This window comes from Actinoplanes couchii (genome assembly GCF_016862075.1).
In the GTDB taxonomy this organism is placed as follows: Bacteria; Actinomycetota; Actinomycetes; order Mycobacteriales; family Micromonosporaceae; genus Actinoplanes; species Actinoplanes couchii.
In genome coordinates, this window is record NZ_BOMG01000006.1 from 1 (window position 1) to 57,671 (window position 57,671).

The 57,671-nt window shown below is 70.9% G+C and carries 41 protein-coding genes (1 of these 41 running past the window's edge); 22 read left to right on the plus strand and 19 right to left on the minus strand.

Annotated features, from left to right (window positions below; genetic code table 11):
• Window positions 1–365: 365 nt before the first annotated feature.
• The 4 genes from Aco03nite_RS01140 (at window position 366) to Aco03nite_RS01155 (ending at window position 5,312) form a co-directional block, all read left to right on the plus strand.
• Window positions 366–1,988 (plus strand): N-6 DNA methylase, encoded by a 1,623-nt coding sequence (locus Aco03nite_RS01140; RefSeq protein WP_239144827.1) that lies wholly within the window; start codon window positions 366–368, stop codon window positions 1,986–1,988.
• A gap of 2 nt (window positions 1,989–1,990) precedes the next feature.
• A complete protein-coding gene (locus Aco03nite_RS01145) occupies window positions 1,991–3,598 on the plus strand; it encodes a TM0106 family RecB-like putative nuclease (RefSeq protein ID WP_203792660.1) in 1,608 nt (535 codons plus the stop codon).
• 81 nt (window positions 3,599–3,679) lie between these two features.
• On the plus strand, window positions 3,680–4,252 hold the full coding sequence (locus Aco03nite_RS01150) for a DedA family protein (RefSeq protein WP_203792661.1): 573 nt from the start codon (window positions 3,680–3,682) through the stop codon (window positions 4,250–4,252).
• A gap of 34 nt (window positions 4,253–4,286) precedes the next feature.
• On the plus strand, window positions 4,287–5,312 hold the full coding sequence (locus Aco03nite_RS01155) for an aldo/keto reductase (RefSeq protein WP_239144828.1): 1,026 nt from the start codon (window positions 4,287–4,289) through the stop codon (window positions 5,310–5,312).
• Here the strand turns inward: Aco03nite_RS01155 and Aco03nite_RS01160 are convergent.
• From Aco03nite_RS01160 to Aco03nite_RS01185, 6 genes are all read right to left on the minus strand, one after another.
• On the minus strand, window positions 5,263–7,500 hold the full coding sequence (locus tag Aco03nite_RS01160) for a putative bifunctional diguanylate cyclase/phosphodiesterase (RefSeq protein WP_203792662.1): 2,238 nt from the start codon (window positions 7,498–7,500) through the stop codon (window positions 5,263–5,265). The two genes, Aco03nite_RS01155 and Aco03nite_RS01160, sit on opposite strands and share 50 nt — an antisense overlap.
• 65 nt (window positions 7,501–7,565) lie before the next feature.
• On the minus strand, window positions 7,566–7,814 hold the full coding sequence (locus Aco03nite_RS01165) for a hypothetical protein (RefSeq protein WP_203792663.1): 249 nt from the start codon (window positions 7,812–7,814) through the stop codon (window positions 7,566–7,568).
• A complete protein-coding gene (locus Aco03nite_RS01170; protein WP_203792664.1) occupies window positions 7,811–9,001 on the minus strand; it encodes a hypothetical protein in 1,191 nt (396 codons plus the stop codon). Before Aco03nite_RS01170 ends, Aco03nite_RS01165 begins: the two co-directional genes overlap by 4 nt.
• Window positions 8,998–9,324: a type VII secretion target gene (locus Aco03nite_RS01175; protein ID WP_203792665.1), complete on the minus strand. Its 327-nt coding sequence runs from the start codon at window positions 9,322–9,324 to the stop codon at window positions 8,998–9,000. Before Aco03nite_RS01175 ends, Aco03nite_RS01170 begins: the two co-directional genes overlap by 4 nt.
• Window positions 9,321–9,704 carry a YbaB/EbfC family nucleoid-associated protein gene (locus Aco03nite_RS01180; RefSeq protein WP_203792666.1) on the minus strand — a complete coding sequence of 128 codons (384 nt, stop codon included), beginning with the start codon at window positions 9,702–9,704 and terminating at the stop codon, window positions 9,321–9,323. Before Aco03nite_RS01180 ends, Aco03nite_RS01175 begins: the two co-directional genes overlap by 4 nt.
• A gap of 78 nt (window positions 9,705–9,782) precedes the next feature.
• Complete coding sequence (locus Aco03nite_RS01185) at window positions 9,783–10,544, minus strand: SIR2 family NAD-dependent protein deacylase (RefSeq protein WP_203792667.1); 762 nt, start codon at window positions 10,542–10,544, stop codon at window positions 9,783–9,785.
• 112 nt (window positions 10,545–10,656) lie between these two features.
• On the opposite strand from Aco03nite_RS01185, the gene Aco03nite_RS01190 reads away from it, so the two are divergent.
• From Aco03nite_RS01190 to Aco03nite_RS01205, 4 genes are all read left to right on the plus strand, one after another.
• Window positions 10,657–10,857, plus strand: a complete 201-nt coding sequence (locus tag Aco03nite_RS01190; protein WP_203792668.1) for a hypothetical protein — start codon at window positions 10,657–10,659, stop codon at window positions 10,855–10,857.
• Between the two features lie 524 nt (window positions 10,858–11,381).
• Complete coding sequence (locus tag Aco03nite_RS01195) at window positions 11,382–11,849, plus strand: hypothetical protein (protein WP_203792669.1); 468 nt, start codon at window positions 11,382–11,384, stop codon at window positions 11,847–11,849.
• On the plus strand, window positions 11,846–12,763 hold the full coding sequence (locus Aco03nite_RS01200; protein WP_203792670.1) for a hypothetical protein: 918 nt from the start codon (window positions 11,846–11,848) through the stop codon (window positions 12,761–12,763). The genes Aco03nite_RS01195 and Aco03nite_RS01200 overlap by 4 nt, the downstream gene beginning before the upstream one ends.
• A gap of 86 nt (window positions 12,764–12,849) precedes the next feature.
• Window positions 12,850–15,024 (plus strand): ATP-binding protein, encoded by a 2,175-nt coding sequence (locus tag Aco03nite_RS01205; RefSeq protein ID WP_203792671.1) that lies wholly within the window; start codon window positions 12,850–12,852, stop codon window positions 15,022–15,024.
• On the opposite strand, the gene Aco03nite_RS01210 is transcribed toward Aco03nite_RS01205, so the two are convergent.
• From Aco03nite_RS01210 to Aco03nite_RS01225, 4 genes are all read right to left on the minus strand, one after another.
• Window positions 14,955–16,157 carry a cation:proton antiporter gene (locus Aco03nite_RS01210; RefSeq protein ID WP_203792672.1) on the minus strand — a complete coding sequence of 401 codons (1,203 nt, stop codon included), beginning with the start codon at window positions 16,155–16,157 and terminating at the stop codon, window positions 14,955–14,957. The genes Aco03nite_RS01205 and Aco03nite_RS01210 overlap by 70 nt on opposite strands.
• On the minus strand, window positions 16,145–17,191 hold the full coding sequence (locus tag Aco03nite_RS01215) for a hypothetical protein (protein ID WP_203792673.1): 1,047 nt from the start codon (window positions 17,189–17,191) through the stop codon (window positions 16,145–16,147). Before Aco03nite_RS01215 ends, Aco03nite_RS01210 begins: the two co-directional genes overlap by 13 nt.
• A 68-nt stretch (window positions 17,192–17,259) precedes the next feature.
• On the minus strand, window positions 17,260–20,970 hold the full coding sequence (gene fxsT / locus Aco03nite_RS01220) for an FxSxx-COOH system tetratricopeptide repeat protein (protein WP_203792674.1): 3,711 nt from the start codon (window positions 20,968–20,970) through the stop codon (window positions 17,260–17,262).
• 14 nt (window positions 20,971–20,984) lie between these two features.
• Window positions 20,985–21,185 carry a hypothetical protein gene (locus Aco03nite_RS01225; protein ID WP_203792675.1) on the minus strand — a complete coding sequence of 67 codons (201 nt, stop codon included), beginning with the start codon at window positions 21,183–21,185 and terminating at the stop codon, window positions 20,985–20,987.
• Between the two features lie 162 nt (window positions 21,186–21,347).
• Here Aco03nite_RS01225 and Aco03nite_RS01230 point away from each other — a divergent pair, with 162 nt between their 5' ends.
• Window positions 21,348–22,616: an HEXXH motif domain-containing protein gene (locus Aco03nite_RS01230; RefSeq protein WP_203792676.1), complete on the plus strand. Its 1,269-nt coding sequence runs from the start codon at window positions 21,348–21,350 to the stop codon at window positions 22,614–22,616.
• Here the strand turns inward: Aco03nite_RS01230 and Aco03nite_RS01235 are convergent.
• Window positions 22,579–23,367, minus strand: coding sequence for an alpha/beta fold hydrolase (locus tag Aco03nite_RS01235; protein ID WP_203792677.1), 789 nt, complete (start codon window positions 23,365–23,367; stop codon window positions 22,579–22,581). The genes Aco03nite_RS01230 and Aco03nite_RS01235 overlap by 38 nt on opposite strands.
• Window positions 23,368–23,455: 88 nt before the next feature.
• On the opposite strand from Aco03nite_RS01235, the gene Aco03nite_RS01240 reads away from it, so the two are divergent.
• Window positions 23,456–25,108, plus strand: a complete 1,653-nt coding sequence (locus Aco03nite_RS01240; protein WP_203792678.1) for an FAD-dependent oxidoreductase — start codon at window positions 23,456–23,458, stop codon at window positions 25,106–25,108.
• 8 nt (window positions 25,109–25,116) lie between these two features.
• Window positions 25,117–26,544 carry a flavin-containing monooxygenase gene (locus Aco03nite_RS01245; protein WP_239144839.1) on the plus strand — a complete coding sequence of 476 codons (1,428 nt, stop codon included), beginning with the start codon at window positions 25,117–25,119 and terminating at the stop codon, window positions 26,542–26,544.
• A 25-nt stretch (window positions 26,545–26,569) separates the two neighbouring features.
• Here the strand turns inward: Aco03nite_RS01245 and Aco03nite_RS01250 are convergent, their stop codons facing one another.
• Window positions 26,570–28,942 carry a ricin-type beta-trefoil lectin domain protein gene (locus Aco03nite_RS01250; protein WP_203792680.1) on the minus strand — a complete coding sequence of 791 codons (2,373 nt, stop codon included), beginning with the start codon at window positions 28,940–28,942 and terminating at the stop codon, window positions 26,570–26,572.
• Window positions 28,943–29,347: 405 nt separating this feature from the next.
• On the opposite strand from Aco03nite_RS01250, the gene Aco03nite_RS01255 reads away from it, so the two are divergent.
• From Aco03nite_RS01255 to Aco03nite_RS01275, 5 genes are read left to right on the plus strand one after another with little or no spacing between them, the layout of a single operon-like run.
• Window positions 29,348–30,490 carry a hypothetical protein gene (locus Aco03nite_RS01255; RefSeq protein ID WP_203792681.1) on the plus strand — a complete coding sequence of 381 codons (1,143 nt, stop codon included), beginning with the start codon at window positions 29,348–29,350 and terminating at the stop codon, window positions 30,488–30,490.
• Window positions 30,491–30,504: 14 nt separating this feature from the next.
• Window positions 30,505–34,725: a polymorphic toxin-type HINT domain-containing protein gene (locus Aco03nite_RS52525; RefSeq protein ID WP_239144829.1), complete on the plus strand. Its 4,221-nt coding sequence runs from the start codon at window positions 30,505–30,507 to the stop codon at window positions 34,723–34,725.
• A gap of 33 nt (window positions 34,726–34,758) precedes the next feature.
• On the plus strand, window positions 34,759–36,285 hold the full coding sequence (locus Aco03nite_RS01265; RefSeq protein WP_239144830.1) for a hypothetical protein: 1,527 nt from the start codon (window positions 34,759–34,761) through the stop codon (window positions 36,283–36,285).
• Window positions 36,275–36,775: an SUKH-4 family immunity protein gene (locus Aco03nite_RS01270; protein ID WP_203792682.1), complete on the plus strand. Its 501-nt coding sequence runs from the start codon at window positions 36,275–36,277 to the stop codon at window positions 36,773–36,775. The genes Aco03nite_RS01265 and Aco03nite_RS01270 overlap by 11 nt, the downstream gene beginning before the upstream one ends.
• Window positions 36,776–36,789: 14 nt before the next feature.
• Window positions 36,790–37,602: a hypothetical protein gene (locus Aco03nite_RS01275; protein ID WP_203792683.1), complete on the plus strand. Its 813-nt coding sequence runs from the start codon at window positions 36,790–36,792 to the stop codon at window positions 37,600–37,602.
• Here Aco03nite_RS01275 and Aco03nite_RS01280 read toward each other — a convergent pair.
• From Aco03nite_RS01280 to Aco03nite_RS01305, 6 genes are all read right to left on the minus strand, one after another.
• Complete coding sequence (locus tag Aco03nite_RS01280) at window positions 37,589–39,283, minus strand: putative bifunctional diguanylate cyclase/phosphodiesterase (protein WP_203792684.1); 1,695 nt, start codon at window positions 39,281–39,283, stop codon at window positions 37,589–37,591. The two genes, Aco03nite_RS01275 and Aco03nite_RS01280, sit on opposite strands and share 14 nt — an antisense overlap.
• Window positions 39,280–40,722, minus strand: coding sequence for a PAS domain-containing protein (locus Aco03nite_RS01285; RefSeq protein ID WP_203792685.1), 1,443 nt, complete (start codon window positions 40,720–40,722; stop codon window positions 39,280–39,282). Before Aco03nite_RS01285 ends, Aco03nite_RS01280 begins: the two co-directional genes overlap by 4 nt.
• A gap of 63 nt (window positions 40,723–40,785) precedes the next feature.
• Window positions 40,786–42,003 (minus strand): globin domain-containing protein, encoded by a 1,218-nt coding sequence (locus tag Aco03nite_RS01290; RefSeq protein WP_203792686.1) that lies wholly within the window; start codon window positions 42,001–42,003, stop codon window positions 40,786–40,788.
• 14 nt (window positions 42,004–42,017) lie between these two features.
• Window positions 42,018–42,452 (minus strand): RrF2 family transcriptional regulator, encoded by a 435-nt coding sequence (locus Aco03nite_RS01295; RefSeq protein WP_203792687.1) that lies wholly within the window; start codon window positions 42,450–42,452, stop codon window positions 42,018–42,020.
• Window positions 42,453–42,542: 90 nt separating this feature from the next.
• Window positions 42,543–43,937, minus strand: coding sequence for a family 43 glycosylhydrolase (locus Aco03nite_RS01300; RefSeq protein ID WP_203792688.1), 1,395 nt, complete (start codon window positions 43,935–43,937; stop codon window positions 42,543–42,545).
• Window positions 43,938–43,948: 11 nt separating this feature from the next.
• A complete protein-coding gene (locus Aco03nite_RS01305; protein ID WP_203792689.1) occupies window positions 43,949–46,429 on the minus strand; it encodes an alpha-L-arabinofuranosidase family protein in 2,481 nt (826 codons plus the stop codon).
• Window positions 46,430–46,691: 262 nt separating this feature from the next.
• Between Aco03nite_RS01305 and Aco03nite_RS01310 the strand changes: the two genes are divergently transcribed.
• From Aco03nite_RS01310 to Aco03nite_RS01325, 4 genes are all read left to right on the plus strand, one after another.
• Entirely contained in the window at window positions 46,692–48,788 is a 2,097-nt protein-coding gene (locus Aco03nite_RS01310) for a PhoX family protein (RefSeq protein WP_203792690.1), read from the plus strand.
• A 74-nt stretch (window positions 48,789–48,862) separates the two neighbouring features.
• A complete protein-coding gene (locus Aco03nite_RS01315; RefSeq protein ID WP_203792691.1) occupies window positions 48,863–49,600 on the plus strand; it encodes a hypothetical protein in 738 nt (245 codons plus the stop codon).
• Between the two features lie 172 nt (window positions 49,601–49,772).
• Window positions 49,773–51,281, plus strand: coding sequence for a glycosyltransferase family 39 protein (locus Aco03nite_RS01320; protein WP_203792692.1), 1,509 nt, complete (start codon window positions 49,773–49,775; stop codon window positions 51,279–51,281).
• 836 nt (window positions 51,282–52,117) lie between these two features.
• Window positions 52,118–53,059 (plus strand): phosphoglycerate dehydrogenase, encoded by a 942-nt coding sequence (locus Aco03nite_RS01325; RefSeq protein ID WP_203792693.1) that lies wholly within the window; start codon window positions 52,118–52,120, stop codon window positions 53,057–53,059.
• A gap of 139 nt (window positions 53,060–53,198) precedes the next feature.
• On the opposite strand, the gene Aco03nite_RS01330 is transcribed toward Aco03nite_RS01325, so the two are convergent.
• Entirely contained in the window at window positions 53,199–53,777 is a 579-nt protein-coding gene (locus tag Aco03nite_RS01330; protein WP_203792694.1) for a helix-turn-helix domain-containing protein, read from the minus strand.
• Window positions 53,778–53,952: 175 nt separating this feature from the next.
• Here Aco03nite_RS01330 and Aco03nite_RS01335 point away from each other — a divergent pair, with 175 nt between their 5' ends.
• Entirely contained in the window at window positions 53,953–55,554 is a 1,602-nt protein-coding gene (locus Aco03nite_RS01335; protein WP_203792695.1) for a bifunctional NAD(P)/FAD-dependent oxidoreductase/class I SAM-dependent methyltransferase, read from the plus strand.
• A 39-nt stretch (window positions 55,555–55,593) separates the two neighbouring features.
• Window positions 55,594–57,671 carry the beginning of a DUF3320 domain-containing protein gene (locus tag Aco03nite_RS01340; protein WP_203792696.1) on the plus strand. The gene runs 3,187 nt beyond the window's last position, so the window shows 2,078 of its 5,265 coding nt (coding positions 1–2,078); it begins with the start codon at window positions 55,594–55,596; the stop codon falls past the right edge of the window.

Sequence of the window (57,671 nt, forward strand, 5' to 3'; positions counted from 1 at the left end):
GCGGGGTGGTGAATAAGCGTGCGGTCACAGAGGGGCATGACGGTCAAGGCAGACCGTGGTCGCGGAGCGGCGTGACGGTCAAGGAGGACCGCGGGTGCGGAGGGCGTGGTGGCCAGGAAACAGCGGAAGTGTGGGTGGTGAAGGGAAGGCGCGGCCACGGAGCGGCGTGGCGGCGGTGGAAGGGTGCGGTGAGCGTCAGTGACTGGTCACGGTTTGTCCCCCGGCGGTCGATGTGACGATCTGCATCGATCCTCTAACAGCGAGTTGGCACTGTCAACGAAAATATTGCGTGGTGCGTGTTAATCCGCTGGTCAAACGTGTATGGTCGGGCCGTGACCGCCCCATCGTCAGCTAACGACGGCCGATTGATCTCTGCCGCGGAGGTGGCGCGCCTGGCCGGCGTGACCCGTGCCGCGGTCTCCAACTGGCGCCGTCGGCACCCGGATTTCCCGGAGCCGGTCGGTGGTGGCCGCAACGCCCTCTTCGCCCTGTCCGAGATCACCGGCTGGCTGGACCGGCAGCGCAAGAACACCGAGGTCTCCGACGAGGTCCTGATCTGGCAGGAGCTGCGGGCCCGCTGGGGTGACGACATGACCGGCGCGGTCGCCGAGGTCGCGGCCGCGGTGGCCGGCGGCGGCGATGGGCTGGACGAGGGCATCCGGGCCCGGCTCCGGGCCATGGTCGACGCGACGTCGCCGGCGGCCGTGGTCACCGCGTTCACCGACCGGCTGATCGCCTCCGGCACCGCGATGACCACCACCCATCTGGCCCGCGCGGTCGCCCATTTCGCCGGGCGGATCACCGGCACCGTCTTCGACCCGGCCTCCGGCGCCGGCACCCTGCTGCTGGCCTGCGCGACCCCCCGAAAAGCCGAGCGCAAGACGGAAACCAAAGCCGAGCGCAAAGCCGAGGGCCGGGTCGTCCTGGCCGGCCAGGACGGCAATCCGGCCGCCGCCGCGCTGGCCCAGGCGCGGGCGACATTGGCGGGCGTCACTCTGGAGATGCGGATCGGCGATTCGTTCCAGGAGGATGCCTGGCCGTCGCTGCGGGCCGATCTGGTGGTCTGTGATCCGCCGGTGGGCCTGACCGACTGGGGTCGCGACACCCTGTTGCTGGATCGCCGTTGGGAGTTCGGCATCCCGACGAAGGCCGAGAGCGAGCTGGCCTGGCTGCAGCATTGTTACGCGCACACCGCACCGGGCGGCAGGGTGGTCTTCGTGATGCCGCCGTCGGTCGCCTATCGCCGGGCCGGCAAACGGATCCGGGCCGAGTTGCTGCGTGCCGGAATCGTCGAGCAGATCGTCGCCCTGCCGCCGGGAATGGTGGCCTCGCACGCGCAGCCGGTTCATCTCTGGGTGCTGCGCCGTCTTCCCGAGGGCGAAAGGCCGCCTTCTTCGGTACGCATGACCGACCTCACCGTGGCCGACCCGGACGGCCCGTTCGTGCCCGATCCGGCCCAGGTCGCCGAGGTGCCGGTGATCGACCTGCTGGACGAGACGGTCGACCTGACCCCGGCCGCGCACACGCAGGGCGGCCGGGTCGACCTGGCCGGTGAGTACGCCGAGGCCCGCCGCCGCATCCAGGAGCTGACCGCCCGGATCGCCGAGTTGTTGCCGGAGCTGCCGGCCGGTTCGGGCGCGTTCGAGGGCCCGCCGGTGCGGATGGCGGATCTGGCGAAGGCGGGCCTGGTCGACATCGGCGAACGCACGGCGACGTCCGCGAGTGATCAGCTGGACACCGATTATCTGCGTGGTTTCCTGCGCAGTTCGGCGAATACGTCGAGGAACACCAGCAGCAGCGGAACCCATCGGGTCGACGTCCGTGGTTCCCGGATTCCGCAGATGGACATCGAGGAACAGCGGCGGTACGGGGCGGCGTTCCGCGCTCTCGACGAGGCCGAGTCGATGCTGCTGGAGTTGGCGGCCGACGGGGTGAAGGCGATCTGCCGGGCCCGGGACGGGCTCACTTCCGGAACGCTCCGGCCCTGACGGTGCGCCCGGTTCTGCTGAGTGGTTACGCGGCCAAGTCGTGCCCGCGTGCCGTGCACAACGAGTACGACGAGTCCATCGCGCGCCCCGATCAGCCGGTGCCGCCGGAATTGCGGGCGCTGTTCGATTCCGGGATCCGTTTCGAGGCGGAGGTGTTCGACCAGTGGGCGGCGCTGGAACTGCCCGGATATGTCGACCTGCGTGATCTGGACGGCGACAAGCGGACCCATATCGGGGCGACGATCGGCGCGATGCGGGCGGGCGCGGCGGTGATCGTGGGTGGCCGCCTACCCGATGATCACGAGGGCGGAAGAACCGGAAAACCGGACATATTGCTCCGAGGAAACAAGAACCGCTACTACCCGGCCGACATCAAAGCCCACCACGTCCTGGACAAACGCTACGACGACGCCCCCGCCAGCAGCCTCAAGACGCCCGGGTTCGAGCACGTCACCCCACTGCCCGACGGCGGCGCACGACACCGCGAGGAGGACCTGCTCCAGCTCGCCCACTACTGGCGGATGCTGGAGGCGTGCGGCCACCAGGCGGCCCACCCACGCGGCGCGATCATCGGCGACGACCGCCCCGGCGACCCCCGGCTGATCTGGTACGACCTGACCAGCCCCGCCTTCCGCACCTTCTCCCGTACCAGCGGCGTGGCCACCCGCAGCGCCCTGGAACGCTACGACCACGAGCACGGCTTCCGCCGCCGGGTCGCCGACACCGCCCGCCGGGGCGACCCGCCGCTGGTCCAGCCGATCGGCCAGGAGGAGTGCGCCACCTGCCGCTGGTCCTCGGCGTGTGTGACGACACTGCCGGGCGACGATCTCAGCGCGGCACTGCGGGGCACCCTGGGCGTACGCGAGTATCTGGCTCTGCGCGCGACTGGTATCCGTACCACAGCCGATCTGGCCGGCAGTGACCCGGCGACCCTCCTGGCCGGGCCCTACGGCGGTGAGGTGACGCATCTCCGCAATCGGGCCTTCCGCCTGCGCAAGGCGGTGATCGCCGCGGAGCTGGCCCGGGACGGGGTGACGGTGCGCCGCCGTGGCCCGGCCGACGTGCCGCGCGCCGACGTCGAGATCGACATCGACGTGGAGTGGGGCGCCGACGACCTGGTCTACCTGTGGGGTGTCCTGGTCACCGAGGGCCGGAACCGCACGTACACCCCGTTCTTCGACCCGGCGGTCGACGACCCGGCCGGCGAGGCGGATCTGGCCCGCCGCTGCCTGGACCATCTGGACACACTGGCCCGCGACGCCGAAGCCCGGGGTCGCAGCCTGCTGGTCTTCCACTACGCGCCGCCGGAGCCGCGCCGGGCCGCCCGGTTCGCCCCGCTGCCGTCCGGCGCCGCCCACCCGGACCGCTGGGTGGATCTGCTGCCGCTGGTGCGTGCCGCCGTCGACTCCCGGGCCGGTCACGGCCTGAAGGCGGTCGCCACCCACGGCGCCGGGCACACCTGGCGCGATGCGGACCCGGGCGGGCTGCAGTCCCAGCAGTGGCACACCGCGGCCCGCCTCGGCGACCGTGCCGCCGCGACCCGCCTGCTCACCTACAACGAGGACGACGTTCTGGCCACCGCCGCGATCCGGGACTGGCTGCGCACGTAGAAGTCCCGAGAAGCACGCCCGGCGTTCATTCCGGCGGTGCCCGCGACTGCGAATCTCAGCGTCGGCGGGGGAGGTGCCGCGATGCCGAACGTCGATCTTCCGACGGCGACCGGTTGGGTCCTGGTGCTGGTGTTCGTGATGGTCGTGCTGGACGCGCTGCTGCCGTTCATGCCCGGGGAGACGGTGCTGCTCGCGGCCGGGGTGGCGGTGGCCCACCACGGTTCGCCGGGGCTGGCGTTGCTGCTGGTGACGGTGGCCGCGACGGCGGTGCTCGGTGGCGATCTGGTGGCGTACCGAATCGGGGGTCTGGCTCTGACCCGCCGCCTGCGGCGCGGACGGCGAGGGGCCGCCTGGCTCGCGCGGCTCACGGTGGTGATGGGCACGCACGGTCCGTTGCTGCTGATGTTCGGGCGTCATCTGCCGGGCGTACGGTCGGCGACGGCGTACCTGGCCGGGACGCTGGGTTTCCCGATCCGCCGGTTCGTGACGTTCACGCTGGCCGGGGCGATCCTGTGGGCGGCGCAGGCGGTGCTGATCGGCTACCTGGGCGGGGTGGTGTTCCCCGGTGACCCGCTCGCCGCCCTGGTGTCGGCGTGGCTGGTCGCGCTGCTGGCCGGAGCACTCTTCCTGTCTCTCCGGCGGATCAGGGTTTGACCTGGAGCGCGCTCCAGGTCATAGCGTCAGGTCCATGAGTGAGACGCGTATCGGAACGATCGAACTGGGCCGGACCGGCGAACAGGTGAGCAGTCTCGCGCTGGGCGCCATGCAGATGGGTGGCGCCACCCCGGAGCCGGAGGCGATCCGGATCCTGGACCGTTACCGCGAACTCGGCGGGTCGTTCCTGGACACCGCGGACTGCTACGAGTGGTGGTCGCATCCGGGCAGCCGCGGTGGGGAGAGTGAGGAGCTGCTCGGCCGCTGGATGCGGGACCGCGGCAACCGGGACGAGATCTTCCTGGCCACCAAGGGCACCGCGGTCCCGGCGTACGACCCGGAGCTGTGGGCGGCCGACGGCACCCCGAACTGGGAGCTGGCCCGGCGCACGTTCGCCGGTGCGGGCGCGGACACGCTGCGGCACGCGCTGGACGGCAGCCTGCGACGGCTCGGCACCGACCACGTCGACCTGTACTACGTGCACGTCGACGACCGGTCCACCCCGCTGGAGGAGACCCTGGAGGCGCTGGCCGGGCTGGTCACCGCCGGTAAGGTCCGCTACCTGGGCTGGTCGAACGTGCGGACCTGGCGTCTGGAGCGGATCCGGCAGCTCTGCGACCGCTACGGCTGGCCGGCGCCGGTGGCGCTCCAGCAGCAGCACTCCTACCTGCGCCGCCGGGCCGGGTCGACGAACCTGTCGATCGTCGACGACGAGCAGATGGACTACCTGACCGAGCACCGGGACCTGGGCCTGGTGGCGTACTCGCCGATCGTGAAAGGCATCTACGACGACCCGGCGCGACGTGCCGAACACTGGATGATGGAGTCCTATGCCGGACCGGACAGCGACGCCCGCATCGACACGGTCGGCCGTCTGGCCGCCGGCCTGGGCGTGACCCCGAACCAGCTGGTCCTGGCCTGGCTGCTGCACCAGAGCGAGCCGCCGGTGCTGCCGCTGATCGGGCCGCGTACCCCGGAGCAGTTCGAGAACCTGGTTCCCGCCCTCGACGTCAAGCTGACCGCCGAGCACCTGGCAGAGCTCGATCGGGCCGGGGCGTGAGCATGTCGTCGATGCCGGTGGCGTCGACCGGGTGGGCCAGCAGGTAACCCTGGGCGTACTCGCAGCCCAGCTCGGCCAGCACCGCCAGGTCGGCGTCGTCGTCGACCCCTTCGGCCAGGGTCGCCATGCCCAGCGCCCGGGCCATCCCGATCATCGCGTCGGCCAGGGCGCGGCGGGCCGGGTCGCGGGCGATCCCGTTCACCACCGTGTGGTCGATCTTGACGACGTCCCAGCCGTGGTCGGCGACCCGGGCCGCCGACGAGTAACCGGTCCCGAAGTCGTCGACCGCGATCTGCACCCCGGCGCGGCGCAGCGCACCCAGGGCGGCCTCCACCGTCTCCGGCATGGCCAGGCCCAGCTCGGTCAGTTCCAGGGTGAGCGCGCCCGGCGGGGTGCCGGTCCGGTCCAGCGCCGCCAGCACCATCCCGGCGGTGGTGGCGTCCAGTTGCCGCGGCGACAGGTTCACCGCGACCGGCACCCACCGGCCGGTCCGGTGGTACCAGGACCGCTGCTCCACCAGCGCCTGGTCCAGCACCAGCGCGAACAGCTGGGCGACCGTGCCGGTGGTCTCGGCGACCCCGACGAACGCGGCCGGCAGCAGGATCCCGTCCACCGGATGCTGCCAGCGGGCCAGCGCCTCCACCGAACTCAGGCTGCCGTCGTCCACCCGGAACACCGGCTGGTAGACGCAGAACAGCTCGCCCGGCCGGGTCAGGGCCCGGCGGAAGTCGGCGTCCCGGCGCAGCCGCTTGACGGCCTCGCCCCGCGCCTGCCCGTCGAACCGGACCAGCCGGCCCCGCCCGGCTGCCTTGGCCTGGTACATCGCGGTGTCCGCGTCCTGCAGCAGGGTTTCCGCGTCGGCGTCCAGTTCGCCGGTGGTGCGCAGCCCGATCGACAGCGAGGCGAAGAACTCGCTGCCGTCGGTCAGCCGCATCGGCCGGGCCAGCTCGCTCGCGACCCGGGCGGCGACCGTGCCCGCCTCCTCGTCGGTGACCGCCGGCATCAGGATCACGAACTCGTCGCCGCCCAGCCGGCACACCACGTCCCCGGCGCGGACCGCCCCGGACATCCGGCCGGCGATCGCCACCAGCAGCTGGTCACCGGCGTCGTGGCCGAGACTGTCGTTGACGTTCTTGAAATGGTCCAGGTCGCAGAAGAGCAGACCGACCCGGGTGTGCCCGTCGTCCGGCAGCGACGCCAGCGCCAGCGCCAGCCGGTCCATCAGCAGCGCCCGGTTCGCCAGCCCGGTCAGCGCGTCGTGGCCCACCCGGCGGCTCAGGTCGTGGATCGGCGTGACCAGCCGCAACGTCACCAGCAGCACCGACAGCCAGGTGCCGATCACCAGCGGGGTGTCCGACGGCAGGTCCCAGAACAGGTGCAGGGTGGGCAGCACCAGCGCCGCCCCGAACAGGGTCAGCGCCCGGGTCAGCGTCAACGTGGTCAGGGTCGACAGCCGCGGCACCGTGTGCACCATCGAGGGATGCAGTCCCGCGGTGGCGATCAGGATCGGCATCGCCATCCACCCCAGGTCGATCAACTTCCCTTCGGTGTACGTCCCGGTGAGGCTCTGATGCGTGTAGAACGCGTCCGACACGAACCATGCGATCAGTCCCGCCAGCAGCCAGCGGACCCCCGGCGCGCGTAGCTCCACCCCGAGGGCCAGCGCGAGCGCGCAGTAGACCACGACAAGCGTGCTGGCCGGCACCGTGATCGCGATGATCCGGGCGAGCAGCGTCTCGTCCCCCGCCAGGATCGGGTTGACGACAAGCAGCCAGGCGATGCTGGCGAACGGCGCGAGCAGCACCGCCGAATCCAGGAACGCGGTCCGCCCCGACCGGGCCGCCAGCATCGCCGCGCCACCGGCGATCGCCAGATGCGCCCCGAGATACAGCCCGTCCGCGACGGAGGGGAAAGGCGGCATGACCCCGCTTGCCGTGTACGCCGCGAAGATGACGTCCCCGACCCCGGACAACGCCAGCCCCGCCACGATGATCTGCCACCCACGACGGCGCTGCGGAGAGTTCCGCTGAATCCCGACCCAGGTGGCCACCGGCGCCACACAGTTCAACACCACATAGATCCACCGAGTGGCCGGGGTGAACGGCAACAACACGTAGGCAGCGGCAGCCGACGACGCGAGCACCAGGTAGATCCACCACAGGTGGCGGAGTGACCCGCTCGTTCGCATGCCCCCTCATCGGCGCCCCGGGCCCCGATCGGAGAAAACCGTACCGGCGGATCACCGTCCGGCGGTCACGGCCTGCTCAGCACGCTACCTTCCCGGACGGACTCAGCGGCGGCCCCGTCGACGGCGATGGTGGTCGTCGCCCCCGCCGAATGCAGCTCGACCGACTCCACCACCACCTGCCCGGACACCACGTCCCCCACCGACACGCTGAGTTCGTCCCCGACCCGCAGCGCCTCCCCTTCCAGCCGCCCACTGACAAACGCCCACGGACGACTCGACAGCCGGTGCACCCGCTCCACGACGAGCCTGCTCATCCGAGATTCCTCCTCCACGTCTCGACGAAGCTCTGCTCCGCCGCGTACGCCTCATCCTCCAACGAGCCGGTCATGGTGCTGACCCGGCCCTCCTCGTGCTGGCGCACGTGGACGCTCTCGTGTCCGAGTGTCCGTACCAGCGTCTCTTCGTCCTGAAAGGCCGCCGGGCCCAGCTGGACGCCCATCGGATCGGTTCTGGCGATGGCGCCCGCCCAGTCCAGGTAGGCGATGTCGCCGTCGCCCTCGACGGCTTCGACCGGCTTTCCCCGGAAGTCGACACCGGCCAGCTCGGTGTAGTGCCGGATGGTGTCCGCGTTTCGGGGCAGGCCGATGCCCTGCTCGAGGACCTCGCGATTCGACAATGCTCCGGATCGCGAGTGCAGTACGACGCCGGAACCCGTGCCGGAGCCCACCGGATCGGTTCGGCCGAGCCGGGCGAGCAGTTGCTGGAGACGGTTCAGGATGCCGCCGAGTTCGGCGAGCCTGCCGTCGAGACGGCGCAGGCTGTCGAGCAGGGCCCGGATGAAGTGCTGGATCCGGTTCACCCATCGGCTGACCAGGGTGGCGACCTGAGCGGCCACCACCGGGGTGGCGAGACCGAGGGTGACACCTTCCGCCGCCAGCCACTGCGGTAGCCGTACCGCCAGGGTGGCCACGAACTGGGCGACCAGGTCACGGACGATCTCACGCACCATCGCGACCAGGAGCCCGGCACCTTCGACCGCGTACGAGATCGCCTTCGTGACGATCGCGATTCCCTCGACGGCGGCGAGTTGTTCCCCGGCGTGCCCGCGGTAGGCGTCACCGGCCAGGCCCTGCCATCCGGCGGTCTGCGTGCGCACCGCGTCGGTGTACCGCTGACCGGCCGCAGCCGCGGCCGCGGAGACGTTCCGCCACGTCTCGGCATGTGCGGCGATCTCGTCCGGTCGGCCCGCCAGCCAATCGAGGGCGTCCCGCAGCGGTTTGACATGTTCCATCAGCCAGCCGACGCCCCAGGCGAACAGTGATCCCAGCGGATCTACCGTCACCGCCAGGGTGTCCAGAGCGCCACCGAAACCACCGAGGGTGACGTCGACCCAGCTGTTGTCCTGGATGCCGGCACTGATCAGGCGAGCATCCTCGACCAGGCCCAGACCGGTCGACCACGTGGTCGAATCGTGGGGCTGGGCTACCAGCGGGTCGGTCACAGCGGGAGTACCGGGCCGCCGCCGGCCTCAGTGACCTGCCGGGCGCTGTGCGCGTCGGTCGCTTCGACCGTATCCGCCGTGGTCCGCAGCTTGAACGCCGTCTCCGACAGCGAATCCACCGAGGCGGTCAAGGCGTCCAGTGCGCCGTTGAACAACGGCTCCAGAAGGCCGGGCAGGAACTGGCAGATCTCCCCGTAGGCATCGCGGCCCATGCTCACCTCGTGGACCGCCGACCGGGCCAGATCCAACTGGCCGGCGATCTCAGCGATCGTGCTCGCGTGATCCCGGACGGCCTCGGCCGGGAACCGCATCTCGGCGCTCATCGTTCGACCGGCGGGTCCGGCTCCGGAAAGCGTGATGCGAACGAGTGGACCACCGCCCGGCCGGCCTCGCTGTCCTCGCCGACCGTTGCGCGGACATGCTCGATCACCTTGGACGACAGGTCGACCTGAGCCCGCCGGATCACCTGGAGGATCTCCCGCGCCAGTTCTGAACCGGACATCGCACGAACCCGGTCGTCGAGATCCAGCGACTCGACCTGACCTGAGGACCCGACCGTCACCCGGATGGCTCCGCCGCGGGCCTCCGCTGAGCCGGACGCCCCGGCCACCTGCCGCGACAACTCGACGGCGCTCTGCGCCCGGGCATCCACCTGCGCCACCCAGGAGTCAAGCCATTCCTCAGCCGCGTCCACGTCGGTCATTCGGCTCCACCTCCACCGGTGTCCGGCCACGCTATCGAAATCCTGCCCGGCGGGGAAGGACACCGGGGGCCGCCGGGTTCAGGAGGACTGCGGCCACGCTGCTTCGACCAGGGCCGGGAGGATTTCGGCGGCTGGGCCGTGCAGGTTCACCGTGGCGGTGGGGTCCAGGGGGGTCGGCTGGGGGTTGATCTGGATCACGGTGGCTCCGAACATGGTTGCCACCTTGGGGATCTCGGCTGCCGGGTAGACCAGGCCGGATGTTCCGATCGTCAGCAGCAGGTCGCAGTCGGTGGCCTCCTGGACCGCGGTCTCCAGCGCCTCCTCCGGTAGCGGCTCGCCGAACCAGACCACGCCCGGGCGGATCGGGGCCGCGCACGCCCGGCAGCGGGGTGGGGGCAGGCGGCGGCCCTCGTCCGGTTCAATGGCCTCGGGGATCTCGGCGGGGCGGGCGCACGACGCGCACCGCGGGGCGAACAGGCTGCCGTGCAGGTGGATCGGGTCCGTGGAACCGGCCCGTTCGTGCAGGTCGTCGACGTTCTGGGTGATGACCGTCGTACGCGGCGCCCGGTTCTGGATCGTGGTGACCGCCGCGTGGCCGGGGTTGGGGGAGACCCGCTGGATGAGCGAACGTCTCCACTCGTACCAGCCCCAGACCAGGTCCGGATCGTCCTGGAAGGCCTGCGGCGTGGCCAGCGACTGGGCGTCGAACCGCTCCCACAGGCCGGTCAGCGCGTCCCGGAACGTCGGCACACCGGACTCCGCCGAGATGCCGGCCCCGGTGAACACCACGACCCGTCGCGCCGCTGCCAGGGCGCCCGCCGCGGTGTGCAGGTCGTCCATTCGATCCCCGTCCCCTCAGATGAACGTATGTACCAGCACGGACGAGTGTCGCAGAACCTGATTCCCAAGTGCTTCGTTGAGCGGGGGAGTTGGCGTCGCGACGGAGGTGCTGATGCCGAATCCGGAAGAGAAGAGCCGCTGGGGACAGGTGGGCAACCGGCTGCTGACCGCGGTCGGGGACTGGACCGCGCCCACACCACCGGACCGTCCGGGCTGGTCGGACGCGAACATGAACCTGCTGGTACGCATCGTCACCGCGGTCACCGCAGCGGTGTTCCTACTGGCGATGTTCGTCATCTGGCTGATGCGCTGACCCGATCGGGGATCGACGGCAGTGTCACCTTTTGAACGGACCGGCGGCGGATCGGCGACCCCACCCGATGCCTCGTGCCGATACAGTGCGTGCCTATGACGTCACTACGTCCTTCGTGGACCGCCGTCGTGGCGGTCCTCTGTGGTGTCATGGTGAACCCTCTCCTCGCCGGGTCCGTACTGGCGGCTGAGAAGGATGGTGACGTCGTCTTCTGCCTCGGTGCTGATCGGCGTGCCGGGTTGGTCGACGCCGCGGTGGCTCTCAGCCTGGCGTACCGTGGTGCGCCCTCACCAGCGCTCTCACCAGCGCCCTCGCCAGCGCTCTCACCAGCGCCCTCGCCAGCGCTCTCACCAGCGCCCGCACCGGCGGTCTCGCCGTCGCGCCCGGTCCTGACATCGGGTGACGATTCGCTGGAGCGGTGGAAGGCTGATGCCCCGGCGGCCTTCCGTCAGGCGTGTGCGGCGCTCATCGAGGCGGCGCGCGTCCCGCAGTCGGCCGCTCCCGCGTCCAGCCAGCTCCGGACCGTGCTGACCGCCCTGCTGTCGGCGGTCGTCGCCGGTGTCATCTCGTTCCGGCTGGCCACGGTGGGCGCCCGGCGGGCGCAGGCCGGGGCGTTGCGGACCGCGAAGAAGCAGTTCGACCGGGAGGCGGAGGCGCTGATCGAGGCGCGGGGCCGGCGGACCGGCAGTGAGACCGATCCGGAGCGCCGCTACCGGGACGCCCGCACCGATCTCTCCAATCAACTGGACGAGATCGTCGTGATGCACCGCTGGTGGAAGCGTCCCCGGGAGATCCGGGACTACCTGGACGGCGAAGAGCTGCGGGCGGCCATGCGGGACAGCCTGCTCGGCGCCCGTGGCCCGGAGGGCGAGAAGAACGTCCGAGAGGCCCGGGTCGCGGTACGCCGGGTCAGGCTCGGCGTCGAGTCGGTGGCGCTCGCCGCGCAACGGCCCGGAATGCCGCATCCGGGAATGTGGAGGAGGAGCCGGTGACCAATCCCTTCCGTTTCCCGGACCATTTCGGCGACTCTCTCCAGCCGCTCGATCCGCTCGAACACCCGGAGCATGCCGATCTCTACGTGGATCTCGACGGATTCGAGGCCGCATTCACCCTGTTTCAGCAACGGTTCGGCTCTCCGGAATCATTCGACCGGTCCGGCGCCATGGCGATCGCGGTGGGGGACCGTCATTTCGGGAAGACCGCACTACTGAATCGTTGTGCGTACTGGCTCCGGGAGACGTTGAATGCTCCCGGTTCGAATTCCATGGTCGCCGATGTCGTCGACTTGAAGTGGGTTCCGGTTGCCGACGGTCAGACGACGGAGGAGCGGATGAAACTGGTATGTCATCACCTGATGAAGAGACTTGACTACCTGAACTGCCTGGAGAAGCCCTGGGGTGAGGGGAAGGAGCAGCCGCCGCCTGAGGACGTTCTTCCCTACCTGGACGGCTGGCTCCGGGAAGATCGCCTGGTCATCGTGCAGTTGCCGCCGACGGCTGACGTCCAGGAGGAATTGGTCGCATATGCGAAGATGGTTCCGAGAAGAGTAATCTTGCTCGGTGAGACAGCCTATGCGCGTCAGTTCGACGACAAGGCGGCCGAATTTCGTGGTGCGCGTATCCCGCCTGTCGTCCTGCGGCTGGGAAAGCTGCGGCCGGCCGATGGCGTCACATTTTACAACAAGCGACGGGAATTGTATCCCGATGACGCCAAGATTCCTGCGCCCGCCAACAACGTGTGGCCGGAGCTACTGGGCACACGACCAATGTCGGTCGGTGAGCTCCAGCGGATACTGTATGACTTGTACGACGACGAATCCACCCACAAACCCCCGGCCAAGAGCGTCACCATGAAGGTGATGTTGAAGCATTACCTCAAGTACAGCGAGTTCGGGGGGAAGAAATGAAAGGCAGCGAACCGCCTGGTCGTTTCAGTGGGACGAATCCCTACCCGCCCACCGCGGTGGCCCGGATATCACCTCGAACAGGTGACGTGGCGACCATACCCACCCCGGCCCTCCAGCGCGCGGTCGCGGAGCTGGAGGGCTATCTCGCAGCGGACGGCGTGACCGGATCGGGTGCCGACACACCGCCCGGCAGGGTGCTGGCGGTGATCGGCGACTACGGCACCGGCAAGACCCACCTCGTCAACCACCTGATGAGCACGGCCCGCAAGCGTGGTGGCCCCGCCGTCGAACAGGTCTACCTGAACGCCCCGGCCGGCACCTTCGTCGATCTGTACCGGGCGTTCGCCTACAAACTCAACGAGCAGCGTGACCTGGTGCTGAGCCGGGTGCGCCACTTCTACGCCGAGGTGGTGGCAAACGATCTGGGCGACTCCGAGTTCTTCGCGGAGCTGGTCCGGAGACTGCGTGCCGGTGAGGCCGACCCGGTGGAAGTGGTCCGGGAACTCAACCTCGCGGAGATATCCCTGCTGGAGGAGGTGCAGCAGCGCCTCAGTCAGGTCACCGAGAACAAGGCGTTCGGATCGGCGCTGACCCTGCTGTTGCGCAACGGGTTCGAGGACGCCGTCTGGGAGTGGTTCCAGGGCAAGGTCCCGGATCGGATCCTGCAGGAGCGCGGAATCACCTTCGCCATCGTGGGTTCCGAGCAGACCGCGCTGGAGGCGATGGGTGTCTTCGCCCTGCTGATCGGCTATCGCTCCTTCCATTTCATGGTGGTGGTCGACGAACTCGACCAGTTGCTGTCGGCGGCCGGTCATCGCGAGAACGATCACAACGACGAGGCCCAGTCGGCGTTCAAGCACCTCATGCAGGTCTTCGAGTCGGCCGGCGCGTTCCTGGTCCTGGCCGGCCTGCCGGACTTCCTGCGTGAGCTACGGGACGATGTCGGCGCCCGGATCACCAGGCGGATCGGCATGCAGCCGCTGACCGCCGCGGACGCCGAGGCCTACATCCGGATGCGGCAGGGCTCGGACGATCTCTTCCCGTTCACCCCCGAGACCGTCGGGTACGTCGTCGACGTGACCGACGGATCCCCGCGCCGCATCGTGTCACTCTGCTACCACCTGTACGCGCGGGCCCGGGAACAGGACGGCCCGGTCAACGGCCCGATGATCCGTGCCGTCGCGCAGGAGGAGCTCTACGCTCCCAGCACCGAACGGATGCACACCGAGATCCAGGAGGTGCTGCTCGCCAGCGGTCTGGAGACGATCCGCAACCGGTTCCTCAACGGCACGCCTGTCGACTACTGGATCGCCATCGGCGCCGAGGGCGCCGGGATCGCGGTGCTGGCCCGGCAGGACGGCCTCGACGCCGGGCAGCGCGCGGATCTGCAGGTCCAGGTGTCCCGCCTGTTCCGGCCGGACCGGCAGGTGCTGGTGGTGTTCGGCGGCCATGTGCCGCAGAGTTTCGTCACGGAGCTGCGCCTGACCTCCGAACAGGACCCGATCGTCTACGACCGGCTGCATTTCATGGACCGTTTCGCGGCGGCGATCAAGGGCATGGAGGTCCGCCTGGAACGGTCCACCGGCGGTGATCAGGGCGGCCTGCTGCTGAGCCGGGTCACCCGGCTGATCCGGCAGCAGTCCAACGTGTTGGAGATCGTGCATCAGCTCAGCGGCAGCATGGACGCCTTCCGGGACTCCACCGGGGAGCGGCTCGACGCCATCGAACGGCGGGTCGGTGATCGACCCGGAACCGAGACGGTGGCGCTCCCGGTCGACGACCGGACCGGCCTGCCCGTGCCGGTGGCGGCACTCTTCGACGACGTGATCGGCACGGTCGGCGTGGACGGCCCGCTGGCCGGCGTGTTCCGCCGGACCTTCGACGGTGGGCCGGCCGGGATCATCGCCCGGCGCCAGGTCAACGCGATGCTGCCACGTGGCCGGGCGAGCCGGGCGACCGGGCAGTCGGTGCTGATCCGGGTGCTCACCGAGGCGTTCCGCTCCGAGGTGGTGGACTGGTACGCCGTGGTCCGCAACGATCCGGACGGTCAGCCGGCGGCCGGCTCATGGCAGCGGCTGGACGATCTGGTGGCGACGTTCGACACCCAGATCGCGCTGGTCGCGAAATCCGACATCGGCTGGCTCGTCGCCCAACTCTCCGACGCGTCGGCGGACGAGAGCATGGCCGCGATTCAGGACGCCCTGGTCTCCTTGTCGGCTCGGGTCAAAGCCGAGGTGCTGACCGGCTTCACGACAGGCTGAACAGGCGAGGACCGGCCCGGTGGCCGGGGCGGTGTCGCCGGTGCCGGCTCGGGTGGCGGGGGACCGGGCGGCGCGGCGGGCACCGGGCGATCCCGGGGCAGAGCGCCGGCCAGCGCGTGCAGCACGTTCACCGTGATGATCGCCGGCGCGACGATCGCCACCGTGCCCGGCAGGGTCTGCTCCAGCAGCAGCGCCAGCAGCACCGCCGTGATCCCGCTCTGCTGGCCCAGCGCGATGTCGTGCCGGTCGCGCCGGGGGAACCGGGCGGCCACCAGGGAACCGACGACGATCTGCGCGGTGTAGGCGGCGGTTCCCAACACGATGCCGGCACCGACGTCGATGCCCGGAACCAGCAGCAGTCCCAGGGCGAAGACCGCGAGCTGGAGGGCGGTCCGGGACATCAGGTCCAGCACACGGTCCGGCAGCGGGCGCAGGAACAGGGCCACGAGTGCCAGGCCGAGCATCAGCACCTGCCAGACGGCCAGCGCGGTCACGGTGGCCAGTAACGCGTACTCGAAAGTGGTTCGCGGTCTCCCGGCCGGAAGACGGCGGCTGAACCGCCAGAGCGCCCAGGCGACCCCGGCCAGCAGCAGGTTGACCGCCAGGTCGCCGGCGAAGCCACCGAGATGGCCGGTGGCGCCGGTCAGCCAGCCGACGGCATAGACGGTCAGCAGCACGGTCACCGGGTCGTCGAAGGCGGCCCACGCCGCCAGCACGGTCCGCGCCCGCGAGGACATGTCGCCGCGCTTGCCGATGGCGGCGAACGAGAGCGGATCGATCTGGGCGACCGCCACCCCCAGGATCAGGTACGCCGGATCCCGGTACACCGCCACCATGACGCCCCCGATGAGCGCCGCCTTGACCAGCACGCCGACGGTGACCGCGACGGCCACCGTGGACCGGTGCCGGCGGGCATCGGCCAGATCGATGCCCTGGACCGAGGCAACCAGCCCGACCGCGAGTAGTCCGGTGACCACGTGTGCGTAGACGCCACCCGACTCGGCCACCCGCAGATCGAGCCCGGCGCCGGTGGCCCAGCCGAGCGCGGCGACACCGGCGAAGGTGAGGATGCGCACCACCGGCGCGATCCGCGGCCACGACGGCCCGCGGACCACCCGGATCACGTGGTCCACTGATCCGCCAGTCGCCCGGCCAGGGCGAGCACCTCGCGCTCGGCCTCGACCACCCGGTCCTGGTCGAGGGTGACCGCCACCAGGTGGGTGCGTGGCCGTAGCCGGTGAAAGAAGACCGCGCCGCGGGCCACGTCCAGCACGAAGTAGGTGATGCGCCGGCCGGACACCCGGTACAGCATCGCGGTCAGATCCCGCGCGTATTCGCCCAGGCGCGGGCCGAGCCTGCCGTATCCGGCCCGCCGGAACTCCGGGTTGGTGCCGAAATCGAACCGGTGCAGACCCGGATGGCCCAGGATGTCGGCGGCGGCGACCTGCTCGTCCCGGTGGTACACGGCGGCGTAGTGCAGAGCGGACAGGTCGAGCGCCTCCGCGCACCGGGCCGCGACCGGGGCGAGCCGCCCGGCCACGTGCGGGTCGACCCGGCCGGTACCGGTGCCGGTGGCCGCCACCGGAGGCGGGGGATCGTCGGGCTTGGACTCGGCGGCCAGCCAGCCGCCGTAGTCGACCGGTTGCTGGCTCAGCGACCGCCGGAGCCGGTTGGCCAGCCGGGTGACCTCCTGGTCGATGGCGATCCGGTCCGCGGGCACGGTCCGGCTCGACTCGGCGGAGGGGGCGAACGAGACCGCGATCAGGTGCTGGGCGTCGGTCACCTCGTACCAGTGCACGGTCCCGAGCTCCGCGCTGAGGAAGAACCGGATCAGAGCGCCGGTACGCAGGCCGGACAGCTCGTCGTTGAACCGGAGCATGTAGTCGTAGAGGTTGCGCCCGGCCTCGTTGACGTCGTTGAGCAGCGCGTCGTCCGGCCCCTCGGCACGCTGGGCGAGCAGATCGACGGTGTAGTCCGGCGAGCCGAAGGTGTACCGGGCGATGTGCCCGAGGGCCGTCGCCTGTTCCAGTGTCCGGATGCACACCTCCACCGCGTCGGCGTTGTCATCCCGGTCGACTATCCGGGCACCGGTCGGTTCGTGCCATCGCGCGCCGACCGCGGCGCGCGCGTTGATGCGATCGAGGATCTCGCTCCATCCCGGTTCCATGACCGGTTCCTCCGCTCCCGTCACAGGGAGGCGCGGGACCTCGTCGTCCGTACGCCCGTCATCCGTTCTCATGTCGACTCGATCTCGACGTCCACGTCCACGGGGCTGCCATTCCCGCCATCGAGGACCATCGAATTATTCTGCAAGATCGCGAGATATGGGTGCCCCTCCGGCAGAAGTTCGGCCGCCTCGGCCGCCTCGCCCAGCACCGCCGCCGCCTGGTCCCGCTCCCCGCTGTCCAGAAGTGCGTTGGCCTGGTTGATCCGGGCCGCTATCAGCCATGGGTGGCCGGGCCGGAGTCGATCGGCCAGCAGCCGCACCGCCTCGCCGGCCGTCTCCAGCGCCGGCATCGTCCGCCCGGCCCGCCGGAACAGCCCGGCCGCGGTCATCTCGGCGACCGCCACGAACGGATGGTCCGGCAGCAGCAGTCCCCGGATCGCGGCCAGCGCGGTCTCCGCCGCCGCCAGTGCGGCAGGCATGTCGCCGGTGTAGGAGAGGTCGACCGCCAGGCTCAGCCGGGCCCCCTGGGTGACCAGGCTCTGCTCACCGGCCGTCCGCTGGTAGGCGGCCAGCGCCTGTCCACTCCGTAACCGGGCTTCCGGATATTTGCCGAGGCGCCGTTCGGTCACCGCGAGCGCGGCCTTCGCCCGGATCGTCAACGGGTCGCCGGCGCCGCGGAGGTTCGTCAGCCTCGTCTCCGCCTCCGCCAGCAGGCGCCGGGCGCCGGCGAAGTCCCCGGTCGCCCGCTGATAGACGGCCAGGTCGATGGCGCACCACCAGGTGAGGAAATCGTTCTCGGACAGCCCTCGGCGGATCCGGAAGGTCTCCGTCTCCAGATTGCGGGCGCCCTCCTGAAAACCGGCGAAATAGTTGGAGAGTGCGAGGTTGTGCCGGGTACGCAGGGTCTGCTCGTGCTCCTGGCCCAGCATCGCCCGCATCGCCCGGTAGGTGGCCCGATCCTCGGTGAGCGCCCGGTCGAAAGCGCCGATGCCGCGCAGGTCGCCTGCCACACCGCGCCGGTTGACCGCCGCCCGCAGTTGGAGCCGGGCCGGTTGTTCCGGTTCCTCGCCGTGTGCCGCCACGTCGACCGCGAGGGATCCGGCGTTGTCACCGAGTGAGCGGAGCAGGTCGGCGTGGTGCACCGCCAGCCGCCGGACCAGCGGATCGGTCCGGTCCGGCCAGGTCCGCTGGAGGTGCTCGGCGACCGCGAGCCCGGCCCGGAGCTGATCGGGCCGGCCGTCCTTGGCGAGCATGGCGAGGTGCAGCACCAGCAGGCGACGGACCGGGGTCGAATCCAGTTCGTCGAGGGCGCCCAGGCCGAGGACGTGCCGGCCGATCTCTCGCAGGTCCGGCTCCCGGTCACCGGCCAGGAACTCGGCGTCGTTCGGTGCCCATGCCGCCAGCGCCTGCATGGTGAGCCGGCGGGCCCGCTCCGCGCGTTCCGGCCCGGCCACGGCGAGCAGGGCCTGCTGCATGATCGGATGCATGCGCAGCCGGGGTTCGCCGACCCGGTCGATCCGGAACAGTTCGAACCGCTGGCCGGAGTGCATCACCACCTCGATTTCGGTGGCGTCCCCGGCCAGGTCGTCGGCGGACTCTCCGGCCGCGCTGATCAGCCCGGTGAGGAACGGGGTGCTGCGGAGCAGCCGCAGTGAGACGCCGTCCGGCGCGAGATGCGCGCACATCAGCGCGAACGCCGCCACCAACCGGCCGCCGGGGTAGCTGTCCAGCAGGCTGAGGAACGAGCCGGCCACGCTTCGCAACCGGTCGGTCCGCTGCTTCCCCGGCTCACGGGCGGTGAGCGCGCTGAGAAACAGCTGGGCGGCCTTCTCCGCGGCCTCGGTGCCGTGCAGCCCCCGGGCACGCAGCAGCCCGGTCGCCGCACGGATGCACCCGATGGTCAGGCGCAGGTTGAGCGGCTGGGCGCCGACCGCGTCCAATAGGGCGTCGAGCCGTCCGGCGCTGTGCTCACCGAGGTTGTCGCGGAGTAGTTCGCGGGCCTCGTCCCGGGTCAGTGGGCCGACCTCGACGCTCTCGTCCGGTGCTCCACCGGCGTCCCTGACCAGCAGGACGTGGCCCGTGCCCGGCTCCGGGAGCAACCCCTCGACCGTTGCCGGGTCGGAGACGTCGTCGTAGATCAGCAGTGACGGCTGGTATCCGGCGGCCACCTGCTGGAGCACTGCCGTGGGGCGGTCCTCGTCGTCGATGAGCACGCCGATCCGCTCGGCCAGGCGGGACAGCGAGGCTTTCGCCGATGGCCGGTCGTGCGCGGGGACGTGCCAGATCAGCGAGTACTCGTACCCGAACTCGCTGGCGTAGGCGACGGCCAGCCCGGTCCGGCCGGCCGCTGGGGGACCGGACAACCAGGCCCGGGCCGGCACCCCGGAGGGCAGCAGGTCGCGGAGCTGCTCGGTCTCTCGGACCCGGTGGACCGTGCCGGGATCCTGGGATGGCAGCCCGACGACGCCGGCCGGCCGGTCCGACGGCAGCCGTCCGGTGCCGCCCGGTGGCAGCTCGCCGGAGGTTGCCAGGGTTGCCAGCAGCCGCAGCCGGGCCTGCGCGTGTGAGCAGCCGGTCAGGTCCACGTCGGGCACGCCGGGCACCGGAACCGCTTCGTCGGTCACTCGCAGCAGGACCAGCTCGGCCATCTGGCCGGCGGTGAGCCCGGCCCCGTCCAGCGGGCGGCCCCGTCCGGCCACCACCACCGAACCGGGCGAAACCGTCCGCAGGCCGGTCTCCACGCAATGCAGCTGGGCGTTCAGGCCGGCGGCGCGCAACTGGCCGGCGGCCCAGTCGGCCCACGGGCGGTCCAGCGAGCAGTAGAGAATCTCGATCGGCTTGCTGTCGCCGGACTGCGCGCCGGTGTGCCGGCGCAGGTAGTCGCGGTACTGGTCGCGGAGTCGTTCGGAGGTGGGCGCCAGTTCGGTGACGGCGCCGTCGCTCACCGCCTCGACCAGAGCCCGGTAGGCGGCCAGCACTTCCGGCTCGTCGTCCGGCGCGTAGACGACCGGGACGAGCACCGCGTCCGGGGTGCGGAACGGCACCGGCACCACTCGGACCGTCTCGTCGCCGACCCGGACATTGCCGGCCCGCAATGCGGTCCGGATGACCGCCCCGCACTGTTCGGCCTGCTCTTCCGGGGCGAGCGGGAACTCGGTGTCCAGATACGACGGCACGGCGAGGATCCGCGCCCCGAGCGGACTGTCCCGGGCCACGGCGACCGCCAGACCGGCGGCTTCCCGGGCGGCGTTGTCCTGGGAGGCGAAGCAGAGCACCACCCGATCGGCGATCAGGGCATCTCGGACCACCGTCCCAGTCTCGCCGGGTTGCCCGTCCAGGAGCACGTAGTCGTACTCCGACGAGGTCAGATAGGCACGCAGCCGGGTGAACCGGGCCAGCTCGTCCGGGCCGCCCGGCGGACGGCCCGGTGCCGGAACCACGACGTCCAGCCGGGGCACAGCCGCCAGCCCACCGGGCAGGTAGTGCCGGAACTCCGCGGCGGCGCCGAAGGCGGTCGTGATCGCGCGCGTCAGGTCGGCGCCGAGCCGGCTGATCACCTCGTCGTCGAGGGCCTCGTCCACCAGGAACGGGCGCAGGTACTCGTGGATCCGGGTGCCACGTAGATCCCAGTCCAGGATCAGGACGCGGTTGCCGCGGGCCGCGAGCGACCAGGCGACGTTGGCGACCACGCTGGTCCGGCCGGACCGATGATCCGCCGCCACGAACGAGACGACGGCCGCCCTGCCCGGGGCGGTTCCGGTGACATCTGTATCGATCATTTGCCGATCCGCGATCATTCGTCGACGGGACGTGCCGATGTGGGCACGCCGGGAATGAAGTTCTGAAATCCGCTATATTCCGAGTTTCCACTCCGGGTTTCGGCGATAAGCCTCCGCAGGGAATCCTGTAGCGCAGTCCGGTCGACCAGATCGATCACCCCGTCGGACCCGGAGACGTCGATCAGATCCGAGATCAATTCGCCTTCGTCGCCCATTTTCCGCCCGCCAGTATGTGTGGCCAGTCCCGTGGAGCTCACTGTATCCGCCCTCATCAGCCCTATGCGTGATCCGGTCGGGAATTCGCTACCGCACTAGTATCTGTCAATGTGTGGACAACTGATGATGGATCTCGGGGCGGCTTCGGTTCACATGATCATTTGCTGATCCGGCACACGATGCCGGAGGACTTCCTGGTCAGGCTGGCCCGTGGCGACGGCGGGGCGGCGCTCACATTCTTGATCAATACCCAGCGCAGTAAGAATGCCCTTCTGATCCGCGCGCTCCGGGACACCGCGGTCCGCCTGTCGCATCCCCGCGCGGCCTCGATCGACGCGGCGTACGGCATGCTGCGCCGTTCCCCGCCCGCTGGCGCCGAGGTGCTCGCCCACCCTTCGGTGGCGCACTGGGCGATGCACACCCTGGCCCGGATGCTCCTCCCGGACGGCGGCGCCGCGAGTCCCGGCCGGCTCGGGCTGGTGGCGCTGGCCGCGGCGATCCGGGGCGGGACCGGCGCCGACCTCGTCCTGCCCGCCGGGGAACTGCATCCGCGTGGCCTGCCGTTGCCGTCGCTGGGATTCCTGCGACTGGACGCGGTAGACGGCGACCAGCGGATCCGGGTGGACGCCCCGGCCGGGGTGCTCCGGGTGAACGGTCGCGTCTACCCGCTGGCCGGTGCCGGGATCGACTCCCCGGACTGGCTGCCGGCCGACCGCCTCGAACTCGGCGCCGGCCGGTGGCGGTGGACGCTCGCCGTCGACGACCCGCACACCCTCGGCCCGGATGCCGAGCCGCTGATCGGGCCGGACCGGTTGCCCGGCTGGCACAAGCGGATCGAAGCCGGGTGGGAGCATCTGGTCCGGTACCACCCGGCCGGGGCGGTCGATGTCCGTGCCGCGATCCGGACCCTGTTCCCGTTGCCCCCGGTGGAGTCGGGGCACGTGAGCGGGACCTACCGGCATGCCTCCGGATGCCTGGCGGTCTCCCTGCCGACCGACCCGCAGACCACCGCCGCCACCCTGCTGCACGAACTCGGGCACCTCAAACTGTCCGCGGTGATGGACCTCTTCGAACTGGTCGACATGTCAGCCGATGAGGTGCGGTACGTGCCGTGGCGTGACGATCCCCGGCCGTTGTCAGGAATGCTCCAGGGCGCTTACGCCCATCTGGTGGTCGCCGGATTCTGGCGACGGGAAGGCCGGCGGCTGGGCGGCGAGGCGTTGATCGAATATGCCCGCTGGCGGATGGCCGCCGCAGAGGTCTGCGCCGACCTGCTGGAATCCGGGCGGCTCACCGCGGTGGGCCGGCGGTTCGTGACCGCGATGACCGGGCGGTTGGCCGGTTGGGCTGCGGATCGGTTACCCGGCGGGGCACTGGCCGAGGCCACCCGCCTCAACGCGGATCATCGGGCCCGGTGGGCGGGCCGGTGATCAACCGGGCGCAGGCGGCCGGGTCGTCGGCGAAGGGTAGGTGGCCGCAGCCGTGCAGGGTGACGTGGCGGGCGGTGGGCAGCAGGGCGCGCGCCCGGTGGGACTGGGCGAACGGCAGGACCATGTCCCGCGTACCCCAGGCGATGGTGATGGTGGCTTCTGACAAGAAGGGAACGGGTAGGCGCGTGAAGGCGTCGCGGGCCGCGGCGAAACCGGGGGCGGTGGCCAGTGCCCGGGCCGCCGCCACGCAGTCGGCCGGGTCCAGTCGGCGGGGGCGGGCGTAGAAGAGCGAGCAGAACGCGGCGCGGCCGGCCGGGGACGCCATGATCCGCGGCAACCGGCTGTCCAGGCGGGCCGCGGCGGCCCGGGCCGCGGTCACCACGGACTGGCACCAGCGGCGGCCGGCGGATGACCAGAAACCGATCGGCGCGAACGCGGTGACCGATTCGGCCCGGCCGCGGCGGCCCAGTTCCAGGGCGATGCCGCCGCCCATCGAGCTGCCGGCCACCGCGAACCGGCCGACGCCGAGACCGTCCAGGAACGACTCGACTCGGTCGGCGAACCAGGGGACCGAGCCGTCCCCGCCCGGCCACGGCGACTGTCCGAAGCCGGGCAGGTCGAGGGCGATCACGTCGCGGTCGCGGGCGGCGGCGTCCAGGATCGGGGCCCACACCTGGCGGCTGCTGCCCAGCCCGTGCAGCAGGACCAGGGGGGATCCGGTGCCGCGGCGATCGTACGCAAGCTCGGTCATGAATCCTTTATGGGTCTTCTTCGCTCCTGCCGCAAGACCCGGAAACGCGTTGTTGACATGTTGCCAATAACGGTGTGATGGTACGGCGATGTCGTACGACTACGACGTCCTCGTCATCGGCTCCGGGTTCGGCGGCAGCGTCACCGCGTTGCGCCTGACCGAGAAGGGCTATCGCGTCGGCGTTCTGGAAGCGGGCCGCAGATTCACCGACGAGCAGTTCGCCAAGACGTCCTGGCGACTGCGTGACTACCTCTGGGCGCCCGCGCTCGGCTGTTACGGCATCCTGCGTCTCACCCTGCTGCGCGACGTGATGATCATGTCGGGCGCCGGGGTCGGCGGGGGATCGCTCGGGTACGCGTGCACCCTCTACGAGCCGCCGGACACCTTCTTCGCCGACCCGCAGTGGGCTGGCGTCACCGACTGGAAGACCGAGCTGGCGCCCTACTACGACCAGGCGAAACGCATGCTCGGGGTGACACCGAACCCGGTGCTGACCGCCTCCGACGAGGCGCTGCGGGCGGTCGCCGACGAGATGGGCGCCGGGCACACGTTCCGGCCCACCCCGGTCGGCGTGCTGTTCGGCCCGTCGCCGGGCGCCGACGTGCCGGACCCCTTCTTCGGTGGCGCCGGGCCGGACCGGCGCACCTGCACACTGTGCGGCTCGTGCATGACCGGATGCCGCAACAACGCCAAGAACACGCTGGTCAAGAACTATCTCTACCTGGCCGAGAAGGCCGGCGCCGTGGTGCACGAGCGGACCACGGTGACCTCGGTCCGCGCCCGAGACGACGGCGGCTACCTGGTCGGGACGCGCCGGCGGACGTTCACCGCGGAGCAGGTCGTGTTCGCCGGCGGGGCCCTCGGCACCCAGCGGCTGCTGCACCGGATGCGCGACCGCGGACTGCTGCCGCACGTGTCGCCACGGCTCGGGGAGTTGAGCCGTACCAACTCGGAATCCATCCTCGGCGCCCGCACCCGCCGCACCGACCGCGACTTCACGCACGGCGTCGCGATCACCTCGTCGATCCACCCCGACCCGGTCACCCACGTCGAACCGGTCCGGTACGGCCCCGGCAGCAACCTGCTCGCCCTGCTCGCCACGGTCCTGGTCGACGAGGGCCGCCCGCGCTGGCTGACCGCACTGAAAACCCTGGTCAAGGCCGGAAAAGATCTGCGGCTGTACGTCTGGCCGCGCCACTGGTCCCGGGAGACCGTCGTCCTGCTCGCCATGCAGCCGCTCGACAACTCGATCACCGTGCACACCCGGCGCGGACTGTTCGGGCGGCGGCTGAGCAGCCGTCCCGGCATCGGCGAACCCAACCCGGTGTGGGTGCCGGCCGCCCACGACGTGGCCCGCCGGGTCGCCGAGCGGATCGACGGGGTGCCCACCGGCGCGTTCACCGAACTGATCGGACGGCCGGTCACCGGGCACTTCATCGGCGGCTGCGCGATCGGGGCCACCCCGGAGCAGGGCGTGGTCGACCCGTACCACCGGCTGTTCGGTCATCCGGGGTTGCACGTCATCGACGGCTCGACCGTCGCGGCGAACCTCGGCGTCAATCCCTCGCTGACCATCACCGCGCTGGCCGAGCGGGCGGTGGCGCTCTGGCCCAACAGGGGCGATGCTGATCCCAGGCCCGCATCGGGATTCGTCTCTGTCGATCCGGTGGCGCCCCGGGATCCGGTGGTGCCCGCTGCGGCGCCCGGGGCACTGCGGCTGACCATCGGGAGGCGGCCGTGACCAGGGTGGTGATCATCGGGGCCGGGTTCGGTGGGATCGCCGCGGCGGACGCGCTGCTCAAGGCTGGTTTCGACGACATCGTGATCCTGGAGAAGGCCTCTTCCTCCGGCGGGGTCTGGCGGGACAATTCGTATCCGGGGTGTGCGTGCGACGTACCGGCGCCGCTCTATTCTCTTTCTTTCGCCCTGAATCCGGATTGGTCACGTCGGTATCCGCCACACGGCGAGATTCTCGCTTATCTTCGCGGATATGCCGAAAAAACGGGCATAAGGGTGCGGTATGACGCCGAAGTGGCGAGTGCGGTCTGGGCTGACGGCAGTTGGGGCATTTCGCTCGTTGGCGGCGAAATACTGCAGGCCGACGTGCTGATACCCGCCGTCGGCCAACTGTCCCGGCCGTCCATCCCGGCCCTGCCCGGCATCGAATCCTTCAACGGCGTGGCCGTCCACACCGCCCACTGGACGCCGGAAGTCCCGATCGACGGCAAGCGGATCGCCGTGATCGGCACCGGCGCCAGCGCCATCCAGCTGGTCCCGTCGATCGCCGGGAAGGCCGCCCACATCACCGTCTTCCAGCGGACCGCCCCGTGGACGGTGCCCAAACCGGACCGCCGGTACGGGCGTCTGCGCCGGGCCGCGAACCGCCGGATCCCCGCGCTGATGAAGCTGTCCCGCCTGGCCACCTGGGGTCTGACGCTGGTGCCCGGTGCGGCGCTGGCCGGCAACCGCCCGGTGAACGCGCTGGTCCGCGGCTATTCGTGGGCCCAGCGTCGCTGGCAGGTCCGCGACCCCGAGTTACGGGCGAAGGTCACGCCGGACGAGCCGATCGGCTGTAAACGGCTGCTGTTCACCAACGCGTGGCTGCCGGCGCTGGCCCGGCCCGACGTCGCCCTGGTCACCGAGAAGATCATCGCGGTGACCCCGGACGGCGTCCGCACCGCCGACGGCACCGACCACCCGTGCGACACCCTGATCTACGGCACCGGTTTCGCCGCCACCGAGTTCCTGGCCCCGATGCGCATCACCGGCCGGGACGGCACGCTCCTGGCGGACGTCTGGAGCGAGGGCGCCCACGCCTACCTGGGCCTGGCCGTCCCCGGATTCCCCAACATGTTCCTGGTCTACGGCCCGAACACCAACACCGGCAACACCTCGGTCATCTACTTCCACGAGGCCCAGGCCCGCTGGATCGCGCAGGCGGTGCGCCGGGTCGCGGCCGGCGACATCTTGGACGTACGCCGGGAGGTGGCCGCCGCCTACGACAGCGAGATCCAGTCCCGCCTGTCCACCAGCGTCTGGACGGCCTGCCAGTCCTGGTACCGCACCGCCGCCGGCCGCATCGTCACCAACTGGCCCGGCTCGGCCCGGGAATACGCCCGGCGGACCGCGGACCTGAACCCCGCCGACTTCCTGCCGCGCGGCGGGACCGGAGGGTGATCCGGTCCCGCCGCCGGTCAACCGGTCACCACTTCTGGTTGGTACCGCCGTTGCAGGTCCAGGTGGTGAGCTTGGCGCCGTCGTTGCGGTTGCTGCTCGGGATGTCGATGCAGAGTCCCGAGTTCACGTTGCGATAGGAGTTGTCCGTGTAGTACTGGAACTTCTGGGCCGTGGAGGTGTTGCAGGTGTAGATCTGCAGCACCGTGCCACTGGCCGTGCCCGAGCCCCGCGCGTCCATGCACTTGCCGTTGAACGTGATGAAGCGCTTGGTGTCCAGGTCGTACTGCCATCTCTGGAACGTGCTGGTGCTGCTGCAGGTGCGCATCTCCAGCTGGGTGCTTTCGGCGAACGTCGTACTCGGAATGTTGATGCACTTGCTGTTCCAGCGGCTGACCACCTGGTGGTCGTAGGTCGCGGTGCTCCAGGTGACCGCGCCGTCGCTGTTGCGGTACAGCACCAGGTTGCCGTCGTTCTGCATCCGGAGGGTGCTGGGCCCCTTGGTGTGGGTGTTGGACGACCAGATCGCGACGCCGTCGGACTTGCGCAGCACCAGGTTGCCGTCGACTTGGTTGATCAGCCGGACGCCGGCGGTGGTCTTGGTGCTCCAGAGCGGCTGACCGCCCATGGTCAGCACCACGTTGCCGTCACCCTGCACCCGGGTGGCGTATCCGTTGTGGAAGGTCAGGAACTTCGCCTCACCGAGTTCCTGGTTGGCCAGGAGCCGGGTGTTGGTGGCGTGCCACAGCTGGTTGGTGCCGCCGTTGGCGTCGAAGGTGAGGGTGACGGCGCCGTGGTCGCGGCTGGCGTTCTGGACGGTGATGGCCCGGGCGGCGAAACCGTTGATCCAGGTGTAGTTCTCGCCGCTCTTGGTGTACTTGAACGACTGGTCGGCGACCTCGGTGATGGAGCAGGTGGCGATGGCGAAGCGGATGTTGTTGGCGGCGGTCCGCTCGGAGAGCGCGGCGCACTTGGTGCGGTCGTAGGCGTTGACGATGCGGTAGCGGTCCGGGGTGTTGAAGACGCGCATGGCCATCCACCGCTGCCGGTCGTTGTCAGCGCAGTTGGCCTGGACCAGCAGGCTGCCGTTGGTGAGGCTGTCATTGGCGGCGGCCAGGCATTTCTCGGAGTTCTGGTTGCGCCACTGCCAGGACTGGCGGCTGGGCCGGTTGAGGGTGTCCGCGGCGACGCGGTTGCGGCCGTTGCGGACGAAGTCGTTGACGGCGTCGGGGCCGGCCACGGCCAGGGCCCAGGTGGCGGCGGTGACGAGGTTGTCGAAGCCGTCGGTGCGGGCCGTGGCCCGGATGCTCTCGGCGTTGCGGCGGTCGTTGGCTTCGGCCTCGGCCTCCAGACGGGCGCGGTCGGCCTTGTTGGCGGTGTAGATGCCGGTCTCGATGAAGGCGCGCCAGGCGGCGGGGTCGCTGTTGCGGACCGCGGTGCGGGCGGCGGTGGCGATCTCGGTGCGGCGGGTGTCGCCGTCGGTGAGGTCCCAGATCCAGCGGACGAAGTTGTCGTCGGTCATGGCGAGTTTGCCCGCGTCGGCCAGCACACCGAGGACGGCGGCGGCGGAGAGCAGGGTGCCCTCGCGGGCGATGCGCTCCTGCTCGGCCTTGCCCTTGGTCTCGGCGGCGATGATCTCGTCCTGGACGTCCTGGTCGGCGGCGGTCTGGACACCGGTGACGAGGAAGGCGTGACGTTCTTCGGCGGTGCCGTTGTACGCGGTGGTGGCGGCCGCCTTCACACGCGGGCCGGGAGCCTTGGTGATGATCTCGGCAATGACCTGGTGTTCGGGGTAGACCAGCATCTCGCCGGCCGCGTCGAGCGGCACCTTGGCGGCGGCGTAGGCGGCGCGTTTGAGGTCGCGGGCCTGCCGGGCGGCGGTCTCGTCGCTGATCTGTTTGGCGTCGTCGGCGACCTTGGCGTCGAAGATGCCCTGCAGGATGAACGACTTGCAGACCCAGTCGATGGTGCTGTCCGGGGCGGACAGTGCCAGCTCGGCGGCGTTGCGGATCAGCGGCTGTTCGGCGGTGTGCTGCCAGATCTTGAACACGAAGTTGCGGTCGGTCTGGTTGAGCCAGTCGTTGCCGGGCTCGATGCCGATCTCCCGGGCGGCTTTGATCTTGTCCGGGATGCCGGTGGGAAGCCCGTCGTCCTCGATCGGATCGGCGTCGGCGAGGGCCCTGGTCTCCGCGGCAGGGACGCCGGCCGGGGACGGGTCGGCCGGCGCGGCCTGGCGGGTGGCCGTCTTCGGCGCTCCCGGTGAGGTGGTGGCCGCCGGCGACGGGATCGGGCTCGGTGTCACCGCGGCGGCCGGGCCGGTGATCAGGGTCACCAGGACCGAGGCGGTGGCCGCGACGAACAGTCCGCGGAGGGCGTGTGGTCGCCCGGTGGAAGTGTGCATGAAATCCCCGTTGGTCAGTGAGTGGACGTGCTGGTGCCGCCGATGTGGAAGAGGACGGCGATGGCATGCGAGAACGCAGTGGTGTTCTCGGCCCGGAAGCGCGAACGGTACGGAACCTGTGGATGGGCGTCAATAACCTTTCGACGCGCTGTTAATCGATTATTCATGGTTGTAACAATCAATGAAATGGGTTTCTCAGGTTGATCGGGACGGGGTGGCAGGGCGGTCCGCGGTCGTGTTAGATGCACTCAGGATTCGGCGAACATGAATGAAGCATGTTTGCCGTCGTCGATCCCGTCGCCACCATCCCTGCTGTCCGACCTGTCAGGTGCTACCTGTTCAGGGTGCGGGGATCCGTGGCGTGCGCTTCTCGGCGGGCTTCTGTGAATCACGGGGGATAATTGAATGAATTCTCGACCAGCGGCCCGTGGGGCCGTTTTTCTGGCTGCCCTGGTAACAGTTCCGGGCCTGCTGACCGTGGGCCCGGTACCGGCGTGGGCATCCGCGCCGCCGTCAGTGGTGACGGCTGCCGCGGCGGTTGATCCGGCGGCGGCCGACCTGACCTACGTGACCTATCTGGCGCTGTACGACACGCGGGCGCTGGTGCGGGTCGCGGCCCGTAACGCGATCACCGTCGAGGCGCGCCTGGTGAAGGCGGCGGTGGCGCGATTCCTGAAGTCGGAGATGCCGTTCGCGGTGAGCTACTCGCGGGAGCTCAACGCCGCCAACGCCGATTTCGCCGAGCGGATCCTGGCCACGCACACGCCGGAGTTCGCGCCCGAGGTGCACGCCGCCGCACAGTTCGCGCTGTCGCGGGGCGCGGCGGCGCTGGACGCCTTCGCGAAGACCGGGTACGCCGAGGCCAAGCAGCGTGACCGGGTGGCCCGGGAGGCCGTCGGCGAACAGGCCGCCGCGTTGCGGGCCGAGGACCGGGCGTTCGTGGCCGGGTTGCGGGACACCGACCCGGGGATGAACGTGCGGGCCGCCGCCGGTCACGCGGTGCGCGCCGACGGCTCCGACGCGGACGTGGTGGAGTTCTTCGCCTACGACTGGGCCGCCGCGGCCGCGGTGGACCTGGAGATCCTGAAGGTGCGCTGCGCCGACGCCGACATGGTGGGCCGGTCGAACCTGACCCAGCTGGAGACCAACGCCCGTAACGCCGAGCAGGCCGCGCTGGCCGCCGCCGGCGAGGCGAGAGCACAGAAACTGGCCGCCGCCGCCCGCGCCTGGGAACTCGTAGGCGACCAGGCCGAGCCGCTGCTCGGCACGTGGGCCGAAGCCGAGCGGGTCGCCGTCGAGCAGGCGGCGCACTGGCGGCAGATCGCGCTGGACGCGGCCGCCGCGGCGGCCGGCAACCCGAACTGGGAGTCCGCCGCCGGTTCGGCGCAGGCCACCGCGCAGCAGTGGCAGGTCGAGCGGGACAACGCCGCCGCCCGGGCCGCCTTCTGGGCCGGCCGTCACGAGGAAGCGCTCGCCGGTGAGCTGCGCATGCAGGAATCGGGTGTCGTGACCGGCATCGGCACGCCCGGCGACGGGCCGGCGAAATGAATCTGCGGAAACGAGTGCGTTCGGCGACGCTGATGTCGCTGGCGGCCGCGCTGGTCGTGACGATGGTGCACGTGCCGCCGGCGCTGGCCGGACCGCGCCCGGTCGCGGAGAAGGCGTCCCGGCTCGCGGAGATCCCGATCCCGCCGCTGGTGACCGATCCGTGGGACGGCAGCGAGGGCGTGCCGGAGATGGACGAACGGTGGCGGCAGTGGGTCGCCGACACCGCCGAGTCCGCCGAGGAGCCGGAGATCCGGGACGCCGCGGTGGCCGCGCTGGCCACCGGTGACAACGCGATCATCATGAAGTTCGTCATGGAGGACATGCCGGTCCTGGACCAGCAGGTCACCGACCGTAAGTACAAGGAGGCCGCCGACAACCTGGCCAAGGTCAAGGCGATGAAGGGCACCGGTGCCGCCGGCGGCTACTTCAACGCCGAGGTGGACCGGGTGCTGGCCGGTTCGGCGTACGACCGGGTGTTGTTCCTGGCCTACGGCGCCCGCATCGCCCGGGACCGGGACGAGCAGACCGCGAAACGGACCCTGGAACGGGCCGCGGAACTCCGCCAGCGGGTGCAGACGATCGCGACCGGCGCGCCGGAGGCGTCGCACGTCAAACGGGCCGCCGAGACCGCGCTGGCCGGTGGTGACACGGCGATCGCCACGTTCCTGAAGACCGGTTACCTGACGGCGGCGAACGCGGATGCCGCCGCGTGGGAACAGCACCTCCGGGACCTGGAGGAGGCGGACAAGGCAGCCGAGGCGCTGACCGATCTGGCGAAGCGTTCGGCGCGGGCCAACGAGGCCCGCCGGCAGCTGATGATCGCGCACGGCGAGGCCGTGAAGGCGCTGATGCAGGTTGCCAACGCCATGGGCGGGGCGTCCAACAACGCCCGCGAGGCCCAGCGGATCATCACCGGCACCGCCACCGTCGCGGTCAAACGCAACCAGTTGAGCACGGTCAAGGATCTGGCCGCCGCCGAACAGCAGCGGGTGCGCAACGCCGCGGAGCAGACCCGGGTCGCGGCCGCGAAGGCCACGCTGGCCACCGATGTGCTGGTCGAGACCGGCCTGGAGTACGGCATCGAGTGGGCCCGGATCACCCAGGGCATGAACGAGGCGGCCACCGCCGCGGACCACGCGACCCAGACCGCCGTGCACGCCATCGACGCGACCATCGCCACGAACAACGCCCAGGGCGCCCAGGCGCAGGCCGAAGCCCGCGAGCAGCAGGCGATCACCTGGCACCAGCACGCGGTGGAACACGCCGCCGCGGCCGCGAAACTCGCCACCGCCGCCGAGAAGCAGGCCGCTGCCGCCAAGACCGCGGCGGTGCGCGCCAAGGCCGCCCGCGAGCAGGCCGAGGCCGCCGAACGCAAAGCCGCCACCGAAGCGGCGAAGGTCGCCCAGCAGCGCAGGATCGCCGAGGAACAGGCCGCCGAGGCCGCCCGGCAGCGCAAGATCGCCGAGGACGAGCGCGCCAACGCCGAACGCCACCGCGCCGAAGCCGAACGGCAGGCCGCCATCGCTTCCACCGCGCGTGGTGAGGCTGATCGGCAGGCCGCGATCGCCAACCAGTCGCTGACCAGAGCCGAAACGGCCACCAAGGCAGCCGGGGCCGCCGACGACCGGGCATGGCAGCAGGAGGCCGTCGCCAGGCAGGCCCGCGACGCGGCGAACGCCGCCGAGCGTGAGGAGCAGACGGCCAAGGCGAAGGCGCAGGCGATGCGTGCCGCCGTGGCGTCCGCGGACACCGAGGCCGAGAAGCGCGAAGCACAGGAACAGGCCGACCTCGCCGGCCGGGAAGCCACCACCGCGGGGAACGCCGCACGCTCCGCTCGCGCCGCCGCGAACACCGCCACCGGCGCGGCCGCGAACTCCCGGGCCGCCGCGACGCAGGCGCAGTCCGCCGCCGATCAGGCTCAGGCCGCCGCTGAGAAGGCCCAGGCCGCGGCACAGGCCGCCGACGCGGCAGCGGACAAGGCCGAGTCCGGCGCCCGCGCGACTCATGCTGCCCGGGTCCTGGCCGACTCCAAGGCCGCGCAGGCGACCGCCCAGCAGGTCAAGGCCGCTGCCGCTGCCAACACCGCACAACGGCTGGCGTCCCAGGCCAACGACGAGGCCGGTAAGTCGTTGCGGGCCGCGGACCGGACCCGTGACGAGGCGCAGGCGGCGACCACCGAGGCGGTGGCCGCCAGTGCCCAGGCCGACGACGCGGTGGCCGCCTCCCGGGCGGCGGCGATGTCGGCGGCCGGGATCGCCGACCCCGCCGATACCGCCATCGCGATGGTGCGCCCGTTCACCGGCAGCGACATCGACGCCGACTTCGTGGTCCGCGTCGCTGAGCAGGCCCGGATCATCGGTGCGGAGCAGACCGCCGCCGCCGCCACTCGCGCGGCCGAGGCGCTCGAAGCGGCCAGGCTCGCCGGTGAGGCCGCCGAGCGGGCCGAGACCCACGTCCGGCCCGCCTACCAGGAGGCCGCCAAGGCCGCCCGGTCGGCCGCTGACGCCGCGCAGTCCGCGGCCGTGGCCAAACAGGCCGCCGCCCAAGCCGCCGCCGAGGGCGCGGCCGCCCGTCTCGCCGCCGCCAACGCCGCCCGGCACGACGCCCAGGCCCGTGCCGACGCCACCGCGGCCCGTGCCGCCGCCAACGCCGCCGCCAGCGACGCCAATGCCGCCGGCCGCAGCGCCCAGGACGCCCAGAACGACGCCGACCGCGCCGACCGGGCAGCCACCGCCGCCGAAGCCGACGCCGCAGCGGCCCGCCAGGCCGCAACCGATGCCGAGACCGACGCCGCCGAGGCCCGTTCCGCGGCCGACGGCGCGCAACGTCACGCGGACAGCGCCGCCCAGGCGGCAGGCGCGGCGCTGCAGCACGCGGTCGACGCCCAGAAGGCCGCCGACCGCGCCGAGGAGGCCGAACGCCAGCGACAGGCCCAGGCCATCGCCGACGCCGCGGCCGGCGACCCCCTCGACCCACTCGACCCGGACCTGCTGCAGTACCTCACACCCGAACAACAGGCGGAGTTGCGACAGGCACACGGCGACTCCGGGCTCAGCATCCTCGACTTCCTCCAGGCCGAGGCCGCTGACCTGCTCTGGGAACTCTCCGGAGCCGGCGACCTGGTCGGCTGCTTCCGGGACGGCAATGTCGAGGCCTGTCTCTGGAGCGTGGCGGGCCTGCTCGGCGGCATCAAAGCCGTCCGCGCCGGCTACAAGATCGCCAAGGCGATTCCGAAGATCGTCAAGTTCTTCCAGAAGGTCAAGGACGCCAAGAAGCGCCGTGACGAACTCGTCGCCCTCGCCCGCCGGCTGAAGAAGAAGAAGGACCGCGACGACGAGAGCTGCGACATCCGGCGCAACAGCTTCGTGCCCGGCACCCGCGTGGTGATGGCGGACGGCACCGCCCGGCCGATCGAGGAGCTGACGGCCGGCGATCAGGTCCTGGCCACCGACCCGATCACCGGGACGACCCTCGCCAAGCCGGTCACCGCCACCATCTCCGGCTCCGGTGACAAGAAGCTCGTCGACATCGTCGTCGACACCGGCACCATCACCGCCACCCACAACCACCCGTTCTGGGTGGCCGACCTGGCGGAGTGGGTCGACGCCGAGGATCTCGCCCCCGGGCAGTGGTTGCGTACCAGCGCCGGAACGTTCGTCCAGATCTCGGCGATCCGTCACCGCGGTGCCGAGGCCCGAGTCCACAACCTCACCGTCGCCGACATCCACACCTTTTACGTACGGGCCGGCAGCGCATCCGTTCTCGTGCACAACTGTCACGTCGTGCTGGGGGTAAATCCCCATTCGGACGACCTGGCGGAAGCACTCCGGAAAGCGGGTGACCCGTCGGCGCACACCTTCAACAACAAAGCCAAGTACGGCGTCCCGGGAATCAGTGGCCGGCCGTTGTGGATGGAGAAGGTGGAGGAAGTGATCGGTGACTCCGGCATGAAGCTGAGCGTCACGCTGGACGGTCTTCCGGGAGACACCCCGGAGGAAGCCTTCGCCAACGCCTATCGACGAGGAATGCCCTTCGCCGGCACCTGGAAGATCGCGGCGGGAAGCGGAAACGGAACGGCGTGGGAGATGCTGAAACTCGGAAACCGGATCCGCCTTCCACACGATGACGACGACCGGAAATGGGATGAGATCGACTTCTATTGGCAGGGCAAGATGCTCAAGAAGAACGAATTCCCGGAACCCAACTGGGCCAAGCTGCGGGAAGGATTGACATAAGGTGATCCGCAGCGGGTCGATAGGGTGCGGGGGATGAGCAGAAACGGGCCGAGGTCCGCGGCGGAGCGGCTCTGCCGCGGGGCCGCGAGGAATCCGGCCGCACCCGTCGACCTGCTGCTCCGGCTGCTCGGGAGCGCGCCCTCGTGCGCGTCCCGGGCACTGGGGCTCCGGCTCGATCTGCCCGTTGCGGTGCAGCGAGCGATGGCCGATCATCCGTCGCCCGAGGTTCGCCGCACGCTGGCCGGGCATCCGCAGGTCCGGCCGGAGTTCCGGGACCGGCTCCTGGCCGACCCCGACATGCGGGTGATGCTGCGGGCCTTCGGCGGTCCCGGGCAGCCGCCGTTGTCCGACGACATGGTGACCGGGCTGCTGGCCAGGATCGAGGACCTGCCGCCCGGCGCGCCCCTGACCCCCGGTGAGGTCTACAGCGAACTGTGGCCCGCCATGCGGTACGACCGGCGCCTGTACCGCCTGGCCGCGGCGCACCCGGATCCACGGGTGCGCCGTCACGCGGCAGTCCTCCCACAGTGGCTCGACGAGACGTCCCGCGCGGCGCTGCTCGCCGACCCGGTGCCGGAGATCCGGGCGGCCGCCGCCGCGGCGACAGCGGAGGACGAGCGTGTCATGCGACCGGCGGACCTGCCCGATCGTCATCGCCACGCCTTCGCGGCCGTCCTCCAGCGGCCGCTGTCGCGTGCCCTCGTCGATCAGGTCGTCGCCGACGGGGACGACGAGGCCCTGTTCTTCGTGGCCGTGAATCCGAGCACCCCACCGGACGTGGTCTCGGCTCTGCTGCGCCACCCGGCCGCCGTCATCCGGAGCCGGGTGGCGCAGCGCCCCGACCTGAGTCATGAGCAACTGCTGGCACTCGCCGCCGACCCGGAAACCGAGGTCCGTACCGCGGTCTCGGTCCATCCCGGACTCACCGAGCAGGAGCGGGCCGACATCGACATCGATGTCACAACGGCCGCCGGCGACGGGAATCCCGAGCTGACCGGGGAACCGGTGCCCTCGCTCGCCGACGCGTCGCGGTGGGCCGCCTCGGTGAATCCGCTGCTGCGCCGCCGGGCCGCCCGCCATCCCGGGTTGCCGCCCGAGGTCGTCGACGCTCTCACCCACGACCCCGATCCCGGCGTACGGATCCTGCTCGCCCTGCACCACCCGGACGTACCGCCGGAGTTTCTCCTGCGGTGTTACCTGGAGCATCGCGGTCCCGGCCGGGAAGAGCTGATCGACAACCCGCGCTTCCCGACAACGGGGCTCGCCGCGTTCGCCGATCACGCCGACCCCGCCGTACGGCGGCTGGTGGCCCGTGACCCGGACGCCGAACCGGCACTGGTGGCGCGGCTGGTGAACGATCCGGACGTCACGGTACGACAGACGATGGCCTCCTGCCCGCACCTCCCGGTGCCCCGGATGATCGAGCTGCTCGACGACCCGGACCTCGGCGAACATGCGGCGGCCAACCCCCGCCTCCCGGCCGAGGTGCTGCACCGGCTCGTCGCGGAGGCGCTCCGGGAACAGGGCACACAGAGAAAGCCGGGAGCGAATGGCCTCTGAATGGCTTCCCTACCGCGAATCCGCGGTACGCAGGGCCGGGTTGGAACAGCGCGCCGCCTCCGCGTTGACCGGTTCTGGTCTTCCGGTCAACGCGCGCAGGATGTTCGTCCGGGACTCCGCTCGGGAGTTGGAGACGAGGGAACTCGACGGGTGTGGGAGCGCGGCCTTCCTGGGGCAGTACGAGGACGGCGTCAACACCTACTGGGTCAGCGTGCGGGACGGGTCGGTGTGGATGCTGTTCGGGTACGACGACGTTCCGCAGCGGGCCGCCCGGATCAATACGTCGGTGCCGGCGTTGCAGGCGCTGCTCACGCTGTGGGACGAGTTCATCGGGTCCGGTGTCCACGAGGACGACGACGCTTATGAGGGGCTCGTCGAGGACGTGTTGCGGCGTGCCCGGCAAGCCGATCCGGTGATGTTCGACGACGAGGATTCCTGGTGGTCGAGGGTTTTCGAGGAAGTCGAGCTGGGAGTCCTCGGCCCGGAGTGAACAACGACGGAACCGTGGATCCGGACGATCTGCTGCTGGTCGTCGACCATCCATGGGGGACAGGGGAGACATCGCTGAGCGAGTGGATGGCGCGCGGGCCCGGTCCGCGTAACACCCAGGTGGTGCGGGTCCTGTCCCGTTCGACCGGCGAGGAACTCCCGCTGACCGTCATTCCGCTGGCCTACCGCAACAACCGTGAGTCACGCGCCCTGATCCAGGCCGGTCGCATCGCGTCGCCCTGGCCCGGGCAGGGCGGTGACCCGCCGGCCTTCGACGGGGAGGTGGCGGATCCCGGTGAGGTCGATCGTGCCGTCGCGTCTCTGCTCGGTCAGCTGCGCCGGGGTCCGCTGGACCCCGACGTGGTCCGGCCGGAGTTCGCGTTCCTGATGCCGTCGATGGTCCGGCGGCTGGCGGCCGGGGAGCGCTGGGCGGATTTCGAGGCGGTCACCGGGCTGGCGGTCGCGGCCGGGGTCGCCGAGGTCGGCCCGGTGCTCTGCGAGCTCCTCGACTCGTCCCTGCCGGTGCCGGATCGGGCGCACGTCGTCGAGGCGCTGGTGCGGCTGCGGTTCGACGACGCGGTGGAGACCCTGGAACGAGAGTTCCTGCGTTGTCTGTACGCCGACGAGGACCTCCCCGGCGCTCGACGCTGCCTGCAGGCGTTCGCCAGGATCGGCAAGCCCCGTTCACGGGTGTACCTGAACCTCCTCTCCTGGCGCGACTGGCTGCCACCGGCCCTCCGGGAATTCGCCGTCCAGGAGCTGGAGGCGATCGGCGCCCGCGTGCCCTCGCCGCTGGAGACCGCGCGGCCCGGGATCACACGGCGGTGAGGGAACCGGTGACCAGGCCGGGGAGGGTGGGGATCAGTTCCGGGGGCTGGGGGCGGTTCAGGCCGAAACCCTGGAGCAGGTCCACGCCGGCCGTGGTCAGGTCGGCGGCGGTGGGCTCGTCCTCGACGCCCTCGGCCACCACCGTCATGCCCAGGGAGCGGGCTATCGCGATCACCGAGTCGATGATCGTGGCGTGGGCCAGGGAGTCGTGCATGCGGATCACGAACGAGCGGTCGATCTTCAGCTCGTCGACAGGCAGGCGGGGGAGCAGGCCCAGCGACGTGTAACCGGTGCCGAAGTCGTCGATGGCCACCCGGATGCCCCGGGACCGCAGCGCGGTGAGCTGGGCCGCGACCTGTTCGGGGCGGGTCAGCACGGCCGTCTCGGTGATCTCCACGGTCAGCATCGACGCGGGCACCCGTTCCAGGTCGAGCAGGGTCAGGATGGTGCCGACGGCCCGGTCCTGGGCCAGGTACGCGGCCGGCAGGTTCACCGACACCGGGATGTGGTGACCGGCCGCCTGCCACACCGACGCCTGGTGCAGGGCCTCGGCCAGCACCCAGTCGGTGAGTTCCAGGATCACGTCGGAGCGTTCCGCGTCGGGCAGGAAGACCCCGGGCGGGAGCAGGCCGCGCTGCGGGTGCTGCCAGCGGACCAGGGCCTCGGCGCCGTGCATGCGCCGGGTCCGGGCGTCGTGCAGCGGCTGGTAGTGCAGGCGCAGATGCCCGGCCCGCAGCCCGGTCCGCAGCTCGGTCAGCTGGCGCAGGTCGACCCGCTGGTTGGTGTCCAGGTCGGTGGTCCACTCGACGACACCGGTGCGTTCGTGTTTGGCGCGGCGCATGGCGGCGGCCGCCCGGCGCATCAGCACCGTCACGTCGTGGTGGTCGGCGGTGCTGACGCCGATGCTGGCCTCGACACTGATCGGCAGGCCGTCGACCGGGTGCGGGCCGCGGATGCCGGCGGCCAGGCGGCGGCCGACACTCTGCGGGGTCTGCCCGGCCGGCAGGTCGGAGAGCAGCACCACGAACTGGTCGCCGTCGAGCCGGGCGGCCAGGTTGCCGGGTCCGGTGGCGGTCCGCAGCGCGGCGGCGACCCGGTTGAGCAGGGTGTCGGCGCCGTGGTGGCCGAGCACGTCGTTGGCGTCCTGGAACCGGTCCAGCCCCAGGTGCACCACGGCGACCAGGTCACCGGCGGTCAGGCGGCGCTGTCCCTCGGTCTGTGCGGTGGTGCGGTTCGGCAGCCCGGTCAACGGGTCGGTGCGGGACAGCCGGGCGAACCGGCCGGCCATCGCGGCCAGCAGGTCGACGATCGGCGCGATCCCGTACCGGCCGTCCGGCCAGCTCACCAGCACCGGCTCCTCCCGGTCGGCGGCCGGCCGGGCCAGCGCGGCCTCGGCGGCCACGTCGATGTCGCTGTCGGCGGCCAACTCCAGGGTGGCGGCCCCGGCCATCTGACAGGCGGTGGACTCCGGAGTCGCCCCACCGGATCGGACCCGGTCGACGACCGCCCGGCTGAGCAGCCGGTATCCGTCACCGGTGGCGACGATGACGCCGGGCACCAGGGCGTCGGCGGCGAGCAGGGCCTCCACCTCGCTGAGCGGGGTGCTCGCCGGCATCGGGGTCATCGGCACGCCGATCTCGCCGAGCTTGCGGGGCAGGCGCGGTCCGTGGATGGGGCTCACGCGCAGCCGTCCAGGCGGAAGCAGGACACACCGATCGACTGGTCGCCGCGGGGCCGCAACCGGACCAGCAGACCATCGGCCAGTACGGCGTCGACCCGGTCGCCGGCGGCCGCGGACTTCCACATGCCGGCCAGTTCACCCTGATCCGTCTCGGTCACCAGCGCGGACAGCGCCGGGACCGGCCCGTCTCCGGCCGGAACCGTGACGTCGAGGACGGCGAGACGGGACACCAGGTCGGCGAGGTCACCGCGGACGGCTTCCAGATCGAGTTCGGTGTGCCGTTCCCGGGTGCGGTCGAGCAGCATGCCGTCCCAGACGGTGGCGCCGCCGGGCTCCCGGTGCGGGCGGGCCGCCCCGTACAGCCAGCGGCGGGTGCCGTCCCGGCGGACGACGCTGCCGCGCCAGTCCCACGGCTCCAGGGTCTCGGCGGAGCGCATCACGCTGGCGGTGTAGGTCTCCAGGTCCTCCACCGCGATGGTCTGCAGCACGTTGCCGCCGTTGGCGAGGACCTCGTCCGGTTCGATCTGGTAGATGTCGCGGCAACCGTCCGAGACGAAGGTGAACGACGTCTCCCCGGTCGGTTCCATCCGGAACTGGTAGAGCATGCCCGGCGCGTTGTTGACGGTGTTCCAGAAGCGCCGTTCGCCGTCGGCGATGGTGGCCTCGTTGCGCTGCCGGCCGGTGTCGTCGATGCCGATGGTGCAGACCCCGTAGACCGAGCCGTCCGGGTCGGTCAGCGGCACCCGGGTGACCACATACTGGCGGATCTCGTCGCCGAACGGGATCTCCTCGAGGACGGTCTTGGCGGTGCCGGTCTCGGCGACCTCCTGGTCGTGGGTGCGCCCGAGGGCGGCGACCGGCGCGGACAGCAGATCCGCCTCGGTACGCCCCACCATGTCGGCGGCGGTGACCTGGAAGACCCGCTCGTACTCGCCGTTGACGAACAGGTAGCGGCCGCCCAGGTCCTTCGCCGAGATCATCGCGGTGGTGTGCTGCAGGATCGCGCTGATCAGGGTGTTGCTGCGCTGGAGTTCCTGCTGGGCGCGGTGCCCGTCGGTCTGGTCGGTGATGAACGCGAAGAAGCCGTCCTCGCCGAGCGAGTCGATGGTCATCGACAGCCGCAGCTCGGACCCGTCCCGGTGCACGCCGGGCACCTCGACCGGGCAGCCCAGCATGTCGCTCTCACCGCTGACCAGGTACCGGGCGAAGCCGGCGCTGTGCGCGGACCGCAGGGCCGGCGGGATGATCAGCTCGGTCAGGCGTTCCCCGACGGCCTCGTCCCGGGTCCAGCCGAAGATCTTCTGGGCGGCCGGGTTCCAGTCCCTGATCTCGCCGGACCGGTCGATCTGCAGGTAGGCCAGCCCGGTGGAGCCCACGGCTCGTTCCCGGAGTGCGGCCGCCGGCGGGGCGCTGATCTGAGGGGCTTCGACGGTGAACACGTCCCGCCCTATCGTCCCGGCGGCGGCCGACTTGAGGCCGGACCGCAAGCGCGGCCCCAAAGGTCAGACGAGAACCGCGGCCTCCGGGGACCGCCGCCACTGCTCGGAGCCGAACACCTCGTACCGGATCCGGTCGTCGGCGATGCCGCGCCGGTGCAGCCCGGCCCGGACCGCCTGCATGAACGGCGCCGGCCCGCACAGGTAGACCTCGGCGTCCGGGTGAACGGGAATCCGGTCGATGTCGATCCGACCGGTGAACGTGTCCGGTTCGGCGACGGCCTGCTCGTACCAGTACAGGCTCTGGAACGTGCGCAGCCGGGCGCCGTGCCCGGTCATGTCGGCACGCAGCGGGTGCCGGTCCGGGCTGCGGTCGGCATGCACCGCGGTCACCTCCCGGGTCGGCTGGGTGCGCGCCACGTGCTCCAGGATCGCCGCCATCGGGGTGATCCCCACCCCGGCGCTGACCAGCAGCAACGGCCCGTGGCCCGGGGTCAGGGTCAGATCGCCGTACGGCCGGCTGAGCCGCAGTTCGGCACCGGGCCCGACGTGGTCGTGCAGGTACCCCGAGACCACCCCGTCGGGAGCCCCGTTCACCCCGCGCACCCGCCGGACCGTGATCCGCAGGGTGCCACCGGTGGCGGCCTGGGACAACGAGTACTGCCGGAGCTGGCGTCCCGCACCGGGCAGGTCGGCGGCGACCGTCACGTACTGCCCGGGGTGGAAGTCCGGAGCCGGCTGCCCGTCCGACGGGACCAGCACGAACGACACCGTGTCGTGGGCCTCGGAGATCTTGCTGACCACGGTGAACATCCGCCACGGGTCGGCGCCGTCCACCCCGGCCTCGGCGAAGATCCGCGCCTCCCGGCCGATCAGCCGGGCCGCGAACAGCCAGTACACCTCGTCCCAGGCGGCGGCGACGGCCGGGGTGACCGCCGCGCCGAGCACCTGGACGACGGCGCCGAGCAGGTAGCGGCCGACCATCGTGTACTGCTCGGGGCGGATGCCGAGGGCGCAGTGCCGCTGGGCGATCCGCTCGACGATGTGCTCGAACGCGGGCCCGGCCGGGCCGGCACCGGTCAGGTGGGCGGCGTAGGCGGCGACCGCTCCGGCCAGGGCGCTCTTCTGCTCGCCGGTGGCCTGGGCGCTGCGGCTGAACAGGTTCAGCAGCTCCGGGTTGTCGCCGAGCATCGTGTCGTAGAAGACGCTGGAGATCTCCTCCAGGTGCTCACCCACGACGGGCAGGGTGGCCTCGATGATCGGGGCACTCGATGAGGACAGCATTGTTCCTCCTGTAGCTAGGGGCGGGAGCCGAGGGTCAGCAGGACCTGCCGGACCGGTGGGGCGGCCAGGTCGCCGACGGTGATGGGGTCGAGCGAGGCGTAGAACGCCTCCTGTGCGACACGCAGCGCCCCGCGCAGGCGGCAACCCACGTTGAGCGGGCAGGGGGTCTCCCCGCCGCATTCGACGACCTCGGTGTCTCCTTCGAGGTCGCGGACCAGACCGCCGACGGACGCGCCGGACGCGCCGGTCGCGAGCCGGACACCCCCGTTGCGGCCCCGGACCGTGTCCAGCAGGCCGAGATGCTGCAACCGCTGCACCACCTTGGCGAGGTGGCTGCGCGGGACCGCCACCGACGCGGCCAGCTCGTCGATCGTGAGCAGGTCGTCGGCCCGGGCGGCGGCGAGCATCAGGACGCGGAGGCCGATGTCGGTTGATCGGTTCAGTCGCACGAGACCAACGTACTAAAAGAAGAGTTTGAAAGTCCTGTTTTATTGCCTAAGTCACGGGAGAGGGCTGAGCCCCCTCCCGTGACTGTCGAATCAGCTGAGCTTGAAGACCGTGGCCTTGTCTCCCACCGTGAGCTGTCCGTTCTTGACCACCAGGTACCTGCCGGGGGAGACCCGGATGGTCACGCCGTCGCGGACCGGGATCCGGGTGACCGGGGTGCCGGTGGTCCCGAGCGCCACGGTCGAACCGCTGACCGTGACGAACTTCGCCGGCTGGTCCACCGACTGGATGATCTCGGTGCCGGGCGAGGTGCTGGCCACGAACCGGAACTGGGTCAGCTCCAGCTCCCGCGGCGCGTGCGCGGCCCGCAGCACGTCACCCTCGTGCTTGACGAACGAGCGCGGCTTGTCGGCCGGCGACAGCCGCACGATCGAGCCGCCGGACCCGACCGGGATGCCGAACAGCGGCGTCCCGTCCTCGTGCCAGTACAGCTTCTGGATCCGGGTGTGCCGGTTCGGGTCGTACAGCGGGTCGCCGGTGATCTGCTGGTAGTCCCGCGCGTGGTAGACGAGCACGTCCGTGCCGTCGGGCATGACGGTGAACGAGTTGTGGCCAGGCCCATAACGGGCGGTAGCATCATTTGTCGTAAAAATCGGGTCGGGGTGCTTGGTCCAGCTCGCGCGCTCCAGCAGGTCAGCCGAAGCCGACGCCGTCAACAGCCCCATACAGTAGTTCGAGTCAGTGGCGCTCGCGGAGAAGGTCAAGAAAACCTGACCGTTCCGGATCAGCACCGCCGGCCCCTCGTTCACCTTGTACCCGATGATCTCCCACGAACGAGTGGGAGTGGCGATCCGCGTCGGCTTGGATTTCAACGTCCACGGATTGGCCATCTCGGCGATGTAGAGGCTGGTGTTGACCGCGATCTCCGGCTCGCTCTGCGCCCACACCAGGTACTGCCGCCCCTTGTGGGTGAACGACGTGGCGTCGAGCGTGAACCCGTCCCACTCGGTCAGCAGTTGCCCCTTGAGCGTCCACCCGGCCGGGTCACGCGGGTCGTCGAGCGCCGACTCCATCACGTAGGTCCGGATCCGGAACACGTCCCCGGCGTCCCCGGCGGCGAAGTAGATGTACCACCGCCCGCCGATCCGGTGCAGCTCCGGCGCCCAGATGTGGCCGCCCATCTTGCCGGTGGCGGGCCGCCGCCAGATGACGCTCTCCTCGGCGGTGGCCAGGCCCTCGATGGTCGGCGCGCCGCGCACGATCAGCCGATCGTATTCGGGCACCGAGCCGGTGAAGTAGTACTGACCGGCGACCGGCTTGGTGATCCAGGGGTCGGCGCGCTGGCTGATCAGGGGGTCAACGGTAGGCACACCGTAGATCTCAGCATCGGTTCGGGCCCGCACGGAAGGAGTTCCGGAGGCGCCCGCGGGCAGGACGACGACCATGGCACCCACGGCGCCACCCGCCAGAACGGTTCGTCGGTTCATGATCGGGCCCCTCACCGGGTGGTCTTGATACGGAGGAAGGTGACCGAGTTCGCCGGGAACTCGCGTGTGAAAGTGGAGGCGATCCCGCTGACCGTGGACGTCACGGGCTGGATCGGCTCGGCGGAGCGGGTGTTCTGCTCGCCCGGGTCACCGGTGATCACGGTCTGCTTCGCGGTGCGGGCCACCTTGCGCTTCCCCAGGTCGATCCTGGTGACCGCCGGGATGTCCTGGGCGTTGACGACCTTGACGATCAGTTCGCCACGCCTGGTGTCCTCGGTGACCACCTGGGCGAACGGCTCGGTCACCGCGTTGTCGTCGAACGACGCCCACTCCACGCCGTCCAGGAACAGCGTGACCTTCGTTCCGCGTACCGAAACCTTGAGGTCGTAGGTCTGTCCGGTCGTCACGGTGTTCGGCTTGGTCAGGATCTGCTCCTTGGCCGACGTGATGCCCTTCTCGACCGCGCCCTGGGTGTTGTTCCAGCCGCCCAGGTTCCACCAGTAGAACTGGCCGGTCTCCTGGATACCGAACGCGACCAGGAAACCCTCCGCGCCGGACTGCTTGGTGGCCTTCAGCGTGTAGTCGTAATCGGTCTCGCTGATCGTCGCGGCCTTGACCATGGTGTCCTCGGTGTCGGTGGTCGTCTGCGCGTAACCACCGTTGCTGACCGTCCAGTTGCCGCGGTTCGTCACCGAGGTCCAGCCGTCCGCGTTGCCGTCGTCGAAGTCGTCGCCGTAGATCACCGTGCCGTCCGGCCGGGTCACCTTGACGTCGTCGTAGGTGGCCGCGGTCCGCCAGGTGGAGAGCCCGATCGCGCCGGTGATCGGCTTCGGCTGCAGCACGTTGCCGGTGGCGGTGGTCGGGACGACCCGGTCGCCGACGTTGTTCATGAACAGCTTCTGCACCTGGTAGCTGGTCGAACCCCACGACTCGTCGTTGTCGAACCAGATCATGTCCGGTTTCCACTGCACGTTGTCGATGTTGGCGAGCAGCGGCGCGTACGACGCCATCTTCACCACGTCGGCGTTGCGCTCCAGACCGGTCATGTAGGCGGCCTCGGCGAGACTGTTGTAGAGCTTGTTGTCCAGCGAGGCGTATTCGCCGAGAAAGACCTTGGGCCCATTGCGGTCGTACGCGTCATAACGCCTGTTGTTCTGCAGGAACCAGGCCGGGCTGTTGTAGTAGTGCTCGTCGACCATGTCCGAGCCGTGTTCGCGGTTCTTCGCCCACAGGTTCTCGAACGTGGCGCCCTGGTCGTCCGGGCCGGAGTTGCTGACCACGGTGATGTTCGGGTACTTCGCCTTGATCGCCGACTCGAACCTGAGGAAGTTCGCCCAGTACTCGTTCGGCAGGTTCTCCTCGTTGCCGACCGCGACAGTGGTGAGGTTGAACGGCTTCGGGTGCCCGGCGGCCGCCCGCACCTTGCCCCACGTGCTGGTGGCCGGCCCGTTGGCGTACTCGATCAGGTCCAGGGCGTCCTGGATGTGCCGCTGCAGCAGCGCCTCGTCGACTGTCGCCCGGTTCTGACCACAACCGGTCACCAGCGCGGGGAGCACCGGCAGTGGCATGGCCCCGATGTCCTCGGAGAACTGGAAGTACTCGTAGTAGCCGAGGCCGTAGGTCTGGTTGTAGCCCCAGAAGTTCTTGTTCGTGGCCCGCGTCTCGACCGGCCCGACCGTGTCCTTCCACTGGTAGGCCCGGGCGCGCGGGTAGTTGTTGGCGGCGTCGTAGGCGTACATGCTGCCGGTGTTGACCAAGCAGCCGCCGGGGAAGCGGACGAAGCCGGGGTCCAGGTCGGCGACCTTCTGCGCGAGGTCGGTCCGGAGGCCGTGGTTCTTGTACGTGTTCTTCGGGAAGAGCGAGACCTCGTCCAACCGTACGGCGGCATCGGTCTTGATCTTCAGGTGGGCCACGTCGCTGGTGGCGGTGGCCTTGAGTGCGCCGGTGTACTTCTTCCAGGTGTCACCTTTTGTCGCGATCGTCAGCGGTGTCGAGAGCGCGGTGCCGTCGACGGTCTGCAGCGTGACCTGGAGTGACGCTGTGCCGCGGGCCCAAACGGAGAAGTCGTATTTGTCGTTCTTTTTCACGGCGAGCCCGGTGTTGTAACCGGCGTTCACCAGCGTCGCCGCGCCGGTCACCGACAGATAGTTCCGGTTCCGCTCGTTCAGCCGCTGGTCGTCGTTGGTCACCGTGGCGGACCCGGTGGCGGTCCAGCCGGTCAGCCCGTTCCATCCGGACGCGTCGGTGCTGTTGAACTCGAATGATCGGTTCCGGACGAGTTCGGCGTAGAGCCCGCCGTCGGCCGCGTAGTTGATGTCTTCGAAGAAGACGCCGTACATGGACTGGGGGATGGTGGCGCCGGTGGCGGCCGGGTTCACGGTGATGGTGTAGTCGGGTTCGACCGCCTGAGCGGCGACCGGCGGCGAGACCGCGAGCGGAAGCGAGACCAGGACGGCGGCCGCGCCCGCGAGGCGGTAGGGGATTCTGCGCATGAGGGGTCCTCCGGTGCGGATCGCAACGGTTTCAAGAGTGTTTCCGGTGGACTAGCTCAGCAATGTGTACGCAAACATCGACAGGCCTGTCAAGAGTTGAAGGTCGATGCGTCAGGCTGTTGTTAACGCTAACCAGGGTTAACGTCATCTATGGACGTTCACCGTCGGTTCAGGTTTCCGCCACCTCATCGGACACCTCGGCTTCCTAGCGTCCGGGCTGCCCGTCATCGCAAGGTGGCGAGGGACCGAGGAGAAGTACACGATGACGGACTTCAAGCGCCGCCTGCTGCCGCTGCTGGGACACAGCGGCGGTAGCCGAGACGCGATGACCTGTATGTACCGATGTGGCAACGCGTGTGACCACCCGGTGCCGAACGAGTCGGCCAACCCGTACCTGGGTGACGTGGTGAACGCCGAGATGAGCCGCCGCGGCGTGATCGCCGCCGGCGCCGCGGGCGCGATGGTGCTCGGCTTCGGTGCCCCGGCGCTCGCCGGCGGCTCGCACGGCGGCGGCGGTCACCATCACCCGACCAAGCCCACCCCGCCGTCCAAGGCCGGCAAGATCGGCTTCAAGCCGGTCGCCCCGAACACCCTGGACCAGGTCACCATCCCGACCGGGTACCAGACCTCCGTCGTCATCCGCTGGGGTGACCCGGTCGTGCCGGGCGCGCCCGCGTTCAACGTGGACCGGCAGACCGCCGCCGCCCAGTCGAAGCAGTTCGGCTACAACAACGACTTCGTCGGCGTCGTCCCGATTCCGGGCAGCAAGGACCGCGCGCTGCTCGTGGTCAACCACGAGTACACCAACGAGAACCTGATGTTCCGTGGCTTCACCACCCTGGACGCGCTCAGCGTCGAGCAGGTCAAGGTGGCCATGGCGGCGCACGGCCTCTCCGTGGTGGAGATCGAGCGCAGCGGCAGGAGCGGCCAGTGGAAGCCCGCCAAGGGCTACAAGCTGCGTTACAACCGCCGGATCACCGCGCTGGCCACCGAGTTCAGGCTGACCGGCCCGGTCGCCGGCACCGCGGCCGTGAAGACCGCCGCCGACCCGTCCGGCAAGATCGTCATCGGCACGCTGAACAACTGCGCCGGCGGCGTCACCCCGTGGGGCACCGTCCTGTCCGGCGAGGAGAACTTCAACCAGTACTTCGTCGGCGGCGACGCGGTCTCCGCCGAGACCAAGACCAAGCTCAACCGCTACGGCATCACCACCACTGCCCGCTACCCCGGCGACAGCCGCAAGTGGGAGCGCGCGCAGGAGCGGTTCGACCTGGCCAAGCACCCCAACGAGGCGAACCGGTTCGGCTGGATCGTCGAGGTCGACCCGTTCGACCCGGAGGGCCGCCCGCGCAAGCACACTGCGATGGGCCGGTTCAAGCACGAGGGCGCCAACGTCATCGTCGCCAAGGACGGGCACGTCGTCGCGTACATGGGTGACGACGAGCGCTTCGACTACCTGTACAAGTTCGTGTCGGAGAAGAAGTACATCAAGAGCGACGCCCCGTGGGCCCGCAAGCACAACCTGACCCTGCTGGAGTCGGGCACCCTCTACGTCGCCAAGGTGACCGGTGACAGCCCGGCCACCGAGATCGACGGCACCGGCAAGCTCCCGTCGGACGGTAGGTTCGACGGCAGGGGCAAGTGGATCAAGCTGGTCTCCGGCAACCGGTCGTTCGTGCCCGGAATGACCGCCGTGGACGTGCTCACCTACACCCGGCTCGCCGGTGACGCGGTCGGCGCCACCAAGATGGACCGTCCCGAGGACGTCCAGCCGAGCCTGCGGACCGGCAAGATCTACGCGGCGATGACCAACAACACCAACCGCGGTGTCGGTACGAACGCGCCCGCCGACGAGCCCAACCCGCGCAACGCCAACAAGCACGGCCACATCTTCGAGATCACCGAGGACCGTGGCGACCACACCGGCCTGACCTTCACCTGGCAGCTGCCGATCGTCTGCGGCGACCCGGCCGCGGCCGACACCTACTTCGGCGGGTACGACAAGACCCAGGTGTCGCCGATCTCCTGCCCGGACAACGTCGCGTTCGACAGCGCCGGCAACCTGTGGATCTCCACCGACGGCAACGCCCTCGGCAGCAACGACGGCCTGTTCGCCACCCCGATCGAGGGTAAGGAGCGGGGCCACCTGCGCCAGTTCCTCACCGTGCCGAAGGGCGCCGAGACCTGCGGCCCGTTCATCACCGGTGACGACAAGTCGGTGTTCGTCGCGGTCCAGCACCCCGGCGAGATCACCGGCGCCACCGTGGAGAACCCGGCGTCGCACTGGCCGGACGGCGACTTCGCCAAGCCGGCCGTCATCGTGACCTGGAAGGCCGACGGCGGCGCGATCGGCAGCTGATAACACGGGTACGGCCGCGGCGTCATCCCGGCGTCGCGGCCGTGCCGTTTACCGGCTCCCCTACCATCGGCCCCGTGCTGATCAAAGTATGTACGCTGGTGGGCCGGTACCGCCTGGCCGTCTTCGGCCTCGCCGTCCTTCTCGGAGTCGGTCTCGGCATCCTGCGGACGACGGCGAGCGACCAGAACTGGGAGCTGTTCTCCCTCGGCGGCCTGGTGGTCCAGCTCGGTGCGCTGGTGCTGGCGCTCTTCCTGATCTACGGGTTCCGGCCGGCCACCCTGATCACCCGTCCCGAGACGCCGGCGTTCGTCAGCCACCCGCCGGCCGGGCTGGTCATGCTCCTCGCGGCCGTCGCCCTCCAGAACGGCACCAACCTCGTCTCGTACGCCCGCGACGTGAACCGGGGTGGTTTCGACCTCGTCATGCTGATCCTGTCGGTGACACTTCTCGTCCTTCTCGGCGGCCTGCTGTCCCGCAAGACCGAGGTCCGGCTGCGCCCCGACGGCATCGAGGACCAGCAGGCGCTCGGCACCCTCTTCGTGCCCTGGGAGACGTTCACCGGCGTGCCGTACCCGGCCTTCCCGGTCGGCCGGACCCGGATCGCGCTCACCTACGGCCGGCCCGAGCTGCTCCGGTCCATCGGCTGGCGCCCGAGCCGGACCAAGCTGTCCGCGGTCGGGATCCACGCGCGTTTCCTGTCCTACGCCATCCACGAGTACGCGCACCGCCCGGACCTGCGGCCCGCCATCGGCACCGAGGCCGAACTCGCCCGGCTCACCGAGGCGTGGCAGGTCCACTCGAACTCCCGCTGACCACATCCCGGGACCACCTCGCGTGATCGTGCCATCACCCGGCGCTCGATCGCCCCGGAGCGCGGATCCCCTGCACCGTTGACCCGTGGCGTGTCCCGCGGCTCAATCGGCCGCCGAAATGATCCGCGCGGCGCTGGTAGGCGTGTACCTGACCAGTCGAGGGGGTGCCGGGTTGAGCGAGACGCAGACGACGACGAGGCCGGTGGCCGGCGGTCCGCCGGTGGTGGCGGCCGGCCCGCCCCGGTCCCGGACCGCCCACCGCCTGCTGCGGATCCTGCCCGCCGGGCTGACCGGGGCCCTGATGCTCGGCGTCGGCCTCCTGCACGCCGGCCGGCCCACCCTCAGCTGGGACGAGGTCACCTCCGCCGAGGTCGCGTCCCGCTCGGTGCCGCAGATCCTCGAGCTGATCCCGAACCTGGACGCCGTCTTCGGCTTCTACTACCTGCTGCTGCACTGGTGGACGGCGCTCGCCGGCACCTCCGAGATCGCCCTGCGGCTGCCGTCGATCGTCGCGATGGCCGGTGCCGTCGCCGCCGCCGCGGAACTCGGCCGCCGCCTGTTCACCCCGATGACCGGCCTGGTCACCGGCCTGATCCTGTGCATGATCCCGAACATGTCGCGGTACGCGGCCGAGGCCCGGCCCTACGCGTTCGCCTGCTTCTTCGCGGTTCTCGCCCTGTTGCTGCTGGTCAAACCCAAGACCCCCTGGTTCTGGTACGGGTTGAGCATCCTGTTCACCGGCCTGTTCCACCTCGTCGCGCTGACCACGCTGCTCGCCCACGCCGCGTTCGTCGTCCTGCACCGCCGCGACCGGCTCGCCGCCTGGGCCGGCACCGTCGCCGCCGCACTGGTCCCGCTGCTGCCGATCGCCTGGCTCGGCCTGCACCAGCAGGACACCCAGCTGCACTGGGTGGAACCGCTCACCCTGGGCCGCCTGTACGGCATGCCCGGTTCGATCGCCGGCTCCCGCGAGGTCGTCTGGTTCCTGATCGGCATGGTCGTCCTGGTGTCCTGGCGCCCACTGCGCCGCCTCGCCCCGATCGCCCTGTTCGCGATCGGCCCGCTCGCCGTCCTGGCCGTCGTGTCGGCCCTGTTCTCCCCGATGTGGGTGGCCCGCTACCTGCTGGTGGTCCTGGCCCCGCTGGCGATGCTGGCCGCGGTGGCCCTCACCGGCGGCCGCGCCGGATGGCCCCGGTACACGGTGCTGCGGGTGGTGACCGTCCTGCTGCTGCTCGGCGCGGTGGCGATCCCGGCCCAGCGAACCGTCCGGGGCCCCACCGCGAAGACCGGCCCCGACTACCGCTCGGTCGCCGCCGTCATCACCGCCCGCGCGGTCCCCGGCGACGTGATCGTCTACCCGGCCCGGAACCGCTCGATCCGCGCCGGCATGGACTACTACCTCCGCGACCCGGACTCCGGCTTCGCGTCCCCCACCGCCCCCGCCGACCCGCTGGTCCGGGTGCCATCCGCACAAACCGGCTGGTTGATCGCCACCGAACACACCGACGCGGCAGCCCAGGTGGCGTTCGCACCGCGCATCTGGCTGGTGGTGGGCGACCGCCGCGCTGATCCACTGGCGGCGCGCCCCGACCTACGCCCCCTCCTGACCACCGACTACCACCGTTCCGGCGTCTGGCACGAGAAGCGGGCGACCATCGCCCTCTACGAACGCAACCCCTGACCAGCCGGCCGGCCGGGGCACCGGGTCGGCGGCCGGTCCCGGCGAGCGCACCCGGTCCGGTGTGTCGCCGGCCGGGTGGGCGGCTGGTCCCGGTGGGATCTCCTGGTTTGGTGTGTTGCTGGCAGGGTGGGCGGCTGGTCCCGGTGGGATCTCCTTGATCCGGGCCGGCCGTTGGTGGCGGGGGATGCCATGGCGGGGTGGGTGGCGCCTGGTTGTTGCCGGCGCCGCGCGAGGTGAGCCCGGTGCTGCGGTTACTGCCGGTGCCGGGTGACCGTCCGAGTCGAGGTTTCCGGTCTGGCGCCGGCCAGAGCCGGCCCGGCGGCGTGGCGCACGACCCGGCACCGGCATGATCCCCGATCCGGGCCCACCCCGCCCGGCGTCGACTACACCCGGCACCACCCCACCCCGCCATGGCATCCCAGCTTGACCAACCGCCGCCCGCGCGGTGGATATGGGGCCGCGACCAGCCGTCCGCCCGGCCATGGCATCCCAGCGCAACCAGCCGCTCGCCGTGCGGTGGATGAGAGACCGCAACCAGCCGCTGGTCGTGCCATGGATTTGGGGCCGCAACCAGCCGCTGGTCGTGCCGTGGATGTGGGGCCGCAACCAGCCGCTGGCCGTGCGGTGGATGTGGGGCCGAGACCAACAGCCGTCCGGGCGTGGGAGAGCGGCCGAGACCTACACCGGGCCGCGATGTGGTGGGCGAGCTGGATCCCCACCGTCGCCCGCTGCCCGCTGCCCGCTGCCCGCCGCCCGCCGCCCGCCGTCGTGACCGCCCGCCCGCTGTGGCTGCGGCCGCCTCCGTTCGGTGTGGGCGGAGTGGCAGGGTGGTGACCATGAAAGTTCTGCTGCCTGACACCATCGCGCTGGAACCGGAACTGCCCGCCGGGGTGGTGACCGCCGTCTACGACGTCCAGCACGCGATCCCGGACGAGCACACGGATGCTGAGGTGCTCGTGGTCTGGGGGAACACCTCCGACAACCTGCGGGACGCGGCTCGGCGGCTGACCGGGGTGCGGTGGGTGCAGACGCTTGCGGCCGGGCCGGATGTGGTGTTGCAGGCCGGGTTCGGTGAGGGTGTGGTGGTCACCGCTGGGCTGGGGCTGCACGATCGGACCGTTGCCGAGCACACCCTCGGGCTGGTTCTGGCCGCCGCCCGGCGGCTCAACCTGCTGGTCCGGGCTCAGATCGGCCGGCGCTGGGCGGGGGAGCTGGGTGGGATCCAGCCGGTCCGGCCCACCGGATCCTTCCGGACCCTCGCCGACGCGAACGTGGTCATCTGGGGCTTCGGCGGCATCGCGGCCCGGCTGGCGCCGCTGCTGGCGGCGCTCGGCGCTGACGTCACCGGGGTGGCCCGGACGGGCGGCACCCGGCACGGGTTCCCGGTGGTGACCGAATCTGATCTGCCGGAGCTGCTTCCGGCCACGGACGTGCTGATCAACATCCTGCCTGCTACCGCGGCGACCGCCGGGATCGTGGACGCCACCGTGCTGGGGCGGCTGCCCGCGCACGCCTGGCTGGTCAACGTCGGCCGGGGCAGTACCGTGGACGAGGCCGCTCTGCTGGCCGCGATCCGGGCGGGTGACCTGGCGGGGGCGGCCCTGGACGTCTTCGAGACCGAGCCGCTGCCGTCGTCCTCGCCGCTCTGGGACGAACCCGGTGTGATCATCACGCCGCATGCGGCCGGTGGGCGGCCCGAGGGCGCCTCGGACCTGCTGACCGCGAACCTGGCCGCCTACGTGACCGGAGCCCCGCTGCGCAACGTGGTCGATCGCTGAGCCAAGGTCCGTTCCGAACCGAGGCCCGGCCGTGCAACGTGGTCGATCGCTGAGCCAAGGTCCGTTCCGAAGCGGGGCCCGGCTGTGCAACGTGGTCGACCGCGGGGTCGAGGCCTGTTCCGGAAGACACGAGAAGGCGTTAGGACGGGCGGGCCCGGACGTGGACCCGCTCGCCCTGTGGACCGAAGATGTTCAGCAGCTCGGCGGGGACCGGGTCGGGGTTCAGGATGGCGTGCGGGATCCGGGTGTCGAACTCGGCGGCCTCCCCGGGGGTCAGCATCAGGTCGTGGTCACCGAGCAGGAGCCGGACCCGGCCAGCCAGCACGTAGATCCACTCGTACCCCTCGTGGGTCTTCTGTTCCTGGTCGCACCCGGGGGATCCGGGCGGCAGGATCTGTTTGAAGGCCTGTGGGCCGCCGGGGCGGCGGCTCAGTGGGACGAACGTGTGGCCGCCCCGTTCGATCGGGCGGGCCCGGACTCTCGGGTCGCCGGTGTCGGGGGCGTCCACCAGGTCGTCGAGGGAGACCTGGTACGCCTCGGCCAGCGGCAGCAGCAGCTCCAGGGTGGGTTTGCGGGCGCCGGACTCGAGGCGGGACAGGGTGCTCACCGAGACTCCGGTGCTCTCGGACAGCTGGGTGAGGGTGATGTCCCGCTGGCGGCGCAGTTCGCGGAGCCGGGGGCCGACGGCGGCGAGCGCGGTCTCCAGGTCTTTTGCCATAACAGCAAGTTTACTTGCCGGATCGTTCAGGCCGGGGCACGGTAGGACGCAGACCACCGGGCACCAAGGCAAAGCACGGTGGCGCGCAGACCACCGGCAACAAGGCGAGCACGGTGGGACGCAGACCGCCGGGCAGCGAGAAGCGTGCGCGGTGGGGCGTGAGACGGAGAGGGGCATGGCCGTGGAGGAACAGGACTACGACGTCGTCGTCATCGGTGGTGGGGCGGCAGGGCTCAGCGGGGCCCTGGCCCTGGCCCGGTCCCGGCGGTCGGTGCTGGTGGTGGACAGCGGCGAGCCGCGGAACGCGCCGGCCGGGCACATGCACAACGTGCTCGGCCGCGACGGCGTGCCACCGGGGGAGCTGCTGGCGGCGGGCCGGGCCGAGGTCGAGGGGTACGGCGCGCGGTTCGAGCCGGCGCGGGCCGAGAGCGCGGTCAAGGACGAGGACGGCTTCCGGGTCACCCTGGAGGGCGGCCGGGTGGTCCGGGGCCGCCGGCTGCTGGTGACGACCGGGCTGGTGGACGAGTTGCCGCAGGTGCCGGGGCTGGCCGACCGCTGGGGCCGGGACGTGGCGCACTGCCCGTACTGCCACGGTTGGGAACTGCGCGACCAGCGCATCGGCGTGATCGTGTCGGGGCCGATGAGTGTGCACCAGGCGCAGATGTGGCGGCAGCTCAGCGACCGGGTGATGCTGCTGCTCAACGGGTCGGCCGAGCCGGCCGGGGAGAAGGCCGAGGAGTTGGCGGCGCGGGGCATCCCGGTGGTGCCGGGGGTGATCGAGGCGCTGGAGACCGGCGACGACAGGCTGACCGGGGTTCGCCTGGCCGGTGGTCATGTGGTCGGCCTGGACGCGATCGTGGTCGGGCCCCGGTTCGCCGCGCGGTCCGGGTTCGCCGAGTCGCTGGGTCTGAAGGCGGCTGAGTTCGAGATGCACGGGATCAGCCTGGGCAGCCGGATCCCGGCGGACGAGATGGGCGCGACCTCGGTGCCGGGTGTCTGGGTGGCCGGGAACGTGACGAACCTGGGCGCGACGGTGGGGGTGGCGATGGCCGCCGGGCAGACCGCGGGCGCCGCGATCAACATGGATCTGATCGCCGAGGACACCCGGGTGGCGGTGGCCGGTTACCGGGACCGGATCGCGACGATGTTCGAGGAGAACGCCTGGGAGGACCGGTACCGGGGCAAGGACGCGATCTGGAGCGGCCGCCCGAACCCGGTGCTGGTGACCGAGGCGACCGGGCTGGACACCGGGCGGGCGCTGGACGTCGGCTGCGGTGAGGGCGCCGACGCGGTCTGGCTGGCCCGGCAGGGCTGGCAGGTGACGGCGGTGGACATCTCGACGGTGGCGCTGGGCCGGGCGGCCGGGCACGCGCAGGAGGCCGGCGTCGGTGACCGGATCACGTTCCGGCACACCGACCTCCGGTCGGAGCAGGACCAGCCGATTGCGGAGTACGACCTGGTCAGCGCCCAGTTCATGCACCTGCCCCCGGACGCCCGCCGCGAGCTGTACACCCGTCTGGCCGGGGCGGTGGCGCCCGGCGGCATCCTGCTGGTGGCCGGTCACCACCCGAGGGATCTGGCCGGTTTTGTGGGCCGGATGCACTTCCCGGACATGCTGTTCACCCCGGAGGAGATCGCCGGTCTGCTGACCCCGGGACAGTGGGAGATCGTCACCGCCGAGGCCCGTCCCCGTCCCGGGAGGGACCCGGAGGGCAACGAGATCACCATGCACGACGCGGTGCTGGTAGCACGCCGGACGGGACCTAAAAAAGGGTAAACGGCAACGTTGGTGCCTTCCGGTTGCTGGAATGGGGTTATGCGGCCGGATGATGCTGAAGGACACGGCGGCCCGGGCGACGACGTCCGGGCGACGCTGACGGCCTGGCGCGACGGGATCGTCGAACCCGGCGGCGCCAACCGACTCATCAACCTGCCCCGGGGCGGCGCCGACCTGGTGGAGATCGTCGCCCCGGACCCGGCCGGTGTCCTGGAGGCGCTGCGCCACGGCCGGGACTGCACGCTCAGCGGCGCCAACGGCCGCGGCGGCCGGGGCCGGGTGCTGCGCACCGACCTGCCGGACGGGGTGCTCCAGCCGCTGCTGCGGCGGATGCGCCGGCACGCCCAGCAGGAGCAGTCCGACCGGGGCGTGGACGTACTCTACCTGGCGGTGGGTTTGCTGCACTGGATGGAGATCTCCAGCCCGCTGCTGCTGATCCCGGTGGAGCTGGTGGCCCTCGGCCCGGGCGATCCGCCCCGGCTGCGGGCCGGCTCCGGCGATCCGATGGTCAACCCGGCGCTCGCCGCCCGGCTGCGCGCGCACGGGGTGGTCCTGCCCGAGCCGGGTGACCTGGCCACCCTCGACATCGCCGACCTGACCGCCCGGTTCGAGACGGCGGTCCGCGGCCACGCCGGCTGGCGGGTGGCGCCGACCGCGGTGCTGGCCCGGTTCGACCCGGCGGCCGAGGCGACCCGGCGCGACCTGGCCGACAACGAGGACAGGATCGCCGCACACCCGGTGGTCCGGGCCCTGGCCCAGGCCGACGGCACCGCCGGGACCTTCGCGTTCACCCCGATCGGCCCGGACGAGATCGACGAGCTGGCGTCACCCGACGACGTGCCGCTGGTGCTGGACGCCGACGCCGCCCAGCGGGCCTGTGTGGCGGCCGCCCGGGCGGGGCACAGCTTCGTCGTCGACGGGCCGCCCGGCACCGGCAAGTCGCAGACCGTCGCCAACATGATCGGGGCGCTCACCCACGCCGGGAAACGGGTGCTGTTCGTCTCGGAGAAGGCGTCCGCCCTGGACACCGTGCAGCGCCGGCTGGCCTCGGCCGGGCTCGGGAACTACCTGCTGGACCTGCACGGGGCCCGCGCCTCCCGCAAACAGGTGGCCGCCGCGCTGGCCGCCGCCCTGGACGCGGTCCCGCTGCCGGCGACCGGACTCGACGCGGACGCCCGGGAACTGCTGCGGGAACGCCGGGCGCAGCTCAACGCGTACGCCAAGGCGATGAACGAACCGCGGGAACCGCTGGCCCGCAGCCTGCACGACGTCATCGGCCGGTTCTCCCGTCTGGCCTCGACGCCAGAGGCGCCGGCCGCGGCCTTCCCGCCCGACGCCTTGACCGCGGACGCCCTGGACCGCATCCGGGACGCCGCCGCCCGCCTGGAACACGCGTGGCGCCCGGCCACCGAACGCAGCGGCTTCCGGTGGCGGGAGGTCGCCGAACGCGAGCCGCTGGGCGACATCCTCACCGAGGCGTCGCTGGCCCTGGAGATCCTGGCCGAGGCGAGCGCCGACCACGTGCCGGTGGCGGCCGGGTTCCACCTGCGGCTGCCGGCCGACGCCGCCCAGCTCGCCGAGATCGCCGAGCACGCGTCGCAGCGCCCGCCGGGAGTCGACGGCCAGTGGCTGACCGCGGCCAGTCTGCGCCCGGTCCGGCAGGCCGCCGAGGAGCTGGCGCAGCGCCTGGAGGTGAGCCGCCGGGCCGCCGACGCGGTCCGCACCCGCGCCGGGGTGCCGTGGGAGGTGCTGGCCGCGCCGATGGACCTGGACACGCTGCCGGAGGCGCCACGCCTGGACCCGCCGGCCGTGCAGCTCGGCCCGCTGACCGCCGCGGACGCCAAGTCACTGGCCGGCCGGTTCGCCGCCGACGCCGACGAGCTGGAACGCCAGCAGCGCAACCTGGACCAGGTCACCACCCTGCTCGGCCTGCCCGATGTGATCACCTTCTCGGACGTCGAGCTGGTCACCATGGTCGCCGAACTCGGCGCCCGGGACGACAAACCGGAACGGGCCTGGTTCGCGCCGGGCGCCCAGTCCGCGGTGCACGCCGCCGCCGGAACCCTGCGCCTGCACGTGGAGGCGGTCAACACCGCGCGGACCGCGGCGGTGGAGAT

Excerpts from the sequence above, each read along its gene's own strand:
- Aco03nite_RS01180 (WP_203792666.1), bottom strand. The coding sequence starts at position 9,704 with ATGACCGACGTGGACGCGGCTGAGGAATGGCTTGACTCCTGGGTGGCG.
- Aco03nite_RS01330 (WP_203792694.1), bottom strand. The coding sequence starts at position 53,777 with ATGGCAAAAGACCTGGAGACCGCGCTCGCCGCCGTCGGCCCCCGGCTC.
- Aco03nite_RS01165 (WP_203792663.1), bottom strand. The coding sequence starts at position 7,814 with ATGAGCAGGCTCGTCGTGGAGCGGGTGCACCGGCTGTCGAGTCGTCCG.
- Aco03nite_RS01305 (WP_203792689.1), bottom strand. The coding sequence starts at position 46,429 with ATGCGCAGAATCCCCTACCGCCTCGCGGGCGCGGCCGCCGTCCTGGTC.
- Aco03nite_RS01335 (WP_203792695.1), top strand. The coding sequence starts at position 53,953 with ATGGCCGTGGAGGAACAGGACTACGACGTCGTCGTCATCGGTGGTGGG.
- Aco03nite_RS01265 (WP_239144830.1), top strand. The coding sequence starts at position 34,759 with ATGAGCAGAAACGGGCCGAGGTCCGCGGCGGAGCGGCTCTGCCGCGGG.
- Aco03nite_RS01160 (WP_203792662.1), bottom strand. The coding sequence starts at position 7,500 with ATGCGAACGAGCGGGTCACTCCGCCACCTGTGGTGGATCTACCTGGTG.
- Aco03nite_RS01225 (WP_203792675.1), bottom strand. The coding sequence starts at position 21,185 with ATGGGCGACGAAGGCGAATTGATCTCGGATCTGATCGACGTCTCCGGG.
- Aco03nite_RS01190 (WP_203792668.1), top strand. The coding sequence starts at position 10,657 with ATGCCGAATCCGGAAGAGAAGAGCCGCTGGGGACAGGTGGGCAACCGG.
- Aco03nite_RS01175 (WP_203792665.1), bottom strand. The coding sequence starts at position 9,324 with ATGAGCGCCGAGATGCGGTTCCCGGCCGAGGCCGTCCGGGATCACGCG.
- Aco03nite_RS01325 (WP_203792693.1), top strand. The coding sequence starts at position 52,118 with ATGAAAGTTCTGCTGCCTGACACCATCGCGCTGGAACCGGAACTGCCC.
- Aco03nite_RS01235 (WP_203792677.1), bottom strand. The coding sequence starts at position 23,367 with ATGACCGAGCTTGCGTACGATCGCCGCGGCACCGGATCCCCCCTGGTC.
- Aco03nite_RS01255 (WP_203792681.1), top strand. The coding sequence starts at position 29,348 with ATGAATTCTCGACCAGCGGCCCGTGGGGCCGTTTTTCTGGCTGCCCTG.
- Aco03nite_RS01310 (WP_203792690.1), top strand. The coding sequence starts at position 46,692 with ATGACGGACTTCAAGCGCCGCCTGCTGCCGCTGCTGGGACACAGCGGC.
- Aco03nite_RS01270 (WP_203792682.1), top strand. The coding sequence starts at position 36,275 with ATGGCCTCTGAATGGCTTCCCTACCGCGAATCCGCGGTACGCAGGGCC.
- Aco03nite_RS01240 (WP_203792678.1), top strand. The coding sequence starts at position 23,456 with ATGTCGTACGACTACGACGTCCTCGTCATCGGCTCCGGGTTCGGCGGC.
- Aco03nite_RS01150 (WP_203792661.1), top strand. The coding sequence starts at position 3,680 with ATGCCGAACGTCGATCTTCCGACGGCGACCGGTTGGGTCCTGGTGCTG.
- Aco03nite_RS01185 (WP_203792667.1), bottom strand. The coding sequence starts at position 10,544 with ATGGACGACCTGCACACCGCGGCGGGCGCCCTGGCAGCGGCGCGACGG.
- Aco03nite_RS01155 (WP_239144828.1), top strand. The coding sequence starts at position 4,287 with ATGAGTGAGACGCGTATCGGAACGATCGAACTGGGCCGGACCGGCGAA.
- Aco03nite_RS01250 (WP_203792680.1), bottom strand. The coding sequence starts at position 28,942 with ATGCACACTTCCACCGGGCGACCACACGCCCTCCGCGGACTGTTCGTC.
- Aco03nite_RS01290 (WP_203792686.1), bottom strand. The coding sequence starts at position 42,003 with ATGCTGTCCTCATCGAGTGCCCCGATCATCGAGGCCACCCTGCCCGTC.
- Aco03nite_RS01300 (WP_203792688.1), bottom strand. The coding sequence starts at position 43,937 with ATGAACCGACGAACCGTTCTGGCGGGTGGCGCCGTGGGTGCCATGGTC.
- fxsT (WP_203792674.1), bottom strand. The coding sequence starts at position 20,970 with ATGATCGATACAGATGTCACCGGAACCGCCCCGGGCAGGGCGGCCGTC.
- Aco03nite_RS01215 (WP_203792673.1), bottom strand. The coding sequence starts at position 17,191 with ATGGAACCGGGATGGAGCGAGATCCTCGATCGCATCAACGCGCGCGCC.